The organism is Mesobacillus maritimus, assembly GCF_023715205.1.
Taxonomy (GTDB): Bacteria; Bacillota; Bacilli; order Bacillales; family Cytobacillaceae; genus Mesobacillus_B; species Mesobacillus_B maritimus_C.
This window is the reverse complement of sequence record NZ_JAMBNR010000013.1, coordinates 57,672-115,342: the sequence shown is the minus strand read 5'-3', so window position 1 is coordinate 115,342 and position 57,671 is coordinate 57,672. Positions and strand designations below refer to the sequence as shown.

Below are 57,671 nucleotides of genomic sequence, written 5' to 3'. Positions count from 1 at the left end.
CGAAATCTTGCCGCTTTAATAAAAACCTCAAGGTTCTCCTTTACCTTGTCTTGCCCAATATACTGGTTTAACGTTTGCGGCCGCAAGCTCTGTTCAAATGATAGCTCTTGCTCACCAGCTTCTGTGGAGATGATCCGATCGTCCATTTATTCATCATCCTTTAAATCTAGTTTCCGTAAAAAAAGTAACTTTAAACAACTATCTTAATAACTTCTTTAAAGCTGTTTTAATATATTGGTCTGTTGTAAGTTTTTCCTTCTTAAGCTCTGGAGTGATTTTCTTGAGTTCCTTTTCAGAATATCCGAGAGCTTTTAACGCAAGCAAGGCTTCCTCAAATTCATTTGTATGATCCTCAACCATCGTGCTTTCTTCGTTAAATAAATTCGGAAAGAAGTCAGGAACAATATCCTGCAATTTCCCTTTTAAATCAAGTATCATTTGTCGAGCCGTCTTTTTCCCTACCCCAGGGAATTTTACGAGGAATGCTTCGTCCTCATTTTCGATTGCCTGAACCACTTGCTCAGGCTCACCCGAAGCTAAGACAGCCAAAGCCCCCTTCGGTCCAATGCCGGTTACATTTAAAAGACGGATAAACAAAGCTTTCTCTTCACGGGATTTAAAACCGTATAATGCCATGATGTCTTCACGTACATAATGGAATGTAAAAACTTGAATTTCAGCCCCCATTTTACTTGAAAAGGCAAAAGAATTAGGCGTACGGATTTGATATCCTACACCACCATTGTCGACCACTATGTACTCAGGGCTAATGTATTCCAATTTCCCTTTTATATATTCAAACACTTCAATTCGCTCCTCTATTTAGCTGTACCCCATTTTAACACACTATCCACAAGGAACGAAGAAAATTTGTCTTTGAAGCTAAAAAAAGCGAACATACTATCTACTTCTTGTCTATTTCTTTATTCTAGCTAAGGAGAATTTCCTCTTAAGAAATTGGCTCAAAGGTTCATTCACAACACAAAGAAGGACCGGTAAGAAATCCGGCCCATCAATATATTTATTGTTTATTATCCCTCGTATAGGGTCTGAACGCTTCTATCACCTTTTCATATTGGTCCTTTGTTTTGATTGGGATCCCTTTTTGCAATTGCTGACGCTTGCGACTTTCAAGTTTGCCAACATCAATTTGAAAGAAAGATTGAATAATGTTGGATTGATCTGGACGACCGTTAAAAATCGTGAGCACACCATTTTCCGTTAAACCAAAATAGCCATTTGCTTTTAAAAGTGGAGAAATGTCGTCAACATCTTGCTTAAAGACAACAATGTCTTCATCTATCCGTACCAATTGCCAGCCATCATACCGTTGCCATAAATCCTCCATAGAAGAAACGGTTTCACTAATTTGTTCTTCACTAATCTCCCCATCTAGATAGGCCCTCTCCAGAATGACCGTTACATTCAATGGGACTGCCTCATCCTTAGTTTGATTATTTGGCTGTGCTGCAACTACCATCCCACTATTAAGTGAGCACATAAAGGCACTACATGCAACTAGTACGCTAAGCGTCTTGACAACAGACTTGACTCCCATTGCCGGTCACCTCACTCTTTTAAGTTCATTAATAGTATGACCACTATATTCATATTTATTAAAATAGGATTTAGAAAGCAAGGATTGAATCTTTAAAATTGAGTTTTGTCCTTCGCGTTACCTTTTCTACCGATTTCTCTTCTTTTGGGAACGCTAGCCCTTCTTCGCACAGACTTCTCTTCTTTCAGGGAACTAATACTCCCCGACGTTATTACAGCCTATTGATACAGCTTGTCCCTCAACCTTTGGGAACGATTTACATTCTGCGTTCCCAAATTAGTTCCCTACAACTAGACTAGCTTTAATAACTTTTCAATAAAATTCTTTCGCTGATTATATTGATTCACCGTTATTTCCATTAACGGAGCAACCCGCGATGGGTCATAGTAACTTTTTAATTTTACAACTCGGTTCCATTCACGAAAAACGTCAGAAGGATAGATTAAACCGTAAACAAAGGATTTGTCATTTATATAATCTGACAAACCTTCCATTTCTACTAAGGATTCGAGAGACCAATTCATAAATGGAAGAATACGATTCGCATATTGTAGCAAATCAAAACTCGCTGGTCCCTTGGAAATCAAATCAAAATCAATTAAAAACAACTCGCCGGTTTGGACTCGAAAAAAATTATGATGCGCAACATCTCCATGTAAAATGACTGGATTTGAGGATTCAAAAAGAAGTTGATGTTTCCTCATCCCTCTTAAAGCCAAGTTAGCCCAATTATTGAGCTCGTAGGTAATATTTTTAGGAACATAATAATTTACTATCGCCTGATTGTTCTTGAATTGTCGCAAACGATTACTCCATTTTTTGATTAAGTTCTGTGTAGGTAACAAGGAATCATAACTAGAAACAAGCTTCTTTGTTACTGCATGATAATCGATTAATTTCTCTAACCCTTCTTCCCGCTCTGCTTGCGTCTTAAAAGAAAATGGATACTGATGTGGGTCTAAATAACTGATACAGCCATAATAGTTATTTTCGAAATACAATGGAACCTCAGTAAAACGATAATATTCATAGGTGTGGTTGAATCCTGCCTTTTTCAATTCATTCGTAAACTCTTGTTGTAAAACAAGTTTAGATAAATTGTTATATCCTTTTAATATAAAGGGCCGTGGTTTAGCCTCAACAAAAAAGACATGCTCTCTTATTCTTTTAAGATTTATCACTTCTACCGGGAGATTTTTTGATAAAAACGAGAAGAGACGATCAACAAAATCGTCCCTTCCAGGGTGAAAATTAATATTCATTGCTTTCGTCATCTTCTTCACGTGGCATTCCATAAGGATCTCCCGGCATATCCATTCCCGGCTCATATCCTCCCATTGGACCATAGCCCATTTGTGGTTGTGTTCCGAATCCTGGCTGTGCTCCAAAACCTGGTTGCGCTCCATATCCTGGCTGCCCTCCGAATCCTGGTTGCGCTCCGAATCCTGGTTGCATTCCATACCCTGGTTGCATTCCATGCCCTGGTTGCATTCCATACCCTGGTTGCATTCCATACCCTGGTTGCATTCCATACCCTGGTTGCATTCCATACCCTGGTTGCATTCCATACCCTGGTTGCATTCCATACCCTGGTTGTGCCCCAAATCCTTGATGTGTACCACCGCATCCACAGTCATGTGCAGGCATTTTTGGCATCTTTGGCATATTAGCGTACATATCTGGTGATTCATAATCTTCTACGCCCTGTACTTGTGGCATCATGTTATTTGGCATATTCGGATCCATTGCGCCTTGTACTTGCGGCATCATGCCATGTGGCATATTCGGATCCATTGCGCCTTGTACTTGCGGCATCATGCCATGTGGCATATTCGGATCCATTGCGCCTTGTACTTGCGGCATCATGCCATGTGGCATATTCGGATCCATTGCACCTTGCACTTGTGGTTGCATTCCAGGATGATAATAACCATATGGCTCACATAACCCTGATCCAGGCAACACTGGTGAAATAGGCATTGGTTGTGGGCAAGGATAACCCATTGGTGCCACTTGTTGAGGCATCATTTGTGGCGCTGGCATGTTTTCCGCCCCAGCAACCGCTTGGTGAGGCATATTCGGCATTGATCCAAAAGCTGATGATTCAGGACTTTCTACACCAGGCATTGGATAACCAGACATTTGTGCCCCTTGCACTTGAGGATACGGCATCGGTTGTTGACCTTGGAATCCTGGTCCAGGCATGCCTGGTGACATTGGAAATTGATGTGGGTAAGGAATCATAGAATCTTGGAAACCCCCTTGATTAATTGGAATAAATGAGGACGACTCATCTCCCAGTCCTTTTGTTTGTTTAATTGGCGCCATTGGCTGTTTAATTCCCGGAAAAATATTACTCGGTTTAGGTGGCAGCTGTGGTGACTTAGTTGGCGACAATGGCATTTGTTGATTCGGTGGTGGTGCCATATTGGCCATATTCTGCTTATAAAATTCGCTAATATCTGTTTCCGGCATCATCGTTTGAGGCATTTTTGGTACAAATGGCTGTTTTGGTGTTTCTTTTACCGCTTCTTGCTTTGGTAAGGGTTTTGGCATTGGTTTTGGTTTCGGTGCTGGTTTAAGTTTTGGAGCTTCCATAATTGGTTTCGGTGCTGGTTTCGGCATTGGCTTTGGAGCTGGTTTTGGCATTGGCTTTGGAGCTTCCATCTTAGGCAACTCTGGTGATTCCGGAGACTCTGGTGATTCAACTGGTAATGGTTTTGGTGCTTCCTTTACCGGTTTCTCTTTCACAATCGGCTGTTCCTTTTTCGGCATTTCCTTCTTGCTTCCCCAATTGATTTTTGCCTCTTTATTTCCATTAGAGATAGGCGCTTCTTTTTTTATTGACCCACCTGTTGTTGGCACTTTAATTTTCATACCGGGCATAATCATATCAGGGTTACTGAGCTGGGAATTCAGCTGTTTCAGCTCTTCAAAGTTCACGCCGTACTTCTTGGCGATCTTCCAAAGAGTATCCCCTTTCTGTACGATATGGATCTTCATGATTTCCCTCCTACTATGGCATAAGTCCATATAGTGTATGTTTGTGTAGGCTTTTTGCCATTAATCTTCGAAAAAACTTATGCTTCTCACACCATGTATATGTACCCAACCCAAATTTAAAGCTTTTCCACAAAAAATTGTATAAGCCCAAATTGGGAATGGGACGATAGACGGAATAGGCAAGATGTAAAATTCACTCAGGGAACCTAGATTACCTATTGATGACCTTTCCCTCTCCTGCTAACCTTACTTCGAGCACCAATCCACCCCAACCACCATTAATGAGGTGTTCCCTTTTCAAAAACTAATCTTCACGCACAAAAATACCCAAAAGGGGGAACTCCCTTTTGGGTATTTCATCAATCATGACTGTGCAAGCATACGGTTCAACGCTTTCTTTGCATTTTCAGCAACGATTGCATCAACTTCAATCACATTATGTGGCTCACCTTGTACGATGCTATCTAAGCACCAAACAAGATGCGGCAAATCAATTCGGTTCATGGTTAAGCATGGACACATATGTGGATTCAAAGAAATAATGTGTTTATCTGGATGCTCTTTGATAATTCTTTTTACTAAATTTTGTTCAGTTCCAATCGCCCAAGCTGAACCAGCAGGAGATGCATATATAGCTTCTATTATATAATTCGTTGAACCAGCCAAATCCGCTAACGCTACAACTTCACGACGACACTCGGGATGAACAATAATTTTCATATCCGGGTATTTTTCACGCACCTCGTGAACATTTACGACGGTAAAGTTCTCATGGACTGAACAATGTCCTTTCCATAAAATAACCTTCACATTTTCTAATGGTCCCTCAAACTCTAACTCATCTTTGATCGGGTTCCATATCGCCATTTCCTCTAAACCAATGCCAATGTTAAATGCTGTATTTCGCCCTAAATGCTGATCTGGTAAAAATAACAAACGCTCTTTCTGCTCAAATGCCCAGCGAACCATTTTTTCCGCATTTGAAGAGGTGACAGTTGCTCCACCATGTTCACCAACAAAGGATTTAATTGCTGCTGTTGAATTGACATACGTTAATGGGAGAATCGTATCTCCAAACAAATCCATTAGCTTTGTCCAAGCACGTTCCGTTTGGTAAATATCAGCCATATCGGCCATCGAACAGCCGGCCCGCATATCCGGTAAATACACTTTTTGATAATCCTTCGTTAAAATATCCGCCGTCTCCGCCATAAAGTGGACACCACAGAACACGATATGCTCAGCTAGTTGATTCTCCGCAGACAATTGGGCGAGTTTTAAGGAATCACCTGTTGCATCAGCAAATTGAATGACCTCATCTTTTTGATAATGGTGACCAGGGATAAATAATTGGTCCCCTAGTTCAGCTTTGATTTCTCGTACTCTTGCTTCTAATTCCTCGATTGACATTTTGCGGTATTGTTCCGGCAATTCTAGCGGACGAGTATCAAGCATTTTTAGTAAATCCATTTTTTCTCCCCCTTATTGAACGTTCACTTTTACACTAATATCTAATGCCTTCACGGTATGAGTTAAAAATCCTAGCGAAATATAATCCACGCCTGTATGACGATAATTTGGCAGCGTCTCGATTGTAATGCCACCAGAAGCTTCCGTTGTGATGTTTTTTGGTACAAGTTTAATGAATTCAATCATCTCTTCAGGCGTTCGATTATCAAACATAATACAGTCAACCCCAGCTGCTACTGCTTCTAAAACTTGCTCTCTCGTCTCGGTTTCGACTTCAATTTTAACCATATGACCAATCTGGCTGCGGACTTCTTCCACCGCTTTTGTGATACTGCCGGCAAAACTAATATGATTGTCTTTAATCATGACTGCATCATATAGACCGTAGCGATGATTGTAACCACCACCACAAGTAACAGCATATTTCTCGAGCATTCGCAGCCCTGGTGTGGTTTTCCGCGTATCACAAATTCTCGTATGTGCTCCACCCAACAGACTTACGGCTTCCTTCGTTTTCGTTGCGATTCCAGACATTCGCTGAACAAGATTTAAAACCACTCGTTCCCCTTTTAAAAGGTCAGAAATATTCCCCTTTACAATCGCAAGCTTTTGGCCTCTTTCCACAGAATCACCATCAGAAATCATCATTTCAATCTCGGCTTTTTCATCTAAAAGTGGAAAACCGGTTTTGATTACTTCTTCTCCACAAAACACTCCATCCGCTTTTGCGATAAAAACAATCTCTCCTGTTCCGGCTTTTCCAAAAATCAAGTCACTTGAAACATCGCGTTCTCCTATATCTTCTAGAAAAAACTGTTCAAGTTGTAAGCGCAGTTTTAATTTGTTCACGACGACCATCCTTTATCGTTTTTCTTTTATGAGCAATCCGTTTATTCTGCCAATTTTCATCTTCGACCGGATAATCTGACCGAAAATGTCCCCCTCGGCTTTCTGTACGGGATAAAGCAGCATTCGTGACTACCCATGCCGTAATCAACATAAACACCTTGGTTAATTCTTCAGGAGAACAATCATCCAATGACCGATCGAGCCAAGCTTCAACCTGAAACGATTCAAGCCAGCTTTTTTGCATCATTAATGAAGCATGATGCCGAACAATTCCCGCTCGGTCCATCATCGTTTGTTGAAGCACTGTTTTATCAGGTAAAAGGAATAGCTTTGATTGATCGTAGTCCCTACCTACAGGACTAGGAATCTGTGATTCTACAGGTTGTTCGTTCAACCAAGCACCTAATCTTTTTCCATATACCATTCCCTCAAGTAAGGAATTGCTGGCTAAACGATTGGCCCCGTGAACTCCGGTACAAGCGACTTCTCCGATCGCATATAATCCGGGTATATTTGTTTGACCGATAGAATTGGTTTTTACTCCGCCCATTAAAAAATGACTTCCCGGCGCAACAGGTAGTTTGCCTATTTCTAGGTCAACACCCGCTTGCCGGCAAAGAGCGGACACAGTCGGGAACCGCTCTGTAAAATTAGTAATACATGTGATATCAAGATAAACTTGTTTCCCCATTTTCAAATATTCATAGATTTTTTGTGAAACCACATGGCGGGGAGCCAAATCTTTTAGAGGATGTACGCCCTCCATAATTCTTTTTCCTTCAGCGGTCACTAACTTTGCTCCTTCTCCGCGAACAGCTTCAGAAATCAGACCTCTTGTTTTTCCGCCCCCATACAAAAGCGTTGGGTGAAACTGGATAAACTCCATATCAACCAACTCTGCTCCCGCTAAATAGGCTAGTGCGACTCCATCTCCAGTTACACTTTCGGCATTGGAGGTATATGTATAAAGCTGACCGCAGCCGCCTGTTGCGAGCACTACATGATCTGCATAAAAAACTTCACTTTTTCCATCTGTTCGTTTGGCTTTTACACCGATGCATCGTCCAGCTTTACTCCTCAGTAATTCATAAACAAACATATTTTCTTGAACCGAAATATTACGACCAAGCTGTGAAACTAGATGCTCAATGAGAATTCTTCCGGTCGCGTCCCCACCGCTATGTACAATTCGTTTAGCAGAGTGTGCTCCTTCCATCCCAAGCTTTATTTCTCCCGTTTCACATCGATCAAAAGGGCAGCCTCCTTTAATTAGTTCCTCTATGATTTCTGGCCCTTCCCGAGTCAAATCTTGAACTGCGGCCGGGTCATTAAAATATCTCCCCGCTTCAACCGTATCTTGATAATGAAGAGTTGGGCTGTCATCTGTGCCTAGAGACGCGGCCACTCCACCTTGTGCCATATGTGAATTGCTTTTTATGAGAGATGATTTTGTGAGAACCATCACATTTAAATCAGTTCGTAACGTCACAGCTAACTGCAAAGCAGCGATACCACTTCCAACAATTAGCACATTTGCTTTCGTCATTGAGTTACCCTCCTGTTTTACAGGTGTCTTGACACCTATATTTACATAGATTTAAACTATTGACAAGATATTTTTCTATTTTAGGAGAGAGAGAATGAAATATTTTGATTATGCAGCAAGTTGTCCACTTGATACAGAAGCAGCAGAATTGTATGTAAAAGCAGCCACCGACTATTACGGAAATAGCCAAAGCCTTCATGACGTCGGCCATGTCGCTAACACTTTTTTAGAGAACTGTCGGAAAGAGTTTAGCAAGTTATTAAATGTAGAAACCGATGGGATATTTTTTACCTCGGGAGGATCCGAAAGTAATTTATTAGGAATTCGAGCTTTATTATCCGCTCCATTAAAGAAAGGAAAGCACATCGTCACATGCATGGCTGAGCATGCTTCGATTCTTCATGTGATGAAGATGCTTGAAACAGAAGGTTATGAGGTGACTTATCTTCCACTAAATACCCAAGGGCAAGTGGAAGTTGCTGTTTTTAAGCAAGTTTTGCGCGATGATACGATCCTGGTCTCCATTCAACATGCCAATCCTGAAATCGGAACGTTACAGCCGATTCTCGAACTTGCTGCACTTTGTCATCAACAGCAAGTTCTTCTTCACTCGGATTGCGTACAGTCATTTGGAAAAACCCCTATTCAAGAGGTTGCACAAGCAGTAGATGCTCTCTCCATTTCAGGTCATAAATTTTACGGGCCAAAAGGGACAGGAGTAGCTTATGTAAATCCAAGAGTAGCCTGGAAACCATTCCTTGAAGGCACCACACATGAAAAAGGATTTCGCCCAGGCACCGTCAATGTTCCAGGAATTTTAGCGATGACTTTGGCTGCTCAAAAAGTGGCATCCTCACTGTATGAGGAAATGGACCGGTTCACGTTTTTAAGAAAAACCTTTTTAGAAGAACTTGAAGAGGTAATAGCGCAGATTACCGTTTATCTCGGCCAGCTTCCCGGCATGATTGGGATGAGAATCCATGGGATTGAAGGTCAGTGGGTTATGCTAGAATGCAACCGGCATGGTTATGCCATTTCCACGGGGACAGCTTGCCATACCGGTATGCTTGAACCTTCTAAAACAATGACAGCAATCGGTGTAAAAGAAAAATCCGCAAAAGAATTTTTCCGCATTTCTTTCGGGAAGCAAACGACAGAGAAAGATGTACGCGAACTTGCGCTGCTTTTAGCAAAACTAGCTCAACAAGAAGTCGTCACTGAACTTCCGCTCTAAGGTATGGTACAATTTTAGCGGACATGAAATAAGGAGAGTCGATCATGAAGAAAATGTTAGCTGATGAGAGAAGAACTCTTTTATTAGATATGTTAAAAAACAGCTATCAACCCATTACTGGTGCTGAGCTAGCAGCAAAAACCAATGTAAGTCGCCAAATAATTGTCGGTGACATCACCCTGTTAAAAGCAAAAAATGAACCCATAATTGCCACAAGCCAAGGGTATCTTTATATGCAGGCCGCTTCCCAAAACGTACAAGTCGAACGGACAATCGCATGCAACCATACTCCTGAAAATACTGAAGAGGAATTAAATATTCTCGTCGACCAAGGGGTGACGGTAAAGGATGTTCGCATCGAGCACCCTGTATATGGGGATTTAACCGCTTCGATTATGGTGTCCAACCGCCGCGAAGTGAAACAATTTATGGAGAAAATCCACAACACCAATGCCGGCTACCTTTCCGAATTAACCGAAGGCATCCACCTCCATACCATCGTCGCCCCAACGGAACGTGCACTAGATGAAGCAGAAAAAGCGATGCGAAGTGCTGGGTTTTTGATTGATATATCAGAGTGAGGGATTGAGATTGCTTTTAAGGGATAAGCCCTAGGTGCCTTACTCTTAGCTTTTGTAATTTAACGGTTTTCGTGATGACATCTGGTGAAAAATTAAAAAAGACTACCTTTACAAGTAGGTCTTGTACCGGTAGTCTTTTCTATTGTTTTGAATGTTTGAGCGGATTCTTTTGCCGTCTTAGTTTTTATCAAGGAGAGGCCTCTCGATTACCGTCATACCGGTGTTTACACTGCCGCTGGCACCGACACACTCTCTCGATTACCGGTACACCCATTTTTTCACCACTTCGGGCACCGACACTCCCTCTCGGTTACCGTTACGCCATTTTTTCACACGCTCCGGGCATCGACACTCCCTCTCGATTACCGGTACACCCATTTTTTCTCCGCTTCGGGCACCGACACTCCCTCTCGATTACCGGTACACCATTTTTTCACACGCTTCGGGCACCGACACTCCCTCTCGGTTACCGGTACCCCTTTTTTTCACACGCTCCGGGCACCGACACTCCATCTCGGTTACCGGTACACCCATTTTTTCTCCGCTTCGGGCACCGACACTCCCTCTCGGTTACCGTTACGCCATTTTTTCACACGCTCCGGGCACCGACACTCCATCTCGATTACCGGCACACCAAGTTTTCACACGCTCCGGGCATCGACACTGCCTCTCGATTACCGACACACCATTTTTTCACACGCTTCGGGCATCGAGACTCCCTCTCGGTTACCGGCACACCATTTTTTCACACGCTCCGGGCATCGACACTGCCTCTCGATTACCGACACCCCAAGTTTTCACACGCTTCGGGCATCGAGGACTGCCCTCTTTTACAATTACTGCTACAACTTAAACGACGGATAGCTTCCCAATACTTTTACGGAACAGCCGAGTGCTTCTAGTTCAGCCATTGCCCCCGGGATCAACACTTCATCCATTTGCTGTTCAATATCAATGATAAAGAAGTAATTTCCAAGCCCGGTTTTTGTCGGTCTAGACTCAATTTTCGATAAATTCAGATTACGCCAAGAGAATGCAGATAACACTTGATGAAGTGCACCAGTGCGATCGGAAGGCAATGTAACTACAATTGTTGTTTTTTCGCCTTTTTTTGATAATTCGATATGAGGCAGAACTCGCTCTTCCTTTGATAAAACAACAAACCTAGTATGATTATGATCATAATCATGAATATTCGCTTGAACAATCGACAAGCCATATTCCTCTGCTGCAAGTCCGTTCGCAATTGCTGCAATATTGCGTTCAGGATGTTCCATCACAAATTGTGCAGCAGCCGCAGTACTTGTTACTCTTTCACTTGCCACACCTTTCATTTCACGGTGAAGGAACTTGTGACATTGGGCCAAAGCATGCGAGTGACTCAAAATCAATTCTGCTTCTTTCCACCGATTTTGATTTTCTGGATGCACCATTAAGTGTTGTTGAATCGGTGCTGTCGCTTCGCCAACAATCCTTAAAGGTACTTCGTGAATTAAATAATCCAATGTGATATTCACAGATCCCTCCAACGCATTTTCAATCGGCACAACCGCTATATCGCTTACCCCGTCGGCCACCGAATCAATGCATTCAGGAATGGTCACATATGGAATTGATTCTTCCTGTGGAAATAAACTACGAACAGCTAAATCTGTAAAAGTGGCCACTGGCCCTAAATAACCAATTTTCATTTTCTCTCTCTCACTCCCTATTATAGAAAAGGGTGCAGGGGAACTAAAATCCCACCGCACCAATACACCATTGTTTTTATGTAAAACTTAAAATCTTGGATTGCTCCTAGAATTTTAAGCTCCTGAACCAAGGACTTCCACTTTCTCTACAAATTCTAATTGGCGGAGCTTGGCTAGCAGTTGATCCATCTCCACGGACATTTCACCAATATTTAAGCTTAGTGTGACATTTGCTCGACCCTGGAGAGGAATCGTCTGGTGTATCGTCAAGACGTTACAACCAGACTGAGCCACCAAACTTAAAAGTTCTGATAATGTTCCTGAACGATCTTCAAGATGGAAAAACAAAGAGATTATTCGTTCTTTTACAACCGTATGGAAAGGATAGACGGTGTCACGATATTTGTAATAAGCACTTCTACTCAAATCCACTCGCTGAACCGCATCCCACACAGAATCGGCTTTTCCCCGTTCAATCATCTCTTTGGCTTCTAATGTCTTTTTCATAGCCTCCGGAAGCACATCTTCGCGAACTAGATAAAATTTCATATCAGTCTGGTTAAGCTTCATTTCTCCACCCCGTGGTTAGGTTATTCGACAAATTCGAATTCATATTTCAGGATGCGCACAGTATCGCCATCCTTCGCTCCACGTTCACGTAAGGCATCATCAATTCCCATGCCACGCATTTGACGAGCAAATTTACGGGTTGATTCTTCGCTAGCAAAGTTCGTCATCTTAAAGAGCTTTTCAATGGTTTCACCAGCAATCACAAATGTTCCATCTGGTTCTCTCGTAATCGTAAACTTGTCATGGTCTTCTTCATGACGGTAAACGACACGATTTTCACCATTATCTTTTTCAGCCTCATCCACTAATGGGAATTCCGGTGTTTTTTCAATTGTATCGGCAATTGCAAAGAGTAAATCACGAAGACCTTCTCTTGTAAAAGCAGAAATTGGGAACACTGGGTGATCCTCGGTTAATTTTTCTTTAAAAGCAGCTAAATTTTCAGCTGCCTCCGGCATGTCCATTTTATTGGCAACAATGATTTGTGGACGCTCTGTCAAACGCAAATTATACTCTTCAAGTTCCTTATTAATGACTAGGTAATCTTCATAAGGATCGCGCCCTTCGACTGCTGCCATATCAATAACATGAACAATGACACGTGTCCGTTCAATATGTCGTAGGAATTGATGTCCTAAGCCGACACCAGAATGCGCTCCTTCAATCAGACCTGGGAGATCGGCCATAACAAAACTTCTGTTATCTTCGGTTTCCACCATACCAAGATTTGGAACAAGGGTAGTAAAATGATATTCAGCGATTTTCGGACGGGCTGCTGATACGACCGATAATAAAGTTGATTTTCCTACACTTGGGAAGCCAACAAGGCCAACATCCGCAAGTAATTTTAATTCTAGAACGACATCGCGTTCTTGTCCTGGTTCCCCATTTTCAGATAGCTCTGGAGCTGGGTTGGCCGGAGTTGCAAAACGAGTATTTCCACGTCCGCCACGGCCACCTTTGGCAATAATTGCGCGTTGTCCGTGTTCGGTAAGGTCGGCAATTACTTCACCTGTTTCAGCATCCGATACGACTGTTCCCGGTGGAACTTTAACCACCATGTCTTGAGCACCGCGACCATGTTGGTTTTTCGACATCCCATGCTCTCCGCGGGGTGCCTTAAAATGGCGCTTATAACGGAAATCCATTAACGTGCGCAAGCCTTCTTCGACTTCAAACACCACGTTGGCGCCACGACCACCATCGCCACCAGCTGGTCCACCATTTGGTACATATTTTTCTCTGCGGAAGGCGACCATTCCGTTACCACCGTCTCCGCCTTTTACGTAAATTTTCACCTGATCGACAAACATATTATTAAATAACCACCTGTCTTGAGTTAATTTTATTGAATTTAGTATTATCTTACCCGATGCGAAGGAATCATAAAAATCTCAAACGAGACTTCTTCATCAGATACCGCCGTCACATGAATCGACATCGTTGAACCTACCGTACTTTCCAAAAATGCCAGAAGAGATTCCTTATCAGTTAGTATTCCGCTGAAATCAAAATAGAAAATGCTCTCTTCCTCACCAGCCTGAATGCTTACCGATAAATAATTCTCCTGAAAAGGTTCAATCGTCGCATCGAGTTTCTCAAATAACTCATTAATCCAACTTGCCAATAGTTGGTCATCAAGATGGTGGATGTTGAGCGCATTACGCACTTCATAATCAAGCTGAAAATGATGCTGATTCCAATTACATGTTAAAAGGGAAGCTGCAAACTCCGGAAGATGTAAATTCGTAAGCATCGATTCCTGCCTAGTCTCATGGATAATCTCAGTGATAATTTCCTTCACTCGATCCACTTTGTTTAGAGATAAATTCCCTTGAATCAATTGGATTCGATTCAGCCAATCATGACGCGAATGCTTTAATACCTCAATGGTATTCCACTCTTTTTTCATACTAATACTCCTAATCGTAGAAAACTGTCTTTTGTAAGTATATCAAAAAAGCTTGAAAAGGTAAGCAAAAATAAAGCGAAACTTCATTCAGTGGGGTATTCTCCATCCCCACTGAATGTTAGTTAAACAAATGCCCAAGGCTTCCCAAACATTTTACCTGACTTGAAATTTACCTGACGGGAAATCATCTGTAATTGGAACGGAGGAAATGATGTATGTAATTGAAGTTGTGAGATGAAGAAATTTTAACTCATTAAAAAGAGAAAACCCTAACCTAAAAGGCTAGGGTTTTCAGTGTTCCCTATTAAGCTTCTTGAGCTACTGGGTAAACACTTACTTGTTTCTTGTCACGGCCAAGGCGTTCGAACTTAACAACGCCATCAACCTTCGCGAATAGTGTATCGTCGCCACCTCTACCTACGTTTACACCTGGGTAGATTTTAGTTCCGCGTTGACGGTAAAGGATAGATCCACCAGAAACGAATTGACCGTCTGCACGCTTAGCACCTAGGCGCTTAGATTCAGAGTCACGTCCGTTCTTTGTAGAACCTACTCCCTTTTTGGAAGCGAACAATTGAAGATCCAATTTCAATAACATGTATTCCACCTCCTACTTTTTGAAGGTAATTTTTATGTGTTCTCGATAATTTTCCTCAATCGTCTGCAATGAGACAACCATTCCTTCGAGAAGAAGTTGTACTTTCTCATTTGTACTATCAGGAAGATCTTCCGGTAAAGTACAGCGGAGAAAGCCGTCTTCATCATGATTAATCTCAGGAGTGACGCCTGTTAAGGCATGCACGGCATTGATTGCACCAACGGATACTGCAGATACGCCTGCACAGACGATATCTTGACCTCGTTCAGCAAAAAATGCATGGCCGCTAATAGCAAAGGATTGAATGGCACCGGATTGTGTACGATAAATCACAGCGTCAATCATATTCAACCAACCTTAAGCGTTGATTTTTTCAATCACAACTTTTGTGTATGGCTGACGATGACCTTGCTTTTTACGGTAGTTCTTTTTCGCTTTGTATTTGAAAACGATGATTTTCTTCTGACGGCCTTGTTTTTCAACTTTAGCAGAGACAGAAGCGCCCTCAACTACTGGGCTTCCAACCTTCACGTTATCGCCACCAACAAAAAGAACTTTGTCAAAAGTAACTGTTTCACCAGCTTCAGCGTTAAGCTTTTCGATGTAGATTGCTTGTCCTTCCTCTACACGGATTTGCTTACCACCAGTTTCGATAATTGCGTACATTCCACTGCACCTCCTCTTAGACTCAGACTCGCCATCCGCAGGCGTTTGCTAAAAGCAAAGCTTTAATAACCTGGTCTGTGCGGTTGTAGCACGGGTGCGCTACAAACATAACATAAAAATACTATCATAGGACACTATCTATGTCAATCCTATTTCGTATTTCTACGTTCATCCGTTACTAACTTTAGCATAAAATCACCTTAGTGGGAACACCCAATTGCTGTTATTTTTCTAGTTTATTCGAAACCTCATCTAACGTACCTAACTGGAGAATTTTATAGTCTGGTTTTATCGAATCTAATTCAGTAAAAAGGATTTTTAAGCCTACCGCTGACTCCACTCTCTGCTTATGTTGATTGTTTTCGCCTGAAAACACCTCAATAACTTCTCGAGTTGCGGCTACCAAAACCGCATCATAATCAGAATGTCGATGTTCCCATAGTTCCCGTTCAAGACGAAAAGCCATTGTTTCCGCACTGAGCACTTGCCCAACTCCATTGCAAACACCACAAGTTGTCGTCAATGCTTCTGACAATGTCATTTTTGTTTTCTTTCTCGTCAACTGCAATATGCCTAGTTCTGTAAAACCAATCAGTTTCGTTTGACGCCCATCACCTTTAAGTGCTTGTTCAAGAACCTTGGCAACCATCTGCCGGTCCTTTGGATCCTTCATATCGATGAAATCAATTAAAATCATACCACCGATATCCCGGAGCATGATTTGGCGCGCAATTTCAGCTGCAGCGAGTTTATTTGTAGCCACTACAGTATCACGCAAATCATGTTTCCCAGAATAGCGCCCGGTATTTACGTCAATAATTGTTAACGCTTCGGCTTCATCAAAAATTAAATAAGCTCCATTATCCAGCCATACAATCTTTTTTAAAGCTTTTTCTATTTCCTTCTCGACTCCATAAACAGAAAACACATTTTCCTTTTGTTGATGATAACGAAATTCAAGCTGCGCACCGCTATCCTCAAGCTTCTTTTTAAGTGACTGATCGTCGACAATCACTTCACCACTGCTCATTTTACTCATCATTGAAATTAATTCTTCATAAAAGAACTCTTTTGCTAGTACGAGTCCAGGCTTTTTCCTCGTTTTCGCTTCTTGGTGTAACTCTTGTGATTGTTGTCTTAGTTGTTCTAATTCTTGTTGGATACCGTCTTGGGTTTGGTCGGTAGCCGAAGTTCGAAAAATCAAACCTTCTTCATCCGTTTTTAGTTCTGTCCCAAGCTTTCGGCACCTTTTTCGGATTTCAGCATCAGGAATCTTTTTCGAAACAGCTGTATATTTTCCAGATGGCAAATAGATAAGATGCTGCCCTTGGATTTCAATGATTGCGGTTAATCGAGCACCCTTTGTCCCAGCTGCATCTTTTTCCACTTGAACCAAAAGCTTTTCTCCTTGATGCAGGTACTTAGAAATACCCTGATTTGCTTTTTCCTCTTTGGAGCGGGAATCTAGCAAATACATGGGCACCTTATCACGGGAAAGAAACCCACTTTTTTCCTCCCCAAAGTTCACAAATGCCGCATTCATCCCCGGAATCACTTTTTCCACAATGCCTAAATAAATATTCCCAACCAATGATTGTTGTGAAGGTTGTTCTATGTATAAACGTTCAAGTTTGTCATTATTGAGCAATGCAAATCGCTTTTCTCTAGTACTCGCGTTAATAATCAATCGTTCCACTTTAACTTCTCCACTCTTTTTAAGGATCTTGTTTGGTATAGGTAATTGTTGTTGCTTTTAGTTTTGGTGCGTTGTCCACCTTTATGTTACCGGTTTTCGGTTTTGTTTTTTCCAGCGGGCATATAGAACGGTTTTATGTTACCGGTTTTTGTTTTTTCTCGTGTCGTCGGTTACGTAGAACGACTCTATGTTACCGATATTCACTTTTCCTCTTGCCGGCGGGCACGTGGAACCACGCTATGTTACCGCTACTCGTTTTTTCCCTGCCACACAGGCACTGAGACGACTCATCAGTTACCGTCACTCTCTTTTTTCCCGCCACACGGGCATTGAGACAACTCATCAGTTACCGTCACTCTCTTTTTTCTCGCCAGACGGGCACTGAGACGACTCATCAGTTACCGTCACTCTCTTTTTTCCCGCCACACAGGCACTGAGACGACTCATCAGTTACCGTCACTCTCTTTTTTCCCGCCACACAGGCACTGAGACGACTCATCGGTTACCGACACTCTCTTTTTTCTCGCCACACGGGCACTGAGACAACTCCTCGGTTACCGTCACTCTCTTTTTTCTCGCCACACGGGCACTGAGACGACTCATCAGTTACCGTCACTCTCTTTTTTCCCGCCACACGGGCACTGAGACAACTCCTCGGTTACCGTCACTCTCTTTTTTCTCGCCACACGGGCACTGAGACAACTCCTCAGTTACGGTCACTCTCTTTTTTCCTGCCTCACCGGCACTGAGAGTTTATTTTCATCAAATAAAATAAGACAGGGACAGAATCCCTGCCTATCATTATGCGCTTTTCAATTAAAAGAATGCAACTTAGCAAGTCTAATAGGTATAAACCAAATCTCCCATTTTTGCCTGGAGGTTTTTCTCGGCAAAATAAGTGTGGAGCAGTTCGTTTTCATCGAGTGCTGCCTCGGTTCCATTCTTTCTTTTTACAATCACACGGTGCTTACATCCACGCTGAAATTGTTCAAGCACTGCACCGATTTCTGCCTCTTCGCTGACTTCTATTGGCGTTAACGAGCGAATTTCATTCTGGTTTCCATAATATCGTTCCATTAAAAATCGAATAAAAACGAAGCGACGTTGCTTCCATTCATAAAACAAGGAAAATGCCAAAAACCCAACAATGATAAGTACATTTAACGTAAACGGACCAAGCAGGAACACGGACAATGCAAAGATTCCTAGCACCGCGGCTGAGAAAAAGATTGTTTGGATATGCGCTTGCGGAAAAGCTTTGCGAAAGCTTAGCAGTAAAAAGACCAATTTACCGCCATCTAACGGCCAAATCGGCAGTAAATTAAATAACAGCACCATTAAATTAAATTCAACGAAGCGGTCATACCAATATTCAGGAAAAATGCCTGTTACGAAAAGAACATAAGCCAGCCCTGCCATCCAAAGATGTTGGAGCGGACCTGCAGCCACAACCACGGTCTCTTCGTAGAGAGAGCGATTCCCGTGCTCATCCATTTCAGCTACGCCACCAAACGGCAACAGCGAAATTCTTTTAATTCTCCACGAAAAAAAAGAAGCTGCCGCCGCATGTCCCATCTCATGAATAAAAATGATTAGCAGCAATAATGACAGCTCGATAAAATGGGCTGTGACAATTGCTAATGCAACGACAACCCATAGCAGCGGGTGGATATGGATTTTTCGAAAAAGGCTGATGGCTTTATTCAAATTTGATCACCCCAATGGGATCTACAAAATCATCGCCTTTTTTAATCGCAAAATAGAAGGAGCCTTTCTCATCATCGTTCGCTGCTGAAGCTGTTCCTACTGAGGCACCTTTACTGATATATTCATAAACGTTCACATCAAAATCAGCTAAGTTTCCATACCACGATTCACTTTTATCTGCGTGCTGGATGATGACCGTCTTCCCAAACCCTTCTTTGGTCCCTACAAACCGGACAAGCCCCTCACTCATCGCTTCCACCGGGGCATCCTTCCCAGTTTCAATCGTTATCTTTTGGCCATTATCACCAAAATCCTCAAGAATTTTACCTGAAGCCGGTAGTGCATAATGAGTGTTGTTCGTGCTCTCTGGTACCTCCTCCTTCTGTTGCTCATTAACTGGAAGAAGGGCGAGCGGCTTCCCAAATTGATCTTGATACCAATCTGAAACTGCTGCAAATTGAAACTCCGATTCCAAATTGGTTTTCACAAATCCCTTAATCGGCTCAGCCCTCTCGGTTTCACTGCGAAAAAGAATCGCCACTACTAATACGAGACACGCGGACGTTAGGATTTTCAGTAAAAATACTTCCTTTTTAAATAAAGGATGATTGCCTTCACCTGGACCAGCATCGTACGATGGTAGCTTATCAAAGCCATATAGCTCTTCCGTCTCAGGCAAGTTCCGCTGCGGAGGTTTAGACTTGCGCTCTAACCTCTCTCTTTCTCGCTTACGTTTTTCCATTCTTCTCCGGATATCATCAGCTCTTGACCCCATCTTACCCCACCATTCCTTTGTTGGACAGTTTGTACAATATATGAGCTCAAGAGGACAAGTATTCCTAAATAAATATATGGGGATGAGTTATTGGAAAAGCAGGATTCACTTTTGAGTGCTACCTTTTCCGCGACTCTCTTTATCACACAAACAACCTCTATTGATTACCTCTCCATCGTTTCTACGCATCCCTTTGGGCACCAACACAACCAATCAATGCCCAATAATCCCTCACACATCCTCACAACAAAACAAAAACCCCCTAGAGCCCATTCACTCTAGAGGGTAAAAACCAAATTATTTCACACCAAACAAACGCTTAATTCTTGAGAACACACCTTTGTCCTCTTTGTCCAACTGTTGCAATGGCACTGATTCACCGAGGATCCGTCGGGCAATGTTGCGGTAAGCAATAGAAGCTTTGCTGTTTGGATTCAAGGCGATTGGTTCGCCGTGATTAGATGCTTTGATGACTTCATCATCGTCTGCCACAATACCAATCAAATCAATTGAAAGATGCGTCGTAACTTCATCGACATCTAACATATCGCCTGAGTTCATCATATGACTACGAATTCGATTGATGACAAGCTTTGGTGGCTCAATGCCTTCTTCTTTTTCAAGAAGACCAATGATCCGGTCCGCATCACGCACAGCCGATACTTCCGGCGTCGTGACGACAATCGCTTTATCTGCACCGGCAATCGCGTTTTTATAGCCTTGCTCAATGCCGGCTGGACAATCGATAATAATATAATCATAGTCTTGCTTCAAATTGTTGATTAATTCTTTCATTTGTTCAGGCTCTACTGCCGTTTTATCAGTCGTTTGTGCAGCTGGTAAAAGATAGAGCTTGTCCTCAAAACGTTTATCTTTTACTAGCGCTTGGTGAATTTTGCATCGACCTTGAATAACGTCGACCAAATCATAAATGATTCGGTTTTCAAGTCCCATAACCACGTCTAGGTTCCGTAAACCGATATCTGTGTCAACAAGACAGACTCTTTTACCTTGAAGGGCCAAAGCTGTCCCAATATTGGCTGAAGTTGTAGTTTTCCCTACCCCGCCTTTTCCGGATGTAATAACGATTGCTTCTCCCACTCTAGCGGCCTCCTTCGAATCTAGTTAAATTAGGTCTTTTTTTGATTAACACTTGTAATCTATCAACAAGAATTTGGCGATCTTCGGATATATACGCACACTCCATCACCTTATCGTCCTCTTCAGTTCCTTGGTCTGGGGCGCGATTAATGCATTCACTAATGCGCAGCTGGGAAGGTTTCATCACCGATGCAGCAATCACCGCTTGATCGTTGCCAGTGCAACCAGCATGAGCAATTCCTTTTAAACTCCCCATAATAAAAATATTCCCGCTCGCCTTCACCGTTCCGCCAGGATTTACATCGCCAATTAGCAGCAAATCTCCGGTCACTTCAACAACCTGACCAGAACGAATAATACGAGCAATCGAGACAATTTCGCCTTCCTGCTTTAGACGCTCTGCCTCTTCTTTCGTCAGTACGTTTGTCTCAATTTCCTCGACGATTAGGTTTCGCTTTTGGCGAATTAAATCTCTTAATTCTTCTTTTTGTTCTTCAGATAAATAGCGATTGCCGACCTTTACTTTAACGGATAAAAGCTTCGCTTCCTCCTGAACTCTACTTGAGTTAGAAAGCTTCCGGTCTAACTCATTTTTCAACTCCGTATACGAGCATGTATCATCGAGATGGAGTGTTAATCCGTCTTTTGTTCCTTTAATAGTCACATTTTGTGTCTTCTTCATACAAGATGTTCACCTCAATGATAAGAGAAATTCGACATTTGTGCGTGAAACCCTTTTTTTAGAATAACAGCGGAATGATTTTTCTTCCGCCTATTTACATAGGCCTTAAGAAACAAAGGACTTTATTTAAGCCCTTTAATCATTCCGCAATCGATCAGCAAATTTCTCAAATTGTTTTTTGAACGGATATGCGAACAATATTACAAAAATAAGATTTAAAGCCAAAGTTGGAACAAGGCGAATTTCAGTAAAGCTTGTAAAATCTATATCCGCGATATGAATCAACAAATTCATTCCATAGACTGCCGCTTCTAATGCCGCAATACTAATCAAACTGACGAATGAGACGACAAGTATATGGGTTTGCACAACCTTCATAATCATCAAAAAAAAGTAGGTAGTTAACGGAAATAAAAACAAATAAACACCAATGATTTCAGTATACACCATATCAAACAACAAACCATAAACAAATCCGTAGATGATTCCATGTTTTACACTGCCATAAATCGTTAAAAAGAAGATTGCCATGATTAGTAATCTCGGAACTAAAATATAGTCTCCATTGAAGAGATTTGCAGGAAGAAGCTGAGCAAACAAGCCCTCAATCACAAATAACAAAGTAAGAAGTAGAGGAACTAGGAATCGCTTCACAGATCTTCCCCCTCATCTTCTTCACCTTCAACTTTGATTTCTTCCGGAATTTCCATGCCTCGAGTTAAAATCATAACATGACTAATATTGTAAAAATCAGCCTCTGGTTTGAGATAGGCTGTTTGGTTTAATCCAAACTGGTCTGGAACAACTTCAATCACTTTTCCAATTGGGACATCTCCCGGGAAAATTCCGCCCAATCCAGAAGTAACCACCATCTGATCTTTTTTAATTTCAGCATCTATAGGAAGTCCTTTAAGCAACAACCATTCGTTCTCTTTATCGTAACCTTCAATCGTTCCGAAAAGCTTTTTATCTCCTTGAAGAGCTGCAGAAATTCGGTTTGTCGGGTCCATCGCACTTAATAATTGAACCGTCGAAGTGAACGGAGTTGTGCTTTTAACTTTTCCAATCAACCCACGCGCAGTCATCACAGCCATGTTTTTCTGCACTCCATGCGAAGAACCTTTGTTTACAATAATCATTTCATGCCATAAGCGATCAGGACTCCGTGAAATCACGGTCGCCTGCATTGGTTCATAATCCCCAATCGAACCTTCTATTTCTAAGATCTCGGTCAATTCAGCATTCTCTTGTTCAAGAGAATATACCTTGGCTTCAAGGCGTGCCATATCTTCGAGATGAGTCTTCAATTCTTTGTTTTCTTCATATGTATTTTGCAAGTCTTTAATATTTTCAACAATCCCAACCACATACTGCGTTGGCGTCGCAACAATCGACTGTACCCACCCGGCCGTATCTTTCACAAATTTCTCCGGCCAGCTTAATTGATCTCGGTCTCTTAACGAAAATCCAATCAATGCCACGAGGATAATAATGCTCACAAGCAAGATGATCAGGCGTTTATTTAGAAAAAACTGTGGCATCCGTTACACCTCAAATTTCTTTTAAAAATAAATAATTAAATGCTCACGGAAATGTCTTGTCCTCCATAGAGAGACAAGACACTTCCGGATCCATGTTTTACTTCGATTCTTTCGCTCTGGTTTTAAATAATGCAATGTTGTCTAATGCTTTTCCAGTCCCAATTGCCACGCAATCTAATGGGTCTTCTGCAATCAGAACAGGCATTTTTGTTTCTTCAGCAATTACTTTGTCCAAATTACGAAGCAAGGCTCCGCCACCAGTTAGAACAATGCCGCGGTCCATAATATCTGCCGCTAGTTCTGGTGGGGTATTTTCAAGCGTTAATTTAACCGCATCAACAATCGAATACACGGTATCATGAAGGGCACTAGAAATCTCTTCTGCTGTAATTTCGATTGTCTTTGGTAATCCTGTCAACAGATCGCGACCACGGATTTCCATGTTTTCGATCCCTTCCGCGTCTCCTGCAGAACCAATTTCCATTTTAATCGCTTCAGCAGTACGCTCCCCAATCATCAAGTTATAGCTCTTACGGATATAATTGATAATTGCGTCGTCCATTTCGTCCCCAGCAACCCGGATGGATTGACTTGTAACAATTCCACCAAGAGAAATAATTGCCACTTCGGTTGTTCCGCCACCGATGTCGACAACCATGCTTCCCGTTGGTTCCCAAACAGGTAGGTTCGCGCCAATTGCCGCAGCAAATGGTTCTTCAATTGTGAAAGCATCGCGCGCACCTGCTTGGCGTGTTGCATCAATTACAGCGCGTTCTTCTACCGCTGTAATCCCAGATGGTACACAAACCATGACATAAGGCTTACCAGCAAACCAGCCTTTATTTTTCGTCGCTTGTTTAATGTAATGTTTCATCATCGTTTCGGTTGTTTCATAATCAGCAATAACCCCGTCCTTCATTGGACGAAGTGCTACGACATTCCCAGGCGTACGGCCAATCATGTTTTTTGCGTCATTTCCCACTGCAACGATGGATTTCGTATCGGTTTGAAAAGCAACTACCGATGGCTCACGAAGAACGACACCTTTTCCTTTTACATAAATCAATGTGTTCGCAGTACCTAAATCAATTCCCAGGTCTCTTGTCCCAATTCCAAACATAGTTTGTATCTCCCTTTCATTGCAAAATGCATTAAAAAATCCCTATCTATGATTACAGCGATGTCGTAATAGTAATAATCAAGTAACTTCCTTCATCCTCCTGTAAAAACCATAAGATATATTATAGCCTATCGATTATCAAAATCCTAGTATCAAACATATCCTTTTTCCTTCAAGCTAACATATTTATTATCACCAATAATTAAGTGGTCAAGCAAATCAATTCCAAGCATTTTTCCACATTCAACTAAGCGCTTCGTCACTTCAATATCCTCACGACTTGGTGAGCAATCCCCCGAAGGATGATTATGGGCACAAATAATCGAAGCAGCTGACCTTCTAACCGCTTCTTTAAACACCTCGCGTGGGTGCACGATGCTAGCATTTAAGCTCCCAATAAAAATGGTTTGACGATGAATTACTTGATTTTTTGTATTTAAATAAAGGCACACAAAATGTTCTTGGGATAGATATTTCATATCATGCATTAAATAATTCGCTCCATCCTCTGGTGAACGAATCACATATCGGTTCTCATGCGTATGACTTGATAACCGGCGGCCGATTTCAACCGCTGCGAGTAAATGGATCGCTTTCGCACGACCAATTCCCTTGATCGCTGTTAATTCTTCAAGAGTTGCATCCTTTAAAAATCGAAAGCCTTCAAACTCTGCTAGCAATCTGTTAGCAAGTTGTAGCACTGATTCTTCTTTTGTACCTGTGCCTAAAATTATTGCAATCAACTCATGGTTGGTTAAACTTTGTGGACCGTTAAGAATAAAACGTTCACGCGGTCGCTCATTTTGTGGGTAATCCTTTATCATAATGGTTTGGGTTGGCAATGTAGTTCCTCCCTATCATGGTGACAGGGAACAGTTTTGAGAAGAAGGATGTAAGAAATTTTGCTAGTACGGAAGGACAAACCCAGCGTTGCGAAGTTCACGAACAGTCCTTGAAACAGGTAAGCCAACAACAGCGAAATAATCTCCTTTGATTTCGCGGACAAGGAAACTTCCGAATCCTTGGATCCCATAACCACCTGCTTTATCAAACGGTTCGCCACTTTTAATGTAGGCGTCCATTTCTTCCTGAGACAATTCCCAGAATACCACGTCTGTTTTTTCATAAAACTGAATTTCTCTATCAGGAGTAATTATACTCACACCAGTGAAAACAGAATGAGTGTTTCCAGAAAGCTTTTTTAACATCGACAAAGCTTCTTCAGCATCTTGTGGTTTCCCAAGGATTTCTCCGTCAAAAACCACAACCGTATCGGAACCAATGACAAACGCATCACGTTCTTTTTCCGCAATAAAACTTGCCTTTCTTGAGGCTAGTTGCACGACGGCTTCCGCTGGAGTTAACTCTGGAGCAAAACTCTCATCGACATTACTGCTGGAAATTTCAAATTGTAAGTGGAGATTTTCAAGAAGTTCTTTTCGTCGTGGAGAGGATGAGGCTAAAATTAATCGCTGCATACAATCACCTTTCATTTCATTTGCTTTTAGGGGAGATACACCTTTATCGTATCAAATCTCCCAACTTCTCACAATCTTTAACATCTAAAACTAGACAAAAAATGAAGGGCCTGTCGATTAGGAAGACAGCCCCTGTTATTTTGTTGTATTTCCCGGAAAATATACCTAGGTTAAACTAGAATGCTGTATGAAATTGTCACTATTTCCCTAACGACTGCCAACTAGACAGAAAAGCAATGTTCTCTTTTTGTAGTTCTGTGTTATTCTTTGCTAGAAGTGCACTTGCTCCTTGTTCCAGATGTTTTTTCGCAGCGACAACCTGTTCATTTTTAAGTTTCTTGCTATCAATCGCTTTCAATTTGGCTACCTGCTCCTCAACACTTTTTGCTTGTGATTGATCCCCACTTGAAAGACTAGCAAATAGTTCAGGGGCAATCGTCAGCACTTCACGTTCCTCTTTTGATAGATTGCTGACGCTAAAACTAGCTAAATCGAGTTGCTTCGCAAAAACGTCGGCTCCTTTACTTGCATATTCCTCTCCTAACGCTTTTGCTTCTTCTATAGAACTTGCCGTCCCTAAAAGCAATAAAAACTGACCGTTCACTTCAACAGGTGCTGCTTCGATTCCTTTTCCTTTTAGTTCTGTCGCGACATTATTAGCAGATTCTTGTTGTGAGAAAGCCCCCCCTTGGACAACAAAAGTCGAGATCGCACTCACTTCGACTGATTCCGCCCCGGCAGCTGTCCCAGCTCCTGTCTCTTTTTGTGGCGCCGGTGCGACTACTTCAGTTGCCACCTGATCTGAAGGAGTTGATTGGACGGTTTTTAAAATAATCGTGCCAAAACCAAGACCAATTACAACTGCTAACAAAATATTTAAAACCACACCTTGAACCATAGGAACATTTTGTCTACTTTTCTTTAACGTTTTCATATTCTTCGGCAATCCTGGTAAACGCATCCCACGTTGAACTTCCTTTTTCGCCTTTGTACCAGGTTTCGTTTCGCCGATGTTTTCCGGTAGTACCCAATCAAACGAATCTTCCGTTGAATCTTTAGCCGCAGCCGTTTCATCCCACGCCTTTATTTTTGGCTTTGAATTTGTCTCTGTCTGCTCTTGTGACTTTGAGTCTTGTTTTGGTTTGTCCTCATTTAAGGGTCGATCCTTGCCGTTTATTTTAATATTGATTGTATTCTGCTTGTCCAATTGTCAGCCCCTCCCGATTCCCGCATAAAATTGCTTTTATCCTATCATATGCGCAATAAAAAAGAACAAGACTTTTGTCGTCTTGTTCTTGAAGGATTTCGTCAAATTTTTTACAAGCTACTCTTTTTCCGTCTCTTCTTTGGATAAATTAGGTGAAACGGCAAAAGGATTTGTTTTGTTCCCAGGTTCCGGAACCTCAAGTTGTGGAAGTTGATCCTGCAAATCTTCTAATTCTGGCATATAAAAAGCTGAGAGCGTAATCGAATACGAAAACTCTTGTTTTTCCTGTTCAACACTAGTTAACTCTGTCGCTCCCGAAAATGCGACAGATTCGATTACAACTCGACGTTTGAGTTTCTCCAATTCACCGAGAAACTTCATTAAACTTTTATAGTTTGGCGAAGTAACCGCTAAATTGACATTTAATTTTTTTATGCCCTCCGGCAGTGGAGCAGGTTGGTATACGGGTTCGTCTTCTGTCGTTGTAGCCTCAGTAGCTTCAGTAGCTTCAGTAGCTTCAGACGTTTCGGTTTGCTCTGTTCCTTGTTCACCAGTTTGCTCACCTTCAACAGTTTCAGTAGCATCCGATGCCCTTGCCGCTACATCTCCTTCGGAAAAGGACATATTTGAGATAAAGCTACTGGAAGTGACTTCGGCCTTATTTAACGCAAGAATTAATTGCTCAAGCTGCTTTTTAACAGGAACTTTCTTTTGGAGCTCCGCAACACTCTCCGCAGAAGGCGCGCTTTGACCAGCCACTTTTGTTTGAATGGTTTCAAGTAATTGCTGTTCCGTATCTAGTTGGGTTTGTTTATTTTCAACCTCTTGTTTCTTTGGCCCCAGGTATAACTGCTGCCCAGCAAAGAATACGAGGATGACAATCAAAACAGATGATAGGAGAATGATTAATTCCTTTTTAGATAATCGGAGGTTCATGATTCTTTCCCTCCTTCAGTTGCAGCCTGTTTCTGTTCCTGAGATTTGATATAATCACGGCTAAGCGTTAGTTGGAACTGACCAACATATCTTGGGACAATTTCGTCGTTCTTCTTTTTCTGTTCCTTTGAGTCCTTTTTCTCTTCAGTTGCAGTCTCACTTTCATCATCAGAGGCTTCACCATCAGCTTTTTCAGTGGTATCTTGTTCAGCCTCATCAGAAGCTGCTTCCGATTCAGGTGCATTAGCTGAAACCGCACTCAAGACGACTTCAGAAAACCATTCAGAATCTAGCAAGTGTTTTAAATAATACGCTGCTTCTTTGCTTGTATCGAATTGAACAGATAAATTAATGTTTCCTGATTCAGCATACGAGATGTTCTGAATGAAACCACGTTCTGGTAACAAACTTGTTACATGTTTAATGATAGGAACGGTTTTTAGAGGATCTTCACTTGCCCAAGTTACCGCTGTTTCTAGCTTTGAGACCGAATCAGAAGCCAGACCGTCCACCACTTTTTCTTGTTCAATTTGAACAATTTGCTGGGTAGTAGCGATTTGCTGGTCTAGAGAGGCAATCTCGTTTTTATATTCGTTTCCTTGCCAAAACAGCCAAAAACCTACGACTAACACAAGCAAAAGAGCCGCAGAGAAGATCACGATGAGTTTGATATTTTTTGATTCTTTTTTCGGCAACAAGTTTATATCTACAAGCATCGTTTACACCTCTTTTAGCGCGAGTCCCAAAGCAAGATTGTGTGAGGCAGGCAATGGTTTATTTTTTTCTGTTTCAATTTTACTTGAATCTAGCAACTCTACTGGGACATCAAATCTTTTCTGCAATTCTTTTTGAACTGTGTCTAACAATGGATGGTCCCCGGTTAAGAGAATTTTGGTAAGTTCATTTTTTCCTTGATTTAGTGAAAACTGGTAGAAGTCCATCATCATATTGATTTCTTTCGTCACTTCATCAAATTGATTGGTCAGCTCTTGCGGGTCCCCTTTATAAGTAAGCTGTTGAAAACCGCTACGGGCAATCGTGACTTCCCATTGTTTATGGTCAAAACTCACATCAAGATGACGCGTGAAAAACGGAATTTCATTTTCAAAAATACTCATGTTCACATGATCAAGATCAAATTGAATAAAAAGTAAGTTCTCGTTTCCAGGCTTTTCAGCTAACTGATAGTAAAGCCTATACAAAGCGAGCGACGATAAATCAGCTGCAATCGGATGCAGTTTCACACTGGTAAAAAGCCCAGAGTAGGTTTCGACATGTTCACGATGAGCCGCAAACAAAAGAATTTCACGTTTCTCTTCTTGTTCAGGGAGAACAATATAATCGAAGACAGGGTCCTCAAACGGTAGATGGATTGTTTCTCCTATTTCCATGTATAAGTATCCTTCAATTTCATCTATGTGCAGGTCGTTCGGGATCGGTAGTTTCCGAATCGTAACAAACGGATCCGGCACTAAAAAGCGAACCTTGCGTCGCTTGATTTTCCAAACATCAATACATTCCTCAAGAATGATGGCTAGCGATTCTCGATCAATGATTTTCCCTTCCTTGACAATTCCAGGGGGCAAATACCGCTCGCCCCACTTATATGGAATTGGTTCCGATGCAGTTTTCAATTCGATGTACCGAATCGAATGGTCGTTGATCACAATCTCGACCGGACGGGTTTTGAACGAAAAGAGGGCTGATGCCATGTGTTTACCCCCTTCATTATCTGAAGAATAGTTGTAAGTACATATTTATTAGGTTATCGCCAAAATAATAAGCTACTAGCGTACCAGCAGCAATAAACGGCCCGAATGGAATAGGCTTGCCTTTTTTAACAAAACCAAAGGCCATTCCGATGATACCAATTAAGGCACCAAAAAGCGTAGAAAAGAAAAACGATAATAATAGAGTCTTAGTTCCGACGACAAAACCGATGACCGCAAACAGTTTAATGTCTCCGCCACCCATGCCGCCTTTGCTAACAAGTGCAATCACGAGCAAGAGCAAAAATCCTACTGCTGCTCCTAGTAACGAATCCCACCAAGGCGTCAACGGAATAAAAATTCGTTCCAATAAAAAAAGCCCTGCAAAAAACAACAACACTTTATCAGGGATAATCATATAAGCTAAATCAGATACAAAAATAATAATAAACAATGAAATGAGTGTTAATGCAACAACAAGTTCAAGACTCCAGCCAATAACAAGTGGCGCTGTCGCAAACAGAACACCTGTCAGAAACTCAATACTCGGATAAAGAGGGGAAATCCGCGACTGACAGCCGCGGCATTTCCCTCTTTGTATGAAATAGGATAGAACTGGAATCAGTTCCCAGGCTCTTAATTTGTGACCACAAGTTGGGCAGGAAGATCCAGGGTAGACAATGGATTTTCCTGCTGGGACTCGTAGGCCTACTACGTTGTAGAAGGAGCCGAGGAATAATCCATATAAGCTTAATAAAATCATACCCATTTACTTCTTTTATGGTCCAGTAATAGTAAGTGTACCATTTTCTGGTTTACCAGAACCTTGAATATCAGTTAATGCTGCTTTTGTAAATGTGATTGTATTTTTACCAGTATTACCAGTTGCAGAAATTGAAATTACGTTATCTGCAGTAACATGCAGAGTGATTCCTGTTAATTGTGTATCCTCAAGATAAGGTTCAATTTGGGCCCCACTAATATCACCACCAGATGTAGTTGTACCATTAGAAGTCGTTGTTGGTACACCTTCGGAAGCAACGTACATCTTTCCAGCATTTATCACTTGAATGGCTTCCGATTTAATTGCATCGACCTTAGAATTTTCTATTATCCCCAATATACTTGGAACTGCAATAGCTGAAACTATTCCTAAAATAACAATAACAGCTAAAAGCTCGATCAGAGTCAAACCTTTCTGATCTTTCAAACGATTTTTGACCATTTGTAACATTTTTTCTCTCTCCCTTTAAAAAATATATTTGTTTTTAGTTCAATATATTAAACTTAGTTCTATTATACTATGACAATATACCAATAAAAAAGCATTTTTTACAAAATCCAACAAATTCCTACTGAATATGATTGAACATATCGAACATTGGTACCATAATGGCCAAAACGATAGTCCCAACAATACCAGCTAGGAATACAATCATCATCGGTTCAATCATTGACTTCAGTTTATCGGTTGTATTCTCGACTTCTTCTTCGTAGAATTCTGCCACTTTTGATAGCATCGCATCTAAAGACCCGGTTTCTTCACCTATGGAGATCATCTGTGTTGTCAAGGGTGGAAAGGCCCAGTGTTCTGCCATTGGTCCTGTTAGTGAGCGCCCTCGTGCTAACTCTTCCCTTGATGCCCTAATCACCCTAGAGATTACTTCATTATCAACAACCTTTTCAACAATACCTAACGCGTTTAATATAGGCACACCCGAAGAAAATAACGAACTCAATGTTCTCGTCATTCTTGCTAACGCTGCTTTTTGGAGCATTTTCCCAAAGATCGGCATTCGTAGTTTGATTAGGTCCATATAATATTTAGTTTTACTGCCGCTATTTAATAGATTAAGAGTGACTGAGAAAGCTATCGCTAACAATAACACGAACCACCAATAAGCTTGCATGAATTCACTAGCGTTCAACACAAATTGAGTAATTGCCGGTAATTCAGCACCAAAATCATCAAACATGCCGACAAACGTAGGAACAACTGAAACCAACATAAAAATAACAACCGCCACAGCAATAATTCCTACCACAACAGGATAAGCCATCGCTGATTTAATCTTCTGTCTCGTTTTATGTTGCTTTTCAAAATGCTCCGCTAGTCTTTCTAACGTTTCTTCCATATTTCCGCCTGCTTCACCAGCGCGGACCATATTGATAAACATTGGTTCAAAAATCTTATTATGCTTTTCAGCAGAATCCGAAAAAGGTTGTCCTTGACGAAGATCATTTTCAATCTCTTTTAATGCCGCTGATAGTTTTTTACTATCTGTTTGTAACGCAAGGATATTGGTCGCATCGACAATCGTCACTCCAGCCTTAATTAATGTCGCAAACTGCCGCAAATAAATGACAATATCCTGGAGCTTAACTGGATTCCCGATAGAGATATCTTTTGTCATCAGTGTCTCAGGTAGTTCATTTATTTCAGCCACCCGTATTCCATCGCCACGAAGTTGAAGAATCGCTTCTCGTTTCGAGGCAGCACTAATCGTTCCAGACTTTTTCCCTTTTCGGTCTCGACCTGTGTATTTGAACCTGGCCATTTTAGTTCACCGACTCTTTTAAGAAAGGCTGAGCCGCTTCTTTCGTGATAACTCCTGATTGCATCAATTCTTTGATGCTTGTATCCAGTGTCATCATCCCCGCTGCTCTTGAAGTTTGAATGACGGTTTCAATTTGATGAATTTTATCATTACGAATTAAGTTGGCAATTGCCGCGTTGTTCATCATAATTTCTGTTGCGGCACGGCGGCCATTATTATCGGCCGTTTTGAACAAACGTTGTGAAATAATCGCTAACAGTACACCCGCAAGCTGCGTGCGAATTTGCGGCTGCTGACCAGGATCAAACACGTCGATAATCCGTTCTACCGATGCTGGTGCACTTTGGGTATGCAAAGTACCAAACACTAAGTGACCGGTTTCCGCTGCCGTAATTGCCGTTTGGATCGTTTCCAAGTCACGCATTTCCCCAACGAGGATTGCATCTGGGTCTTGACGCAAAGCAGCTCTCAGAGCATTTGCAAAGCTCTTCGTATCTGCCCCAATTTCTCGTTGATCAATAATACAATTGCCATGCTTATGCAAATACTCGATTGGATCTTCAAGCGTAATGATATGTTTGCGCATATTTTGGTTCATATAATTAATCATTGAAGCCAAAGTTGTAGATTTCCCACTACCGGTAGGACCCGTCACCAGTACTAATCCTTGAGGCTTTTCAGTGATATGCTTTAACACAGCTGGCATTTTTAAATCATCAATTGAAGGTATGCTAGTAGAAATCACACGAATCGCAATGGCTACAGCCCCACGCTGTGTAAACGCATTTACCCGGAAACGCGATATACTAGGAACGGCGTAACTAAGGTCAATTTCGCCCATTTCCTTAAATTCATCCCATTTGTCTTCAGGAACGATCGCCCTTGCCATTCCTTCTGTATCTTCTAATTGCAATACCTCTTTTCCATACCGTTTTAATTCACCATGGATTCGGAACATTGGTGGAACGCCAACGGTTAAATGGATATCGGATGCTTTCAACTCATGTGCCGCTCTTAAAATTCGATCTACTCTTTCTTTCATCCATTTACACCTCTACTCAGGAATTGCTACACGCAATACTTCTTCTGTCGTTGTCAAACCCTGCTTTACTTTTAACAAACCATCGTCAACAAGAAAAATCGTTTTATTTTGGATTGCCAACTGTCTTAGTTTGGCAACCGATTCGCCATTCATAATCAACCGTCTCATTTCATCGTCAACGACGACAACTTCTTGAATCGCAACACGGCCTTTGTAGCCCGTCATATTGCAAGAAGCACAACCTTTGCCGCGCATGATTTTTTCAATTTTCAAGCCACGCTTTGCAAACATTTCAACTTCCCGTGTGGTTGGCTCATGTGCTTCACCACAGTCCCGACAAACCTTTCGCACAAGTCGTTGGGCTACAACACCTGTAAGAGCTGTTGCAACAAGGAATGGTTCAACCCCCATATCCACTAAGCGGTTAATTGAGCTAATCGCATCATTTGTATGCAAGGTACTTAACACTAAGTGACCAGTCAGTGAGGCACGAACCGCTGTTTCGGCCGTCTCGCGGTCACGAATTTCTCCAACCATGACAATATCAGGGTCTTGACGTAATATCGCCCTTAATCCAGCAGCAAACGTCATCCCAACATTTGCATTCACTTGAATTTGACTGATTCCTTCCAAGCGGTATTCGACTGGATCTTCAACCGTAATAATATTGACACTCTCACTATTTAACCGATTGAGCGCCGCATATAGCGTTGAGGATTTACCTGAACCTGTAGGTCCCGTAATCAACACAATCCCATTCGGCTTCTCTATTAAACTTTTAAAACGGTTTAGATTCACTTTGTTAAAACTAAGTTTATCTAAGTCTGTTAATGTACTCGAAAGGTCAAGGATCCGCATAACGATTTTTTCGCCATAAACCGTCGGCAATGTCGAAACACGTAAATCAATTGGATAGTACTCAACATTTATTTTAATTCTTCCATCCTGCGGAACTCGGTGCTCAGTAATATCAAGATTAGCGAGAATCTTCATCCGTGCAATTAGCACATTTTGCATATTTTTAGGTAATGTTCGTTCGATGCGTAAAATGCCGTCCACACGATACCGTACAACCACTTTCGTTTCTTGCGGATCGATATGAATATCACTCGCTTTTTGCATCACTGCACTTAGAAGGATTTGATTCACTAGTTTAACAATCGGAGACGTTTCATCGGTTAAGCTTTCTTCTTGACTGTTATCAGCATCGTTACTATCAACAAGTTCTTCAAAATCTTCATCCATGTCATAGTACTTATTGATCGCGCGAATAATATCGTCTCGCGTCGCAATGACCTTTTCAATTTGGAACCCAGTTGATAACCGCAAATCGTCAATCGCAAAAAAGTCCATTGGATCTGCCATTGCAACTAGCAGCTTGTCTCCTTCTTTTCTTAAGGGAACGACTAAATTGCGAGAGGCTGTTTCTTTCGAAATTAACGAAAATAGATTCGTTTCAAAAGGGTACCCATACAAGCTAATATGCGGAATTCCTAATTGAACTTCAAGAACTTCAATCAATTGCTGTTCGGTAATAAAGCCCTTTTGCAGCAAAGTTTCCCCAATTTTCACGTTATTTAGCTTGTCACTAAGAACTTCTTGAAGTTGTTCTTCCGTGATTAATCCGGCATCGACAATCAAATCGCCAAGACGCTTTCTTGTTTGTTTCATTCAAACTCACCACCCCGCATGTTATTTTGTCTTTTCTTTTGGATTGCCCCATATTTCTTCCGCAGGCTTCGGTTTGATCTTTTCAGTATCTAAATCGTCTGTAACCTCTGTTTCAGATTCAGGTTCACTTTTATTTGTACGATCTACTGTTTCACTCTGAGAATTTTCTTCTGTTGTCTTAGTTGTTTTTTCGGTTACTTGAGTCTTTTCAGTTGATTCTCCAGCTGCCAAACCGTGTACCTCTACTCGTTCAATAGGAGAATAAAAGTCCTCAGAAATGACTTCCTCATATAAAAACTCGCCGTTTTCTCCATATACCTTTCGAACAATGTTGATTTGGAAGCCTGATTTGCCAGCTTCTTTTACCGTTTTATTCCCTGGCTGTAAATTTGGACTATATTGAACAATCGTTTTTTGTTTGTATTCTTCTATATTCGAAGGCAGGATTTCATAGTTATACAACAATGGATTCCCTTTTAACTGTACCGTAAGAGTTGGGTAATTCCATTTAAACTCAAGTTTGTATTCTGTTTCATTTGGATTACCAATCACCAAATCCAGATTATGCTTAGCACTCACTTTTGCTTCGAAACCGAGCTCCGTATAAGCTGGAAGTTGTTGACTAATATTTCGCTCAATGATTTCAAAATTGGTTGGTAATACTGTTTGATAAATAGCTGTTGCAATCATGCTTTTTACGTTTTCAGGCATTGAAGTTAATTTCTTTTCTTCAATCGACGTAAGCATTGACACATGGGTTTTACTAGGAAGAACAATCGGTGACAACCCGCTGACCCAATCCATCATTGCCACACTAACATCCTTTAGTTCCAATACCGTTTCGCTAATGACTTTGTTATCACTCTTAGCTTCTAGTACTTTTTCAACAACCACTTCATTTTCCCCGGCAGTGAAATTAGTACCGTAAGTCAACAACTCCGCTTTTATTTTACTTACAGCTTCGTCATCCCATTCCACGCTGGTTGTAAGTTGATCCATCAAGGTTGCTACATCCTGATCATTTATTGTCGTAATCACAGGATTGCTTTGTCCACTAATTGCACTGTCAATCGAACCTTGCAAGTCGAAATGGTAGATTTCGAGATTGACTGGAACTGACTTTTCTTTGTATTTCAACGAAATCGTTGTTCCATTTTGCCAGATTGTTCGTTGTTCAGTAAGTGCAATTAATGCATCAGCTGTTGTCTGTCCCGTCACATCAACAGAAGCTATCGTTGTTCCTATCGAAAATAGGTTGTCCTCATTTGTCATCGCATGATAGGTTAAAGCCCCAAAATGAGAGAAGCTATAGATAAATAACGTACTTACTAAGAGTACGACAAACAATTTGATACCTTGTTGATTCTTCACAATGGGTTCCTCCTATACATGCGTTTCCTTTTTCTATTAACCTTGAAAAGACATCGGTAAAAAGGATTTAGCGATGTCTTTCTGTTTATTTTGCAGTTATTAACTCTTTCTTTTCTTCAATGACTTCTAGCTCATCGTCTTCGAGTAATTGATCCCAAAAATCACTATCTAACTCTGATTCTCTTTCTTTGTTTGATTCTTTATCCTGTTGTAGTTTATCTTCGTCATCAAAAAACAGCTCTGGCAACTCATCTAAATCATCTTCTAAAAGTAAGGATTCAGTCTGTTCTTCTTGGGCAGTTTCAACTGGGTCATTAATTTTAATTTCATCTATGTCTTCATCTAAGTTTACGTCTAATGGTTCATCTATCTCGATTATTTCTTCAGCATCAAATAAATCTTCCATTTCTCCAAGATAAACTACTTCAGTTTCTTGTTCCTCTTCTTCATCCGAAGTGTCGTGTTTTTCAGAAGCTGCTATTTCCTTAATAGATAGTAAAACTTCATCGTCATGGTCTTCGAGTTGGTATTTATCTTGCCCTATTAAGACAGAAGTCTTAGGGTCACCGGCTTGCCTCATCGCTTTTCCTAACAAGCTCGTATCTTCTTCAACTTCTGGTTCCTCATGTTCTTTCTCGGAACTCGCAATAAAACGAAAAGTATCATTCAATTGTTCTGCGTCCGTTGTTAACGGTTCTACTACCATTTCTTCAACATTCTCAGCATTCGTTTCAACTAATTCATCCATTTTTTTCGTTAGAAAGTAACTTCCTATTCCAACTAGGAGCAGAACAATGAGCGCTGTTTGCCAGAATGGCATGATGGCTGTTGCAGATAAACCTAGGAGGGCAATCAATGTAGATGCTAATAGAATCGTTACTTTTCCCTTCAAGGAAAACCCAAACGGGAGAAAATACAAACTCGGGATAAGTATAACCAACGAAATGCCTGCAAACAGTAAATTTTCCACTCCTACACCCCTAACAAATCTGTAATATATTGAATATAATTCTAATATTTTCAACAAATTTAGACATTCTTCTCCTATTCTATAATATTGAAATATAATTTTAAAGATAATTTAATACTAAAGTAATGGTAAATTTGTACACCTACAGCAAAATATTACGAACTTATTACCTAATTTAGTAGGTTATTATTTGTTCAATAAATGATATTATAAATTTGATATAGTAGAAAATACCCGGAAGGGACGAACGATATGAAGGCAGTAAATAATGAACGCGGAGTTACATTGGTTGAAGTGCTGGCAGCAATGGCCATTCTTTCTATTATTTTAGTATCAGTAATGAATATATTTCCTCAAATGGGGATGATGAATACGGTAAATGAGGATAAAGCCCAGGGAATTAGCTCTGCGAAGGAACTACTTTTAGAATGGCAGAACAATAATGAAGTTAAAACTTATATTTCTAATCCAGATACAACAATATTACTATCTCTAGTTCCTCCGCAACTAGAGGATGGGTTTTATATTTTTGAAACAACTCATGGTGAGTTTACTGGAAACATTAAAATACAACAAGAACCTAGTAAAACGTCAGAGTTATCCAATGCACATCTTATTATCGTGCAACTACTAAATGACAAAAATAAGATTGTAAGTGAAACTTACGGATACATCTTAATATAGGGGGATGGCTTCATTGATACGTAATGAAAGGGGTATATCCTTAGTTGAAGTACTTGCAACCATCTCCCTGCTTTCAATTGTGGGAGTTATTATTTGGCAAGTATTTTTTCAAGGGTATCAATACTCACAAAAGGCAATATCGAAGAATTTAATGTTGCAAGAAGCAAATATCATTAATACAAGTTTATTAAAAATCCATCAAAAAGTAGATCAATACGAATTGAGTAATAGCGATTCAAATTGTGGGATAACAGCTACTTATAATGGTCAATCACAAGTTTTTACACACCCTAATATTTGTTTTTCTTTTAATCCCAATGAAATTATACCTGGCACAGTAGAGCCCTATTTAGAGGATGTCTCACTAATGTTAACTGCCTCTGAACGTCATAACCCAAATAATAAAGTCACTATTGAGTCTAGACTTTTTCGAATGAAAGGTGGGAATTACTAGCATGCAAAACTTCCAAAACGAGAAAGGATATGCATTAGTAACTGTATTATTATTGATTACTATCTTCATGGTTATCTTTCTTTCATTTATGGGTCAGGCTTTTAGTAGTGTAAAGCAAAACAAAGTCTTGGAGGACTCCTCTCAATCCGTTGCAGTAGCAGAAATGGGAGTAAATTACTTCAAAGTGGCAACTCAAGATATTTTTGAACGTAATCGTGCTAAGGTAAATCAAGAAGTGAATCGAATCTTAAATCCGCTCCCCGGTGAAGATTTTGATTCAGAAGAGGCTAAAGCCGTAACAGTGAATGCAACTGCTGAAATCATTAAAAATAATTTGTTACTTGAGCAGTCTCCAGTCACAATCGAAGGCCGACCAAACGCTTTTTTTTCAATCGATAATATTCAAACCATTGGGAATACAGATTCAGAAAAAGTTGAAATTAAATATACTATTATAGGGACCGAAGAGGAAAAAAGCACTTCACTGAAAGCGGATATGGAAATTGACCTGAGCTCAATAATCATTAATGAAGATTTAATTAATTTTGTACTTCCTGCGTTTAATGAAGTACCTAAACCACAACCTGGGTGTATCTCTTTTTCTAATGGTTGCAATGAACTATTGGTAGATGGATCCCAACCACTCCCAGGTAAAACAGATAATAACGGAAACAATAATGGATTATCCGATAAAATCGTATACTCAACAGGATCACTTGTTATAAATGGAAATGCAAACAATTCTTATAACTTAAAAGTTCACGCTGAGGATAGTTTTGACATCACAAGCAATATGAATAGTGCAACCAAATTGACAATGGAAACGAAAAAGAACGCTACCTTTAACCGTCATTTAAAAGTTGATTCTTCTAGAATCTTAATAGGCGGTAACTTAATTAATGGAAAGCACCTTGATCTCGATAACAATTCATTCGCGTTTATAGGTGGGAATGCTGCAATTGAAAAATTAAATATTACGAACAACTCAACTATGTGTGTACAGGGTACTCTAACATTACCTGATAATCAAAAGTATATTGATCCTACTAGTAAATTAATTGTTAAACAAATTGTTGGCGAAGATGAGTTTGAAAAACAATGTGGAAGTCCAACTTCCATCAATCTTTCCATAAACTGGGGACAAAACATCGAAACAAAGATAGATACAGTACATTACGAATAAAGGGTAGAGGGAAAAAAATCCCTCTACCCTTTATATATAGTTATCAAACTGGACTTTACTTCAGAAAGAAAGTACAAAGAGCCTGTAATGACTAGAATTTCATCATCTTGTATACTAGGAATTTTATTCTTCAAATAATCAAACCAGTTCTTTTCTAAAGATTTATTATCTGAACTACTAAAACTAAAAAGCATTTCTGCAGTTGCAGCCCTTGGATAATCAAACTCCGTAAACACGATTCGATCTGCGACTTCATCTAATTTGCGTATCATCTCATCAACACTTTTATCCGCAAGTGCCGTAAATAAAATGGTAATCTTTTTATCAGAGTATCTTTCTTTCAAAACGGCCACTAAAGCTTGTATCCCCTCATTGTTGTGAGCCCCGTCCAAGACAATATATGGTTCTTCTGAAACAATTTCAAATCTACCTGGCCAATAGGCGTCTTTCAACCCTTGGCGAATATGTTCTTCCTCGATTAAGAAGGCATAGTAATTTCTCAATAATTGAGTCGCCATTACGGCTAATGAAGCATTGCTTGCTTGATGTTCGCCAATCATGCTGATTTCGAGGTCTTTGAATTCACCGAACGTGCTTGAAAAGTCGAATTGCGTTCCTTTAGAAAGTGCCTTCACTTGCGAAATAGAAAATTTCTTTCCTAATTGATGCAGTGTAGCTTTTACATTGGATGCTCGCTCTTCGATGACTTTAATTGCCTCTGGTTGCTTTACGCCTGTAATCACATTTACTCCGTTTTTAATAATACCTGCTTTCTCAAACGCAATCTGCTCCAGTGTATCTCCAAGAATGGCTGTGTGGTCAAGACCAATACTCGTAATGATTGATAATAGTGGGTGGATCACATTCGTTGAATCAAACCGTCCACCTAGCCCAACTTCATAAAGAACCACATCAACGGGGTTCATTTTAGCAAAGTAATACAAGGACATCGCGGTAATGACTTCAAATTCAGTAGGACCTCCAAGGTCTGTTTGTTCGAGCTCATCCGCAAGTGGTTTAATGACATTCACCATCTCAACAATTTCTTCGTCTTTTACTGGCTTTCCATTTATACTTATCCGTTCATTAAATTGTTCAAAATATGGCGAGGTAAAAGTTCCGATTTGGTACCCTGCGCTCTGTAAAACTGACGTTAAGAAAGTTACTGTCGAGCCCTTTCCATTCGTCCCACCGATATGAATGGTTTTTATATGACGTTCTGGATGATCTAGCTTTTCAAGCATCCACTCCATTCGGGATAAACCTGGCTTAATTCCTAATCGGAGTCTTGCATGAATCCAATCTACTGCTTGTTCATATGTAGTAAACATAGCTGTTCCCCCTTGATAGAACGGAAGACGAACCAAATTGTGGTTCGCCTTCGCTTTGATTCATTATCCTCTTAGCTCTTGAATTCTTGCTTCAACAGCTGCAAGTTTTTCGCTATAATCCTTCTCTTTTGCACGTTCTTCAGCAATGACCTTTTCAGGCGCTTTTTTCACGAAGCCTTCGTTGCTTAATTTCTTCTGAACGCGTTCTACTTCTTTAATCAGTTTTTCACGTTCTTTGTTTAAGCGTGCAATTTCTTCGTCGATGTTGATTAAGCCTTCAAGTGGAAGGATGATTTCAAGCCCAGTAACTACAGCTGTCATGGCTTTTTCTGGTCCTTCAACATCCGTACCCATTTCCAATGTTTCTGGGTTACAGAAGCGCTCAATGTATGCTGAGTTCTTTTGAATCACTGAAAGGACTTGATCATCTTTCGCTTTAAGAACCATGTTAATTTTCTTGCTTAATGGTGTATTCACCTCGGCACGGATATTACGTACAGAGCGAATGATTTCTACAAGAAGCTTCATTTCTGCTGCCGCTGCTTCATCCGTTAAGCTAGCATCAACCTCTGGCCATTTCGCAACGGTGATGGATTCACCGGAGTGCGGTAGGTTCTGCCAGATTTCTTCGGTGATGAATGGCATGAATGGATGTAATAGACGCATTGTGTTATCTAGTACATAAGCAAGAATCGAGCGAGTTGTTTTCTTCGCTGCTTCGTCTTCTCCGTATAACGGAAGCTTCGCCATTTCGATATACCAGTCACAGAAATCATCCCAGATGAAGTTGTATAGTACCCGGCCAACTTCGCCGAACTCATAGCGATCAGAAAGTCTTGTTACCGTTTCGATTGTTTCATTTAATCTTGTTAAAATCCACTTATCTGCAACAGACTTTTCACCTGATAAATCAATTTCTTCGTATTTGAGACCGTTCATGTTCATCAATGCGAAACGTGAAGCGTTCCAAATTTTATTGGCAAAATTCCAAGTGGATTCCACTTTCTCATAAGAGAAACGTAAATCTTGACCTGGTGAACTTCCAGTTGATAAGAAATATCTTAGAGAATCGGCACCGTATTTTTCAATCACTTCCATTGGATCGACGCCGTTTCCAAGAGATTTACTCATTTTGCGTCCTTCTGCATCACGTACGAGACCGTGAATCAAAACATCTTTGAATGGACGCTCGCCAGTAAATTCAAGGCCTTGGAAAATCATCCGTGATACCCAGAAGAAGATAATATCGTAACCTGTTACAAGTGCTGCAGTTGGATAATAACGCTTGTAATCTTCTGACTCTGTATCCGGCCAGCCCATTGTGGAGAATGGCCATAACGCGGAGCTGAACCATGTATCCAATACGTCATTATCTTGCTCCCAGTTTTCGATATCTGCTGGTGGTTCTTGGTTTACATACACTTCGCCTGTTTCTTTATGATACCAAGCTGGAATTCGATGTCCCCACCAAAGCTGACGAGAAATACACCAGTCACGAATGTTTTCCATCCAATGAAGGTATGTTTTTTCAAAACGTTCAGGAACAAAGTTTACTTTGTCTTCTTTTTGCTGAAGCGCAACCGCTTCGTCAGCAAGTGGCTGCATTTTTACAAACCATTGTGTAGATAGATACGGTTCAACAACGGCGCCACTACGCTCAGAGTGACCAACTGAATGCATATGATCTTCTATTTTAAACAGAATCCCTTCTTCTTGAAGATCTTTTACAATTTGCTTGCGGCACTCGAAACGATCCATACCTTGGTACATACCTGCTCTAGCATTCATTGTGCCATCTTCGTTCATTACTAGGATACGCTCAAGATTGTGACGGTTTCCAATTTCAAAGTCATTCGGGTCATGTGCTGGTGTGATTTTAACGGCACCTGAACCAAATTCCATATCTACATAATCATCGCCAACGATTGGAATTTCGCGGCCAACGATTGGTAGAAGAACGGTTTTCCCAATCAAATGCTTATAGCGTTCATCTTCTGGATGTACCGCAACCGCTGTATCGCCAAGCATGGTTTCCGGACGAGTTGTTGCCACTTCGATATGACCAGATCCATCTGCTAATGGATATTTCATATGGTAAAACGCGCCTTGAACATCTTTGTAAATAACTTCGATGTCGGATAAAGCAGTTTTTGTTGACGGATCCCAGTTGATGATGTATTCACCACGATAGATGAGCCCTTTGTTATATAGGTTCACAAACACTTCACGAACTGCTTTTGAAAGGCCTTCATCAAGGGTGAAACGTTCGCGGCTATAGTCAAGTCCTAAGCCTAGTTTTGACCATTGTTGGCGAATATGCCCAGCATATTCTTCTTTCCACTTCCATGTTTCTTCAACGAATGCTTCACGGCCAAGATCATAACGGCTCTTACCTTCTTCACGAAGCTTAGCTTCTACCTTCGCTTGTGTCGCAATTCCGGCATGGTCCATTCCTGGTAACCAAAGAACGTCGTAACCTTGCATCCGCTTCATTCTTGTTAAAATATCTTGTAACGTTGTATCCCAGGCATGACCTAAGTGCAGCTTTCCGGTTACGTTTGGTGGTGGGATTACGATTGTGTATGGTTGTTTTTCAGCGTCGCTCTTTGCTTCAAAGAACTTGCCGTTGATCCACCAGTCATAACGACCTTTTTCAATGGATGCCGGGTCATATTTCGTTGGCATCGTTAAATTTTCTTCCATGTTCGTTCCTCCTGATCAAGGTTTTGCTTTATAAGTAAAAATTGGGGCTATCCGTTTTTCGGCAAATAAAAAACTCCATTCGCCTAATAAAAGGACGAATGGAGTGCGATTCGCGGTACCACCTTTTTTCCAGTATGAAAGGACACTTCCCTACTGGCTCTCAACAAGATAACGGTTTTCCCGTCTCCTATTACTAAGACACACGTCTGTTCCTAGGAGAAGCTCGAGGGCGACCTTCTAATGGACCACGCTTAGAAAACCTCACAGCAACTGGCTTTCCTCTCTTGAAGCTGGCTTCATTATACTCTTCCCTGTCTATGCTTTAAATAATTTATTTACAATATATTAGATATAGTACCCAAAAAAGGTTCTAGACGTCAATCATGATAACCAAAATTTTTACCTTTAAACCTATTTACTGAATTTTAAAACAAGGAAATCAAGCTGTTTTGGTTAAAACCTCATTTTCATCCTCTTGTTTTTCTTTATTTTTACCAAGAAGATAAATCGAATGCGCTAAGGTCATTCCAAGGAGTGACCAAAAGAATGGCGCCACAGTGACAACACTGATATTAAAAAATGCTTGAGCAAGATAGCCAAATATTGCAGATAGTAAGCCAAAGAGAAAAATCCGGTGTTCATTTTCTGCTTTTTTTGCTGCTTGAAATGCCCTGCGCACCACAATAAATAAGATACTTAGGTATAGAATTAAAGCTGGAATTCCCATTGTTACCGCTATATGTAAATATTCGTTATGTACTTTGTCTACTATCATTTTAGGATTTCCTAGATAGAGTTGCTTTTCTTCCTCGGATGCTGGGAAAACTTCACCCAGAGTATCCGGTCCTGTTCCTAACCAAACATCGTCAGGAATGAGCGTAAGCGATTTTTGCCAAATGAACAATCGTGAAGAGCCTTCATGGCCTGTGCTCTGATTAGAGATCACTTGATAGGAGTCCGAAATAAATGCACTTACTCTCTGTTCATAACTTCCATTTTCAGTAGTATTCACAACAACCACAATAAGTGCGAACGAGGCTAATAAAGTAATCCATTTTTTCCAAAGGGCCTTTCTCCTTAAGACAACAAAGAAAGACAGAAACAGAATTCCACAAAAGACTCCGACCCAGCCACTTCTCGTACCAGAATAAAGCAAAGCAATAAAAGCGAGTGAGGCTGCGGTCCAATTAAAAACTAAGAATTTTTTAGAGTTTACGGTTAAATAAAAGGTAGTCGTAAGCATAATCATTAAGACCCGATAAGAGCCAAAGAAATTAGGATTATCAAAAAACGCATAGCTCCGGTCGTAATTTAGTTTTCCACTGTTTCTAGGTAAAAAATCTATTAAAAAGTGCTGAAGAATTCCGTAAACAGAAACAACTATGGAAATACTCACCATACCATTTAGTATTCGTTTTATTTTCTCTTCATTCAAAAATCGGTATGAAAATAAAAATAAACTAGCATAACAAAAGATTGTTAATAACCCTTCGTACCGTTTTTCAGCCCCATACAGCGATAATTGGGGATTTACAGAGAAGATGGTTGAAAGTACGGCTAATCCGATAAACCCCGCAATTAGCGCTTCCAGCTTAAAATTACGATGTGATAGATTACTAGGTCGATATTTCTGTTTTAATAGAATGAAAAGCCATGCTGCTAAAACAAAGATTTGTAAATATGCCGTTTTGGGCAGAGTATAGTATGGGTTAAATCCCCAAGGATAGATTAACAGCGGGAATAACAATAAAAACCAAAACATCGAAAAAACTCCTTTTGCATTCTGCACAAGTTAAAAAAAGACCGCTTCAGTGACAATATACCTATGACTTTTTTATTATGACATCCCTCCACAATCAGTTCAACCTAATTTTGGAAGAATATAAGTATATATAAGCCCTCTAGGCACCAATTTCCTTCTCTTTTCATACCATAAAAAAAAGCATCCCAAGGGAGGATACCTGTCATGAAGAAACGTTATAATCCCTACTCTTATCCGAAATGGTTGAAAAGCATAAGGGCTGTATGTGCTCAGTTTATGGTTCCAATTAGCGTGTTTCAAGGTATTCGAACGTTGATTTTTCCAACTGGATTTGATGTTTTATTGTTTGCGCTGATTATTTTTTTAGCCGTCGCGATTCACCTGCAAATTATCTAAAAGGAGCCCAAGTGATTACTCAACTTTGGGCTCCTTCTTGTTCTGCTTTTTGTTTGGCTTCCTCGAGTGCCGCTTTTCTTTGGCGCTCAATTTCTTCTAATCTCATTGCCACATATTCTGTATTCTTTAAGTGCCAATAATTGCGTTGAAGCTTTTGTACTTGTTTTCGTTCATCTAATTTCGTCTTTTGCATATGATAGGCCTCCGCTGTTCGTAGCAATCCAGCTGGATAAGCTAGGTAGCTTAGAAACAGCAGGCGTTCATCCTCCTTCAACGGAAAATATCGAAAATACGTACTCACCCATTCGACCGCTTCATCTGATTGTTTCGGTCTTGATTTTAAATAACGAGATAAATAGGGCAAGATGTCATGAATCGGCGAACCGGTTCTAGCTTTTTCAAAATTAATAAAATGGCCATATCCTTTGTCATCATAAAGAAAATGCTCCGTTGATAGATTTCCATGCAGTTGAACCATACGCGCTTTCTTTTGATCCTTCGTCTTCTCCCGCCAGTCTTCCAGCTTTTGTTTGGCAAACCCCATCGCCTGCCGGATGTTGTTGTAATACAAACAAAACAGCAACTGAAACGGCGACATATACCACTCATTCTCGCAAGTTTCAATAAATCCTTCTAAAAATTCTTCATCTTTTTCCCATTGCCGTATCGTTTTTTCATAATGTTCTTCCCGTGCTTCTTGACTGATTTCAAGTTCACGTGAAGAAATCGTGTGCATCCGCGCCAGTTCGCGAAACATTTGCACAGGGCGCTCCGCACGGTCTTCTTTTTCATCATTCGGTAACCAAGGCATCAAATAATACAGATTATTTCGTTCATAAACCGCGTATCGTCCATCTTGAGTCGGATAAATTGGGACAATTCGGTTATAGCCTTTTTGATATAAAAATTGGACCTGGCGGATAAAGTCAATTCCATAATGGGGATCAATTGTTTTTAACGCATACGTACCCGAATTGGCATAAACCTTTTTTATTCTCCCAAACTCCTCGATATAATAAGGCCTAATGTCATAGTTTTTCAGGATATATGCTGTTTCTGCCAGTGCATGATCGTTATTCATCTTTTTCACTCGCTTTCAGAGCAGCCATTCGGTAAAATCCTTCCCTCACTTTTAAAATGAGCTATAGGGTTTTCAGTGTAACGAGTTTACCATTTTCCAAAAGATAAATCGGCTTTATATGCTAACGATGAACAGCCGGAATAAAATTCTGTTAGGCTGCTGTCGTTATAGCCCAAAAAACAGGTGAGCAGGTTTACATAAACCTGCTCTCCCACTCAAGATAACTAGACATTACTTTCCGGCAACATACTCAGCAGGCACATATAACACCTGACCTTCCGAGACGTTTGCATCCAGACCAAGATTATTTAAATTCACTAGTTGCTGGACAGATACTTCATAACGGTCGGCAATTTGTTGGAGCGTATCATCATGCTGGACAATACATACTCTTAGCTTCGCTACCTCTGTTTCTTCTTTTCTAGCCAAAAACTCCGCAATCGAAAGGCCTTTCTTTTTCGAAAACTTTTTACTCTTTGGCTTTTCATCTGATGAGGATGAACTTGAGCTTTCCTCTAGCTCAGTTTCTTCCACTTTTGCTTTTTCATTAATGATTGGCCCCTGTTGCACCACCTCATCTACTTCTGCCTCAGCTCGTTCTTCTAGCGCTAATTCTGATTCAACTGCAGAAACCGGTAACTCAGTTACATTGTTGTGCTGAGCTACTGCTTCACGTTCTTCTACACCCTCCGCCTGCTGTGTAGAAGCAACTGGCTCCTGCTGTTCCTCTTCTTCCTGTGCCTGCCGACTAAGTACTGGTTCAGACTTATTTTCTTCCACTGGTTGCGGCTCCTTTCTCGCCTCTGCTCTAAAAGGCTCATAGAGTCCAGCTGATTCCTGATTTTTCGTTTCTTCTTGTTCCTCAGACTGTGAAACAAAAGAAATTTCCTTATATGGCGGATCTTCCGCATGTTCTGTTTCTTGAGACACAACCTCGACAGGCTCATGTGATGCTTGAGCAGGTGTTTCAATTTCGGCTTGCGTTTCAGTTTCAACTTCTGCTGTAGCAGTTTGACGATAGAGCGGCTCAAGATCAGGAATTTCAACTGGTGAGGCACTTTCTTCTTCCTCTACCTCTACGTCACTTCCATGTTGTTGCTCTCCATACAGGCCTGTAATGGCAAGCTCAGCAGTTAGTTTCATGCTGTTTCGTTCAGGAAAATCATAATCAAAGGACTCAACAGTGATGTCGATTTCATAGATGCTTTGAATCCGGTTTTGCGGAATAGTAATGTCCACTGGGAACTGGTGCCGGAATTCGAGGATTCCCTCTTCTTCCCGTTCCTGAATAGAGTGTACTTGACGTCCATTCAATGGTGAAGAACCTATCTCTTCCTCATCTTGTTCTGGGCATTTATATTCGCCAGTTAACTCTAGCGAACCTTTAATCGTCACATATTGATCGTTTTCTTGGATGGTTATATCTGGATCGAGCGAAATGGAGATAAGCTCTGCGACTTCCTGTCCTCTTTGAAACCAAACGGATTCTTCAAGGGAAAAACGCAGGCATGATTGATTTTCCGTGGACAAAGCGACTCCTCCTTTCATTTCAGACGCATAAAATCACTATGTCACTTACACTTTATGAATGAAAAAAAGGGTTTATGATTAAAATCCTATCTAAAGGAAACTTTAGCCAGCGTGGATATTCGATGAGGGTTCTATATGGTGTGGGAGTCTGGCTGGGATGGTGGCGGTGGCGGTTTACATATTTTCCAGTTTATAGAGTAAATCATCGTTTTTGTAGAGAAAACAATTAGTTTCATAGAGCAACTGGGCCAAAACGTAGAGCAAATCCAAAAAACGTAGAGTAGAGTAACCGACCCGTAAGTCCCCCAAATCACAAATTACCAACAACAGCAACCCCATCCCACACAAAAAACCCACACCTCCTTTCGAAAATGTGGGTTTTCTATCAATTGCTTATCCTTTAAGCCTTGAAAATGCTTTTTCAACAGCACTAATGGTTTTTTGGATGTCTTCGTCACTATGTTCAGTGGACAAGAACAAGCCTTCGAATTGAGATGGTGGCAAGAATACCCCTTCATTTGCCATTTCGCGATAATAGTTCGCAAAATAGTCAAGGTTTGAGGTTTTTGCTTTTTCATAATTGATGACATCTTCGTTTGTGAAAAAGAAGCCGATCATTGAGCCTGCACGGTTGAACGATACTGGGATGTCGTATTTTTCAGCTGCAGCTTTAATGCCCGCTTCAAGCATGTCACCTTTCGTCTTGAACTGCTCATATGTTTCAGGTGTCAATTGTGTCAATGTCTCGTATCCAGCCGTCATTGCTAGTGGGTTCCCAGACAATGTTCCTGCTTGATAAATTGACCCACTTGGAGCGATTTGTTCCATGATTTCACGCTTTCCACCAAATGCACCAACTGGAAGGCCGCCACCGATTACTTTTCCTAGGCAAGTTATATCCGGTGTCACACCGAAATGACCTTGCGCACAGTTATAACCTACGCGGAAGCCTGTCATGACTTCATCAAAAATCAATAAAGAACCATGTTCGCTTGTAACCTCACGCAAACCTTCTAAGAAACCTGGAAGCGGTGGAACTACGCCCATATTCCCTGCTACCGGCTCTACAATGACAGCAGCAATATCGTCGCCGTATTGTTCGAACGCGTAACGCACGCTCTCAAGATCGTTGTATGGTACCGTAATTGTATTTTTAGCAATACTCTCAGGAACTCCCGGGCTATCCGGTAAACCTAACGTAGCGACCCCAGAACCGGCTTTAATCAGCAAGGAATCTCCATGACCATGATAACAACCTTCAAATTTAAGGATTTTATTACGGCTTGTATAGCCACGTGCTAAACGAAGTGCACTCATCGTTGCTTCTGTACCAGAAGAAACCATGCGTACAACTTCGATGGAAGGCACACGTTCAATTACGAGCTCAGCCATTTTTGTTTCCATTTCAGTTGGTGCACCAAAGCTTGTGCCATTTTCAGCAACTTTTTTAAGCGCCTCAACCACACGGTCGTTAGAATGACCAAGAATTAGCGGTCCCCATGAAAGGACATAGTCGATATATTCATTGCCATCGATATCATAGATTTTTGAGCCTTTTCCTCTTTCCATAAAAATCGGGTCCATATTGACCGATTTAAACGCACGAACAGGGCTGTTAACGCCGCCAGGCATTAAGTTTTTTGCTTGTTCAAATGCTGCAATGGATTTTTCATATGATCGCATCAAGTACTCCCTCTTTTCAGGTTTTATTGTTTTTTCAGCCAACGAGCTGCATCTTTTGCATGGTAAGTGATGATTAAATCTGCACCGGCACGCTTCATTCCTGTTAGCATTTCCATAACCACTGCTTTTTCATCAATCCAATCGTTTTGTGCCGCAGCTTTCACCATGGAATATTCACCGCTCACATTGTAAATCACTACTGGAAGGTTATAATTGTTTTTCACATCACGAACGATATCAAGGTAAGGCATTCCTGGTTTCACAATCAGGAAGTCTGCTCCTTCCTTCACATCAGACTCTGCCTCGCGCATCGCTTCTAGGCGATTGGCTGGGTCCATTTGATACGTTTTCCGGTCACCAAATTGCGGTGTGCTATCAGCGGCATCACGGAACGGTCCGTAAAAGGCTGAAGCATATTTAACTGCATAAGACATCACAGGGATGTTTTCAAAACCTGCTTCATCCAATCCAGCGCGGATCGCTGCCACAAAACCGTCCATCATATTAGATGGAGCGATAATGTCTGCGCCAGCCTCAGCTTGACTCACAGCGGTTTTAACCAATAATTCTAGCGAAGAATCATTGTCAACATCGCCATTTTCAATTAAGCCACAATGACCATGGTCTGTGTATTCACAAAGACAAGTATCCGCAACCACAATCATTTCAGGGTAATGCTCTTTTATGTAGCGTGTAGCCACTTGGACAATCCCGTGATCATGATACGCTTCTGTTCCACAGGCATCTTTTTCATCTGGAATTCCAAACAGCAATACAGATTTAATTCCAAGACTAACGATTTCATCCATTTCCGTCTTTAAATTATCCATCGAAACCCGGAATACTCCAGGCATTGAACGAACTTCTTCACGCTTGTTTTCTCCTTCAAGGATAAACAGCGGATAAATTAAATCTTCAAGACGCAAAAAGTTTTCGCGTACTAATGAACGTAAAGAAGCACTAGTACGTAAACGACGGTGACGTGAGAACTCCAATTGACTCATATTCAAACTCTCCTATTCTTTTACGTGGTTTAAATAGTGAACGACACTCTTCATCATTTCCTCAACCGTATAAGTTGATGGACATGCATGTACAGGTAGTCCATATTCTTCGGCTTTCTTTTGCGAGATTGGGCCAATACAAGCAATAGTACAATCTTCTAGTTTCGATTCTAACTGATAGTCTTTGACTATGTTCATGAAATGATCAATCGTCGAAGGACTTGTAAACGTGAGAATTTCAAGCTTATCTTCAGCTAACATTTGCGCAAGCATGCTGCGACTATTTTCTGGCATATATGTTTCATAGATGATGATTTCATCCACGATTACACCTTGCTTTTTTAACGCAGAAGCAATATAGTCTCGTGCTAAATTCCCTTTTGGGATTAACACTCGCATTCCTTTTGAGACATGTGGAAGAAACTCTTTTACAAACCCTTCCGCTACATACTCTTGAGGGGTAAAACGAACGTGAAAGTTTTGCTGTTCCAGCGTTTCTCGCGTTTTCTCCCCAATGACAGCAATCCTCGGGAAATCTCCTCCCGCTTGATAGCGCGCTAGAAACGTTTCAACCGTGACATTACTTGTAAACACAATCCAATCATAGGTATGTAACTCTTTTAATACAGCATCTAACTCCGCAGATTCAGGAACAGGGCGAAAAGCAATCAGAGGGATCTCAACCGGAATCCCTCCAAGCTTTTTAACTAATTCTGAAAAAGATTTTGCCTGTTTTGCTCCTCTAGCTATTAATACATGCTTATTTTGTAGCGGAGGAGCCGAAATCATTCTGAGTCCAACTCCTGTTTCACTTCATCAATTAATTTTTTCGCACCTTGTTTTGTTAATTCAGCGGCCGCACGCTCACCCACTTCGATTGGGTCCGAACCTGTTGTCATTTCTTTGTAAATGACTTTTCCGTCTGGTGAACCAACAAGTGCCGTTAATTCGATTTCATTTTTACTATTCATCGTTGCATAGCCTGCAATCGGTACCTGGCAACCACCTTCCATTTTAGCAAGGAAAGCTCGTTCCGCATAAACAGTTGATGCCGTTTGTTGACAAGTGAACTTTTCCAGCCATTCTAAAAGTTCTTTGTCATCTTCACGACATTCGATGGCTAACGCACCTTGGCCAACTGCTGGAACACAAAGATCTGGGTCAATAAATTCAGAAACCGTTTCCTGAGCCCAACCCATGCGCTTTAACCCTGATGCAGCAAGAATAATCGCATCATATTCACCAGATTTAAGCTTCTCCATCCGTGTATCAATGTTGCCGCGAATCCATTTAATTTCTAAATCGGGACGTTCGGAAAGAATCTGTGCACTTCGACGCAAACTGCTTGTTCCAACCACTGCACCACTAGGCAACTCGGATAGTGAAAGGTTTCCCTTTGAAATCAGTACATCACGTGCGTCTTCTCGTTCCGGAATTGAACCAATCATAAGACCTTCTGGAAGAACGGCAGGCATATCCTTCATGCTGTGAACCGCTATATCAATCCGCTTGTCGTACATTGCTTGTTCAATTTCTTTAACAAACAAGCCTTTCCCACCAACCTTTGAGAGGGTAACATCGAGGATTTTGTCGCCTTTGGTCACAATCTCTTCGACACGAAATTCAAATGGTGCTCCTAGTGCTTTTAACTGGTTGATAACCCAGTTGGTTTGCGTTAATGCTAGCTTACTACGTCTTGATCCTACTATGATTGTTCTCATGAAGAGCCTCCTTATTACTCATACCAGAAATGGAAAGATGATAATTGACCAAATAAAAAAAAGTTTATTAATACGATTAAAAACGAACCAATATTCCAAAGTGCGAGCGCCTTGCCTTGTTTTCCGAGGCCGACGCGCATATATAAATAGGTGCTAAATCCTGCTAATACGATGAATGAACCGATTACCTTTGAATCAAACCAGACAAAATCGTGAATTTTAATCCAAGCCCACTGTAAACCTAAAATCAGACTTAATAAAAGAAGTGGGACTCCAATGACATTTAAAACATACGACATTTTCTCTAGTCTCGTTAAATCCGTAATTCTCCACAATAACTTCCCCCATTTCTTTCGCTTCAATAGCTCATATTGCAAGATATAGAGCAATGAAAATACAAAAGAAATAGAGAAAGCCCCATATGATAAAATCGCCATCACGATATGAATTAGCAGCAACTCCGAAACTAGCTGGTCCGAAATAACATTGGACTCATTGTGTGGCGGAGCGAATGTATGTATCGCCATGATGATAAACCCAAGCATATTCGTAAAGAATACGATAAAATCGACCTTCATCAACCTATTTATAATCAGTGACAAACTGATTAGAACCCATGTATAAAAATAGAGCCCCTCAAATAAGGATAAGACAGGGAAACGCCCCGTTTCATACATATAACCAATTAGGAAAAGCGTTTGCAAAAGCCATACAAATGCAAGTAACCAGAAGGCAATTTGGTTTGCCTTCCGGTTACGGTTAAGGAAGTCAATAAAATATAAAAAGACACTTGCTGCATAAATGACAATGGTTAACTCATGCAAGCGGGTGATAAAAAGCTCAGACATGGCAAAACCTCACTTACGATTGAAAAGAAGCTCGAGGAACCTTCTGCACAACCGTCTGCTTCTCATCGACTGTTTTCAAACCCTTTTGTTCCGCCACCTGATTCTCGATATTAAAGATTTTCACAAAGAGATCAAGCGCTTCTTCTGAATCCTTCATTGAAGGAATTTCCTTCGCAAGTAGAATCGGATCTTTTAGAAACTGATTAATGATGCTCTTAGTATGCTTATTTAACACCTTGATATCACGCTCAGAAAGATGCGGCAGCTTACGTTCAATACTGCTCATCGTTTCTTTTTGGATGACAAGTGCTTTATCACGAAGTGCAGAGATTACAGGAACAACGCCAAGGGTATTCAGCCATTGTTTAAATAAAACAATTTCCTCTTCAATGTCTAACATAATTTTCTCAGCAGCTTTTTTCCGCTCTTGAAGGTTCGCCTCTACAATTCCTTCAAGGTCATCAATATCATATAGGAATGTATTTTCAAGATCTGCAATGGCAGGATCCAAGTCACGAGGCACGGCAATATCAACCATAAATAGTGGCTTTCCTTTTCGCAAGCTATTTACCGTTGACATCATATCTTTAGTGACAACAAAGTCCTTCGCACCAGTAGAACTAATCAAAATATCCGCTTCCACGAGCGCACATTGAAGTTCTTTCAATGTCTTTGCTTCACCAGCAAAGCGATTCGCTAAATCCTCAGCCTTCTGATACGTACGGTTAATCACTGTGACCTTTTCTGCACCGTTGGCATGAAGGTTTTGGATCGCAAGTTCACCCATTTTCCCTGCTCCAAGAATAAGAACATGTTTGTTGTCTAACGAACCAAAAATTTTCTTTGCCAATTCTACGGCTGCATAACTAATGGACACCGCATTCGCTCCGATGTCTGTTTCAGAATGACCACGTTTCGCAATCGTAATAGCTTGTTTAAACAGATGATTAAATACTGTCCCTGTGGTCTTTTCTTCTTGTCCGATAAAAAAGCTTGAACGCACTTGCCCAAGGATTTGAGTCTCCCCAAGGACCATGGAATCCAATCCACATGCGACTTTAAATAAATGTTCCACTGCTCCGTCTTGTTCATAAGCAAATAAGTATGGAGAGAACTCCGCTTGCTCAATCCCAAACCATTCAGCTAAAAACTCTTTTATATAATAACGACCTGTGTGAAGCTGATCGACTACAGCATAGATTTCTGTACGGTTACAGGTTGATATGATGATATTTTCTAGAATGCTCTTCTTGTTTTGAAGCGTCTGCATGGCATCCTTTAAATTATTCTCATCAAACGTTAACCTTTCCCTAATTTCAACAGGTGCTGTACGATAGTTTAGGCCAACGACCATGATATGCATTGTAACTCGACACCCCCAAACAAAAAATGACACCTTTATTTTTTCATCTAAATTTCATTATAACATCTAAGTAATTAATAAACTTTTAATAAATGTGAACATCCTTTGAAAACTGTCTAGCAAATCCTACCAGCTTAATTCACTGAAAAGCATTGCCAGAATAATGATGATTCTGGTTAAATAATAAGATGAACACGTTACAAAAAGTTCTAGTCCATATGTACCGTATCAAAATTTCGACATAAATTCAAGTAAGGCAAACCGAAGGCGGTGAATTATGAAAAATCAAAACATCATTCCAGGAATCATTTTAATTGGTTTTGGAATATATTATTATTTTCAACAAATCGACCTTGTACTTTTTGAGCAGTTTTTTTCATGGCCGACCTTAATGGCCATTGTTGGAATTGCCTTTTTGGTTCATGGTTATCGTGGGAAAGTTTTTGACTCCATCCTACCCGGTGTCATTCTTTTTGGTTTTGGTGTACATCTACATATTGTGAACCATCTTGAGGTCTGGCCTGACCACTTAGGAGCCTTTATTTTAATTATAGCTCTCGCGTTTCTTCTCCGTTACCAAAAAACAGGAGCAGGATTGTTTCACGGCATCCTCTTTCTTATCCTTGCCGCACTCTTGTTATTTTATGACCAAATTACCCTTTTTCTAGAAACAACGGAAAGCGGCGTAGCTGCCCTATGGAATTTCTGGCCAATTGCTCTCGTGCTCATCGGAATTTATTTATTGTTTTTTAAAAGGAAATAGAATTATAAAGACTTCTAAAACAAACAAAAAACCTGATGCACGTTAGCATCAGGTTTTTTGTTATATATAAAGTAATTTGAAGCTATAGATCCAACATTATTAGAAAAACGTCCAACCTATGAAATAGCTTGAAACACGTTAAAATCTACAAAAACTATCTTGTTATCTGTTCATATAAGCCTGAAGGATGTTCCATGCTTTATCTTTTCCTTCACCTGTTTCAGATGAGAATAGAATTAATTCATCTTCTGGATCAAACTCAAGCGTTTCTTTTGCGATTTTAATATGTTTTTGCCATTTCGATTTTGGAATTTTATCCGCTTTGGTCGCAACGATTATGACCGGAATTTCGTAATACTTCAGAAAATCATACATCATTTTATCATCCGCTGATGGTGGATGACGTAAATCAACAAGCTGAATCACAGCTTTCAATTGTTCCCTAGATGTGATGTACGTTTCAATCATCTTTCCCCATGCTTCACGCTCTTTTTTCGAAACCTTCGCATAACCATAACCAGGAACATCGACAAAATAGACCATTTCGTTAATTAAAAAGAAATTCAATGTTTGTGTTTTCCCTGGTTTCGAAGAGGTTCTCGCTAACGCTTTGCGATTGAGCATTTTATTGATGAAAGAAGACTTGCCGACGTTGGAACGGCCGGCAAGTGCAAACTCTGGTAAGTCTCCTTCAGGATATTGCTCTGGTCGAACTGCACTAATAATAATTTCTGCTGATGTTACTTTCATTGACGAACTCCTTCGGCAAGAGCATGTTTCAGAACTTCATCCACATGTGAGACAAGCACAAATTCCAGCTGGTCCCGAACACTTTCAGGAATATCATCAATATCCTTCTCATTGTCTTTCGGTAGAATTATTTTCGTTAAACCTGCTCTATGCGCACTTAATGTTTTTTCTTTTAAACCGCCGATTGGAAGGACCCGACCACGCAACGTGATTTCTCCTGTCATCCCTACTTCACGACGAATCGGTCTGCCAGATAGAGCTGAAACGAGCGCTGTTGCAATCGTAATCCCTGCGGATGGACCATCCTTAGGCGTTGCTCCTTCAGGAACATGAATATGAATATCCAACTTTTCATGGAAATCTTCATCAATGCCAAGTTCTTTCGTTTTTGAACGAACATAACTAAACGCAGCTTGCGCCGATTCTTTCATGACATCGCCTAATTTTCCGGTAAGCACCAATTTCCCTTTCCCTGGAGAAAGCGAAACCTCGATTTGCAACGTGTCGCCTCCGACCGTTGTATAGGCGAGACCAGTCGCTACCCCTACCTGGTCTTCTAGCTCTGCTTCTCCATAGCGGAATCGAGGCTTTCCAAGGAAATCCACGACATTCTTTTCACTAATTACAACCCGCTTTTTCTCTTCAGAAACAATGATGCGCGCCGTTTTACGGCAAATCGTAGCAAGTTGCCGTTCTAAGGAACGGACTCCCGCTTCACGCGTATAACGACGAATGATTTCCATTAAAGCCTCTTCACGGATCTGCAATTGTGCTTTTGATAAACCATGATCTTTCGCCTGTCTTGGCAATAAATGATCTTTGGCAATATGCACTTTCTCAATCTCGGTATAACCAGCAATCGTAATGATTTCCATTCGGTCAAGCAATGGACCAGGAACCGTACCTAGATTATTAGCCGTTGCGATGAACATTACATTCGATAAATCATAGGTTTCTTCAATATAATGATCGCTAAAATTGTGATTTTGTTCAGGATCCAATACCTCAAGCATTGCCGAAGAAGGATCACCTCGGAAATCGCTGGACATTTTATCGATTTCATCTAAAAGAAAGACAGGGTTGACTGTTCCTGCTTTTTTCATACCTTGAATAATTCGACCAGGCATTGCCCCTACATATGTCCGACGATGACCGCGAATTTCAGATTCATCC

Annotated in this window: 56 protein-coding genes and 2 other annotated features (2 of these 58 cut by a window edge); of the genes, 7 read left to right on the top strand and 49 right to left on the bottom strand. The window is 40.8% G+C overall.

Annotated elements, in window-relative coordinates; genetic code table 11:
• The 8 genes from ruvB to nadB all read right to left on the bottom strand — a co-directional run.
• Positions 1–146, bottom strand: partial view of a Holliday junction branch migration DNA helicase RuvB gene (ruvB, locus tag M3182_RS18315; RefSeq protein ID WP_251431354.1) — the 5' end (the start) only. Its footprint begins 856 nt before the window's first position; 146 of the gene's 1,002 nt are visible here — the first part of the coding sequence; it begins with the start codon at positions 144–146; its stop codon lies off the left edge, out of view.
• Positions 147–198: 52 nt separating this feature from the next.
• A complete protein-coding gene (gene ruvA / locus M3182_RS18310) occupies positions 199–804 on the bottom strand; it encodes a Holliday junction branch migration protein RuvA (RefSeq protein ID WP_251559410.1) in 606 nt (201 codons plus the stop codon).
• Between the two features lie 217 nt (positions 805–1,021).
• Positions 1,022–1,558, bottom strand: a complete 537-nt coding sequence (locus tag M3182_RS18305) for an intercompartmental signaling factor BofC (RefSeq protein WP_251431350.1) — start codon at positions 1,556–1,558, stop codon at positions 1,022–1,024.
• A 290-nt stretch (positions 1,559–1,848) separates the two neighbouring features.
• Positions 1,849–2,853 carry a phosphotransferase gene (locus tag M3182_RS18300; RefSeq protein WP_251431348.1) on the bottom strand — a complete coding sequence of 335 codons (1,005 nt, stop codon included), beginning with the start codon at positions 2,851–2,853 and terminating at the stop codon, positions 1,849–1,851.
• Complete coding sequence (safA, locus tag M3182_RS26235; RefSeq protein ID WP_285868721.1) at positions 2,810–4,561, bottom strand: SafA/ExsA family spore coat assembly protein; 1,752 nt, start codon at positions 4,559–4,561, stop codon at positions 2,810–2,812. The genes M3182_RS18300 and safA overlap by 44 nt, the downstream gene beginning before the upstream one ends.
• Before the next feature lie 363 nt (positions 4,562–4,924).
• Positions 4,925–6,031 carry a quinolinate synthase NadA gene (gene nadA, locus M3182_RS18285; RefSeq protein WP_251431346.1) on the bottom strand — a complete coding sequence of 369 codons (1,107 nt, stop codon included), beginning with the start codon at positions 6,029–6,031 and terminating at the stop codon, positions 4,925–4,927.
• Positions 6,032–6,043: 12 nt separating this feature from the next.
• Entirely contained in the window at positions 6,044–6,880 is an 837-nt protein-coding gene (nadC, locus tag M3182_RS18280) for a carboxylating nicotinate-nucleotide diphosphorylase (RefSeq protein WP_251431344.1), read from the bottom strand.
• A complete protein-coding gene (gene nadB / locus M3182_RS18275) occupies positions 6,849–8,426 on the bottom strand; it encodes an L-aspartate oxidase (RefSeq protein WP_251559407.1) in 1,578 nt (525 codons plus the stop codon). Before nadB ends, nadC begins: the two co-directional genes overlap by 32 nt.
• A gap of 94 nt (positions 8,427–8,520) precedes the next feature.
• Here nadB and M3182_RS18270 point away from each other — a divergent pair, with 94 nt between their 5' ends.
• Both M3182_RS18270 and M3182_RS18265 read left to right on the top strand, forming a co-directional pair.
• Positions 8,521–9,660 carry an IscS subfamily cysteine desulfurase gene (locus M3182_RS18270; protein ID WP_251559406.1) on the top strand — a complete coding sequence of 380 codons (1,140 nt, stop codon included), beginning with the start codon at positions 8,521–8,523 and terminating at the stop codon, positions 9,658–9,660.
• A gap of 44 nt (positions 9,661–9,704) precedes the next feature.
• Positions 9,705–10,241 carry a transcription repressor NadR gene (locus M3182_RS18265; RefSeq protein ID WP_251559404.1) on the top strand — a complete coding sequence of 179 codons (537 nt, stop codon included), beginning with the start codon at positions 9,705–9,707 and terminating at the stop codon, positions 10,239–10,241.
• Between the two features lie 842 nt (positions 10,242–11,083).
• On the opposite strand, the gene pheA is transcribed toward M3182_RS18265, so the two are convergent.
• From pheA to M3182_RS18125, 28 genes are all read right to left on the bottom strand, one after another.
• Positions 11,084–11,932, bottom strand: a complete 849-nt coding sequence (gene pheA / locus M3182_RS18260) for a prephenate dehydratase (protein WP_251431336.1) — start codon at positions 11,930–11,932, stop codon at positions 11,084–11,086.
• A gap of 114 nt (positions 11,933–12,046) precedes the next feature.
• Positions 12,047–12,502 (bottom strand): ACT domain-containing protein, encoded by a 456-nt coding sequence (locus tag M3182_RS18255; RefSeq protein ID WP_251431334.1) that lies wholly within the window; start codon positions 12,500–12,502, stop codon positions 12,047–12,049.
• A 20-nt stretch (positions 12,503–12,522) separates the two neighbouring features.
• Positions 12,523–13,815, bottom strand: coding sequence for a GTPase ObgE (gene obgE, locus M3182_RS18250; RefSeq protein ID WP_251431332.1), 1,293 nt, complete (start codon positions 13,813–13,815; stop codon positions 12,523–12,525).
• Positions 13,816–13,862: 47 nt separating this feature from the next.
• Positions 13,863–14,414: a Spo0B C-terminal domain-containing protein gene (locus M3182_RS18245; protein ID WP_251431330.1), complete on the bottom strand. Its 552-nt coding sequence runs from the start codon at positions 14,412–14,414 to the stop codon at positions 13,863–13,865.
• A 304-nt stretch (positions 14,415–14,718) separates the two neighbouring features.
• On the bottom strand, positions 14,719–15,012 hold the full coding sequence (rpmA, locus tag M3182_RS18240; RefSeq protein ID WP_251431328.1) for a 50S ribosomal protein L27: 294 nt from the start codon (positions 15,010–15,012) through the stop codon (positions 14,719–14,721).
• A 12-nt stretch (positions 15,013–15,024) separates the two neighbouring features.
• Positions 15,025–15,357, bottom strand: a complete 333-nt coding sequence (locus M3182_RS18235; RefSeq protein ID WP_251431326.1) for a ribosomal-processing cysteine protease Prp — start codon at positions 15,355–15,357, stop codon at positions 15,025–15,027.
• A 12-nt stretch (positions 15,358–15,369) separates the two neighbouring features.
• Positions 15,370–15,678, bottom strand: a complete 309-nt coding sequence (gene rplU / locus M3182_RS18230; RefSeq protein WP_251431324.1) for a 50S ribosomal protein L21 — start codon at positions 15,676–15,678, stop codon at positions 15,370–15,372.
• A 14-nt stretch (positions 15,679–15,692) separates the two neighbouring features.
• Positions 15,693–15,773: a sequence feature (ribosomal protein L21 leader region), on the bottom strand.
• 128 nt (positions 15,774–15,901) lie between these two features.
• Positions 15,902–17,374 carry an Rne/Rng family ribonuclease gene (locus tag M3182_RS18225; RefSeq protein WP_251431322.1) on the bottom strand — a complete coding sequence of 491 codons (1,473 nt, stop codon included), beginning with the start codon at positions 17,372–17,374 and terminating at the stop codon, positions 15,902–15,904.
• Between the two features lie 840 nt (positions 17,375–18,214).
• Positions 18,215–19,081, bottom strand: a complete 867-nt coding sequence (locus M3182_RS18220; protein ID WP_251431318.1) for a M50 family metallopeptidase — start codon at positions 19,079–19,081, stop codon at positions 18,215–18,217.
• A complete protein-coding gene (locus M3182_RS18215; protein ID WP_251431315.1) occupies positions 19,074–19,856 on the bottom strand; it encodes a M23 family metallopeptidase in 783 nt (260 codons plus the stop codon). Before M3182_RS18215 ends, M3182_RS18220 begins: the two co-directional genes overlap by 8 nt.
• A 297-nt stretch (positions 19,857–20,153) precedes the next feature.
• Positions 20,154–20,957 carry a septum site-determining protein MinD gene (gene minD / locus M3182_RS18210; protein WP_251431312.1) on the bottom strand — a complete coding sequence of 268 codons (804 nt, stop codon included), beginning with the start codon at positions 20,955–20,957 and terminating at the stop codon, positions 20,154–20,156.
• Between the two features lies 1 nt (position 20,958).
• Complete coding sequence (gene minC / locus M3182_RS18205) at positions 20,959–21,639, bottom strand: septum site-determining protein MinC (protein WP_251431309.1); 681 nt, start codon at positions 21,637–21,639, stop codon at positions 20,959–20,961.
• A 135-nt stretch (positions 21,640–21,774) separates the two neighbouring features.
• The gene (gene mreD / locus M3182_RS18200) at positions 21,775–22,293 is read right to left on the bottom strand and encodes a rod shape-determining protein MreD (protein ID WP_251431306.1); all 519 of its coding nucleotides are present in this window, start codon (positions 22,291–22,293) and stop codon (positions 21,775–21,777) included.
• Positions 22,290–23,180, bottom strand: coding sequence for a rod shape-determining protein MreC (gene mreC, locus M3182_RS18195; RefSeq protein WP_251431304.1), 891 nt, complete (start codon positions 23,178–23,180; stop codon positions 22,290–22,292). Before mreC ends, mreD begins: the two co-directional genes overlap by 4 nt.
• Before the next feature lie 97 nt (positions 23,181–23,277).
• Complete coding sequence (locus M3182_RS18190) at positions 23,278–24,300, bottom strand: rod shape-determining protein (protein ID WP_251431301.1); 1,023 nt, start codon at positions 24,298–24,300, stop codon at positions 23,278–23,280.
• 152 nt (positions 24,301–24,452) lie between these two features.
• On the bottom strand, positions 24,453–25,124 hold the full coding sequence (gene radC / locus M3182_RS18185) for a RadC family protein (RefSeq protein ID WP_251559460.1): 672 nt from the start codon (positions 25,122–25,124) through the stop codon (positions 24,453–24,455).
• 81 nt (positions 25,125–25,205) lie between these two features.
• A complete protein-coding gene (locus M3182_RS18180; protein ID WP_251559402.1) occupies positions 25,206–25,778 on the bottom strand; it encodes a Maf family protein in 573 nt (190 codons plus the stop codon).
• A 199-nt stretch (positions 25,779–25,977) separates the two neighbouring features.
• Positions 25,978–26,985 (bottom strand): SPOR domain-containing protein, encoded by a 1,008-nt coding sequence (locus tag M3182_RS18175; RefSeq protein WP_251559400.1) that lies wholly within the window; start codon positions 26,983–26,985, stop codon positions 25,978–25,980.
• A gap of 117 nt (positions 26,986–27,102) precedes the next feature.
• Positions 27,103–27,921, bottom strand: coding sequence for a pilus assembly protein PilO (locus tag M3182_RS18170; RefSeq protein ID WP_251559399.1), 819 nt, complete (start codon positions 27,919–27,921; stop codon positions 27,103–27,105).
• Positions 27,918–28,637, bottom strand: coding sequence for a PilN domain-containing protein (locus tag M3182_RS18165; protein WP_251559397.1), 720 nt, complete (start codon positions 28,635–28,637; stop codon positions 27,918–27,920). The genes M3182_RS18170 and M3182_RS18165 overlap by 4 nt, the downstream gene beginning before the upstream one ends.
• 3 nt (positions 28,638–28,640) lie before the next feature.
• Positions 28,641–29,633, bottom strand: coding sequence for a type IV pilus biogenesis protein PilM (gene pilM, locus M3182_RS18160; RefSeq protein WP_251559396.1), 993 nt, complete (start codon positions 29,631–29,633; stop codon positions 28,641–28,643).
• Between the two features lie 16 nt (positions 29,634–29,649).
• Positions 29,650–30,393 carry a prepilin peptidase gene (locus M3182_RS18155; RefSeq protein ID WP_432806721.1) on the bottom strand — a complete coding sequence of 248 codons (744 nt, stop codon included), beginning with the start codon at positions 30,391–30,393 and terminating at the stop codon, positions 29,650–29,652.
• 15 nt (positions 30,394–30,408) lie between these two features.
• Positions 30,409–30,864 (bottom strand): type IV pilin protein, encoded by a 456-nt coding sequence (locus M3182_RS18150; protein WP_251559392.1) that lies wholly within the window; start codon positions 30,862–30,864, stop codon positions 30,409–30,411.
• Positions 30,865–30,982: 118 nt separating this feature from the next.
• On the bottom strand, positions 30,983–32,188 hold the full coding sequence (locus M3182_RS18145; RefSeq protein ID WP_251559390.1) for a type II secretion system F family protein: 1,206 nt from the start codon (positions 32,186–32,188) through the stop codon (positions 30,983–30,985).
• A 1-nt stretch (position 32,189) separates the two neighbouring features.
• Complete coding sequence (locus M3182_RS18140; RefSeq protein ID WP_251559388.1) at positions 32,190–33,230, bottom strand: type IV pilus twitching motility protein PilT; 1,041 nt, start codon at positions 33,228–33,230, stop codon at positions 32,190–32,192.
• Positions 33,231–33,242: 12 nt separating this feature from the next.
• Complete coding sequence (locus M3182_RS18135) at positions 33,243–34,901, bottom strand: GspE/PulE family protein (RefSeq protein WP_251559386.1); 1,659 nt, start codon at positions 34,899–34,901, stop codon at positions 33,243–33,245.
• A gap of 21 nt (positions 34,902–34,922) precedes the next feature.
• Positions 34,923–36,272 carry a G5 domain-containing protein gene (locus M3182_RS26410; protein WP_251559384.1) on the bottom strand — a complete coding sequence of 450 codons (1,350 nt, stop codon included), beginning with the start codon at positions 36,270–36,272 and terminating at the stop codon, positions 34,923–34,925.
• Positions 36,273–36,357: 85 nt separating this feature from the next.
• Positions 36,358–37,242 (bottom strand): hypothetical protein, encoded by an 885-nt coding sequence (locus tag M3182_RS18125; protein ID WP_251559382.1) that lies wholly within the window; start codon positions 37,240–37,242, stop codon positions 36,358–36,360.
• Between the two features lie 252 nt (positions 37,243–37,494).
• Between M3182_RS18125 and M3182_RS18120 the strand changes: the two genes are divergently transcribed.
• Genes M3182_RS18120 through M3182_RS18110 form a run of 3 tightly spaced genes read left to right on the top strand, consistent with a single transcriptional unit; the run spans position 37,495 to position 39,563 of the window.
• Positions 37,495–37,926 carry a PulJ/GspJ family protein gene (locus M3182_RS18120; protein ID WP_251559380.1) on the top strand — a complete coding sequence of 144 codons (432 nt, stop codon included), beginning with the start codon at positions 37,495–37,497 and terminating at the stop codon, positions 37,924–37,926.
• 13 nt (positions 37,927–37,939) lie between these two features.
• Positions 37,940–38,380, top strand: a complete 441-nt coding sequence (locus tag M3182_RS18115; protein ID WP_251559378.1) for a PulJ/GspJ family protein — start codon at positions 37,940–37,942, stop codon at positions 38,378–38,380.
• Position 38,381: 1 nt separating this feature from the next.
• Complete coding sequence (locus M3182_RS18110; RefSeq protein ID WP_251559375.1) at positions 38,382–39,563, top strand: hypothetical protein; 1,182 nt, start codon at positions 38,382–38,384, stop codon at positions 39,561–39,563.
• Positions 39,564–39,586: 23 nt separating this feature from the next.
• Here the strand turns inward: M3182_RS18110 and M3182_RS18105 are convergent, their stop codons facing one another.
• The 3 genes from M3182_RS18105 to M3182_RS18095 form a co-directional block, all read right to left on the bottom strand.
• Positions 39,587–40,894, bottom strand: coding sequence for a bifunctional folylpolyglutamate synthase/dihydrofolate synthase (locus tag M3182_RS18105; protein WP_251559373.1), 1,308 nt, complete (start codon positions 40,892–40,894; stop codon positions 39,587–39,589).
• Between the two features lie 63 nt (positions 40,895–40,957).
• Positions 40,958–43,597 (bottom strand): valine--tRNA ligase, encoded by a 2,640-nt coding sequence (locus tag M3182_RS18100; RefSeq protein WP_251559371.1) that lies wholly within the window; start codon positions 43,595–43,597, stop codon positions 40,958–40,960.
• An 87-nt stretch (positions 43,598–43,684) separates the two neighbouring features.
• Positions 43,685–43,924: a binding site (T-box leader), on the bottom strand.
• A gap of 112 nt (positions 43,925–44,036) precedes the next feature.
• Entirely contained in the window at positions 44,037–45,359 is a 1,323-nt protein-coding gene (locus M3182_RS18095) for an O-antigen ligase family protein (protein ID WP_251559369.1), read from the bottom strand.
• Positions 45,360–45,563: 204 nt separating this feature from the next.
• Here M3182_RS18095 and M3182_RS18090 point away from each other — a divergent pair, with 204 nt between their 5' ends.
• Positions 45,564–45,755, top strand: a complete 192-nt coding sequence (locus M3182_RS18090; RefSeq protein WP_251431249.1) for a YszA family small membrane protein — start codon at positions 45,564–45,566, stop codon at positions 45,753–45,755.
• Between the two features lie 19 nt (positions 45,756–45,774).
• Here M3182_RS18090 and ysxE read toward each other — a convergent pair whose 3' ends face one another.
• The 8 genes from ysxE to hemA all read right to left on the bottom strand — a co-directional run bounded on the left by ysxE (position 45,775) and on the right by hemA (position 54,985).
• Complete coding sequence (gene ysxE / locus M3182_RS18085) at positions 45,775–46,836, bottom strand: spore coat protein YsxE (RefSeq protein WP_251431246.1); 1,062 nt, start codon at positions 46,834–46,836, stop codon at positions 45,775–45,777.
• A gap of 231 nt (positions 46,837–47,067) precedes the next feature.
• Positions 47,068–48,366 (bottom strand): stage VI sporulation protein D, encoded by a 1,299-nt coding sequence (spoVID, locus tag M3182_RS18080; protein WP_251559368.1) that lies wholly within the window; start codon positions 48,364–48,366, stop codon positions 47,068–47,070.
• Positions 48,367–48,759: 393 nt separating this feature from the next.
• Positions 48,760–50,049, bottom strand: coding sequence for a glutamate-1-semialdehyde 2,1-aminomutase (gene hemL, locus M3182_RS18075; RefSeq protein WP_251559458.1), 1,290 nt, complete (start codon positions 50,047–50,049; stop codon positions 48,760–48,762).
• A 23-nt stretch (positions 50,050–50,072) separates the two neighbouring features.
• On the bottom strand, positions 50,073–51,053 hold the full coding sequence (hemB, locus tag M3182_RS18070; protein WP_251559366.1) for a porphobilinogen synthase: 981 nt from the start codon (positions 51,051–51,053) through the stop codon (positions 50,073–50,075).
• Positions 51,054–51,065: 12 nt separating this feature from the next.
• Positions 51,066–51,842, bottom strand: coding sequence for a uroporphyrinogen-III synthase (locus tag M3182_RS18065; RefSeq protein ID WP_251431234.1), 777 nt, complete (start codon positions 51,840–51,842; stop codon positions 51,066–51,068).
• Complete coding sequence (gene hemC / locus M3182_RS18060; protein ID WP_251559362.1) at positions 51,839–52,774, bottom strand: hydroxymethylbilane synthase; 936 nt, start codon at positions 52,772–52,774, stop codon at positions 51,839–51,841. The genes M3182_RS18065 and hemC overlap by 4 nt, the downstream gene beginning before the upstream one ends.
• Before the next feature lie 14 nt (positions 52,775–52,788).
• Complete coding sequence (locus M3182_RS18055; protein ID WP_251431229.1) at positions 52,789–53,622, bottom strand: cytochrome C assembly family protein; 834 nt, start codon at positions 53,620–53,622, stop codon at positions 52,789–52,791.
• Between the two features lie 13 nt (positions 53,623–53,635).
• On the bottom strand, positions 53,636–54,985 hold the full coding sequence (gene hemA, locus M3182_RS18050) for a glutamyl-tRNA reductase (RefSeq protein ID WP_251431226.1): 1,350 nt from the start codon (positions 54,983–54,985) through the stop codon (positions 53,636–53,638).
• A gap of 277 nt (positions 54,986–55,262) precedes the next feature.
• Here hemA and M3182_RS18045 point away from each other — a divergent pair, with 277 nt between their 5' ends.
• Positions 55,263–55,748, top strand: a complete 486-nt coding sequence (locus M3182_RS18045) for a LiaF transmembrane domain-containing protein (RefSeq protein ID WP_251431223.1) — start codon at positions 55,263–55,265, stop codon at positions 55,746–55,748.
• Positions 55,749–55,910: 162 nt separating this feature from the next.
• On the opposite strand, the gene yihA is transcribed toward M3182_RS18045, so the two are convergent.
• Positions 55,911–56,498 carry a ribosome biogenesis GTP-binding protein YihA/YsxC gene (gene yihA, locus M3182_RS18040; protein WP_251431220.1) on the bottom strand — a complete coding sequence of 196 codons (588 nt, stop codon included), beginning with the start codon at positions 56,496–56,498 and terminating at the stop codon, positions 55,911–55,913.
• Positions 56,495–57,671: the 3' portion of an endopeptidase La gene (gene lon / locus M3182_RS18035; RefSeq protein WP_251559360.1), read on the bottom strand. 1,145 nt of this gene lie beyond the right edge of the window; 1,177 of the gene's 2,322 nt are visible here — the last part of the coding sequence; its start codon lies off the right edge, out of view — the gene reads right to left on this strand; the stop codon is at positions 56,495–56,497. Before lon ends, yihA begins: the two co-directional genes overlap by 4 nt.

Coding starts and splice junctions, on each gene's coding strand:
- M3182_RS18255 (WP_251431334.1), bottom strand. CDS start 12,502: ATGAAGCTTAACCAGACTGATATGAAATTTTATCTAGTTCGCGAAGAT.
- rplU (WP_251431324.1), bottom strand. CDS start 15,678: ATGTACGCAATTATCGAAACTGGTGGTAAGCAAATCCGTGTAGAGGAA.
- yihA (WP_251431220.1), bottom strand. CDS start 56,498: ATGAAAGTAACATCAGCAGAAATTATTATTAGTGCAGTTCGACCAGAG.
- M3182_RS18270 (WP_251559406.1), top strand. CDS start 8,521: ATGAAATATTTTGATTATGCAGCAAGTTGTCCACTTGATACAGAAGCA.
- safA (WP_285868721.1), bottom strand. CDS start 4,561: ATGAAGATCCATATCGTACAGAAAGGGGATACTCTTTGGAAGATCGCC.
- M3182_RS18120 (WP_251559380.1), top strand. CDS start 37,495: ATGAAGGCAGTAAATAATGAACGCGGAGTTACATTGGTTGAAGTGCTG.
- hemC (WP_251559362.1), bottom strand. CDS start 52,774: ATGAGAACAATCATAGTAGGATCAAGACGTAGTAAGCTAGCATTAACG.
- M3182_RS18095 (WP_251559369.1), bottom strand. CDS start 45,359: ATGTTTTGGTTTTTATTGTTATTCCCGCTGTTAATCTATCCTTGGGGA.
- rpmA (WP_251431328.1), bottom strand. CDS start 15,012: ATGTTATTGAAATTGGATCTTCAATTGTTCGCTTCCAAAAAGGGAGTA.
- M3182_RS18180 (WP_251559402.1), bottom strand. CDS start 25,778: ATGCAGCGATTAATTTTAGCCTCATCCTCTCCACGACGAAAAGAACTT.
- M3182_RS18215 (WP_251431315.1), bottom strand. CDS start 19,856: ATGGGGTCAAGAGCTGATGATATCCGGAGAAGAATGGAAAAACGTAAG.
- obgE (WP_251431332.1), bottom strand. CDS start 13,815: ATGTTTGTCGATCAGGTGAAAATTTACGTAAAAGGCGGAGACGGTGGT.
- hemA (WP_251431226.1), bottom strand. CDS start 54,985: ATGCATATCATGGTCGTTGGCCTAAACTATCGTACAGCACCTGTTGAA.
- pilM (WP_251559396.1), bottom strand. CDS start 29,633: ATGGCATCAGCCCTCTTTTCGTTCAAAACCCGTCCGGTCGAGATTGTG.
- M3182_RS18110 (WP_251559375.1), top strand. CDS start 38,382: ATGCAAAACTTCCAAAACGAGAAAGGATATGCATTAGTAACTGTATTA.
- M3182_RS18055 (WP_251431229.1), bottom strand. CDS start 53,622: ATGTCTGAGCTTTTTATCACCCGCTTGCATGAGTTAACCATTGTCATT.
- M3182_RS18300 (WP_251431348.1), bottom strand. CDS start 2,853: ATGGAATGCCACGTGAAGAAGATGACGAAAGCAATGAATATTAATTTT.
- M3182_RS18150 (WP_251559392.1), bottom strand. CDS start 30,864: ATGTTACAAATGGTCAAAAATCGTTTGAAAGATCAGAAAGGTTTGACT.
- nadA (WP_251431346.1), bottom strand. CDS start 6,031: ATGGATTTACTAAAAATGCTTGATACTCGTCCGCTAGAATTGCCGGAA.
- M3182_RS18265 (WP_251559404.1), top strand. CDS start 9,705: ATGAAGAAAATGTTAGCTGATGAGAGAAGAACTCTTTTATTAGATATG.
- M3182_RS18140 (WP_251559388.1), bottom strand. CDS start 33,230: ATGAAAGAAAGAGTAGATCGAATTTTAAGAGCGGCACATGAGTTGAAA.
- mreC (WP_251431304.1), bottom strand. CDS start 23,180: ATGCCACAGTTTTTTCTAAATAAACGCCTGATCATCTTGCTTGTGAGC.
- nadB (WP_251559407.1), bottom strand. CDS start 8,426: ATGACGAAAGCAAATGTGCTAATTGTTGGAAGTGGTATCGCTGCTTTG.
- M3182_RS18105 (WP_251559373.1), bottom strand. CDS start 40,894: ATGTTTACTACATATGAACAAGCAGTAGATTGGATTCATGCAAGACTC.
- M3182_RS18100 (WP_251559371.1), bottom strand. CDS start 43,597: ATGGAAGAAAATTTAACGATGCCAACGAAATATGACCCGGCATCCATT.
- M3182_RS18135 (WP_251559386.1), bottom strand. CDS start 34,901: ATGAAACAAACAAGAAAGCGTCTTGGCGATTTGATTGTCGATGCCGGA.
- M3182_RS18305 (WP_251431350.1), bottom strand. CDS start 1,558: ATGGGAGTCAAGTCTGTTGTCAAGACGCTTAGCGTACTAGTTGCATGT.
- M3182_RS18065 (WP_251431234.1), bottom strand. CDS start 51,842: ATGATTTCGGCTCCTCCGCTACAAAATAAGCATGTATTAATAGCTAGA.
- M3182_RS18145 (WP_251559390.1), bottom strand. CDS start 32,188: ATGGCCAGGTTCAAATACACAGGTCGAGACCGAAAAGGGAAAAAGTCT.
- M3182_RS18090 (WP_251431249.1), top strand. CDS start 45,564: ATGAAGAAACGTTATAATCCCTACTCTTATCCGAAATGGTTGAAAAGC.
- M3182_RS18170 (WP_251559399.1), bottom strand. CDS start 27,921: ATGAACCTCCGATTATCTAAAAAGGAATTAATCATTCTCCTATCATCT.
- pheA (WP_251431336.1), bottom strand. CDS start 11,932: ATGAAAATTGGTTATTTAGGGCCAGTGGCCACTTTTACAGATTTAGCT.
- M3182_RS18245 (WP_251431330.1), bottom strand. CDS start 14,414: ATGAAAAAAGAGTGGAATACCATTGAGGTATTAAAGCATTCGCGTCAT.
- radC (WP_251559460.1), bottom strand. CDS start 25,124: ATGATAAAGGATTACCCACAAAATGAGCGACCGCGTGAACGTTTTATT.
- M3182_RS18190 (WP_251431301.1), bottom strand. CDS start 24,300: ATGTTTGGAATTGGGACAAGAGACCTGGGAATTGATTTAGGTACTGCG.
- ysxE (WP_251431246.1), bottom strand. CDS start 46,836: ATGAATAACGATCATGCACTGGCAGAAACAGCATATATCCTGAAAAAC.
- M3182_RS18235 (WP_251431326.1), bottom strand. CDS start 15,357: ATGATTGACGCTGTGATTTATCGTACACAATCCGGTGCCATTCAATCC.
- M3182_RS18045 (WP_251431223.1), top strand. CDS start 55,263: ATGAAAAATCAAAACATCATTCCAGGAATCATTTTAATTGGTTTTGGA.
- hemL (WP_251559458.1), bottom strand. CDS start 50,049: ATGCGATCATATGAAAAATCCATTGCAGCATTTGAACAAGCAAAAAAC.
- minC (WP_251431309.1), bottom strand. CDS start 21,639: ATGAAGAAGACACAAAATGTGACTATTAAAGGAACAAAAGACGGATTA.
- M3182_RS18165 (WP_251559397.1), bottom strand. CDS start 28,637: ATGCTTGTAGATATAAACTTGTTGCCGAAAAAAGAATCAAAAAATATC.
- hemB (WP_251559366.1), bottom strand. CDS start 51,053: ATGAGTCAATTGGAGTTCTCACGTCACCGTCGTTTACGTACTAGTGCT.
- M3182_RS18155 (WP_432806721.1), bottom strand. CDS start 30,393: ATGATTTTATTAAGCTTATATGGATTATTCCTCGGCTCCTTCTACAAC.